Annotated in this window: 51 protein-coding genes and 4 tRNA genes (2 of these 55 cut by a window edge); 47 read left to right on the top strand and 8 right to left on the bottom strand. The window is 42.7% G+C overall.

The genetic code is table 11. From position 1 onward, the window contains the following. The 18 genes from AC3WLU_RS04745 to rlmN all read left to right on the top strand — a co-directional run. Positions 1-128: the final stretch of a DHH family phosphoesterase gene (locus AC3WLU_RS04745; protein WP_053536992.1), read on the top strand. 1,843 nt of this gene lie to the left of the window's left edge; 128 of the gene's 1,971 nt are visible here — the last part of the coding sequence; its start codon lies beyond the left edge, outside the window; it ends in the stop codon at positions 126-128. After that, the gene (gene rplI, locus AC3WLU_RS04740) at positions 125-574 is read left to right on the top strand and encodes a 50S ribosomal protein L9 (RefSeq protein ID WP_034316140.1); all 450 of its coding nucleotides are present in this window, start codon (positions 125-127) and stop codon (positions 572-574) included. The genes AC3WLU_RS04745 and rplI overlap by 4 nt, the downstream gene beginning before the upstream one ends. Positions 575-714: 140 nt before the next feature. Beyond that, positions 715-2,079 (top strand): replicative DNA helicase, encoded by a 1,365-nt coding sequence (dnaB, locus tag AC3WLU_RS04735; RefSeq protein WP_492596886.1) that lies wholly within the window; start codon positions 715-717, stop codon positions 2,077-2,079. A 281-nt stretch (positions 2,080-2,360) separates the two neighbouring features. Continuing rightward, positions 2,361-3,653 (top strand): adenylosuccinate synthase, encoded by a 1,293-nt coding sequence (locus AC3WLU_RS04730; RefSeq protein ID WP_034316136.1) that lies wholly within the window; start codon positions 2,361-2,363, stop codon positions 3,651-3,653. 278 nt (positions 3,654-3,931) lie between these two features. Continuing rightward, positions 3,932-4,007: transfer RNA gene (locus AC3WLU_RS04725), tRNA-Lys, on the top strand. A gap of 8 nt (positions 4,008-4,015) precedes the next feature. Beyond that, positions 4,016-4,087, top strand: a tRNA-Glu gene (locus tag AC3WLU_RS04720). Positions 4,088-4,110: 23 nt separating this feature from the next. Then, a tRNA-Asp gene (locus AC3WLU_RS04715) sits at positions 4,111-4,186 on the top strand. 29 nt (positions 4,187-4,215) lie between these two features. Further along, positions 4,216-4,288, top strand: a tRNA-Phe gene (locus AC3WLU_RS04710). A gap of 408 nt (positions 4,289-4,696) precedes the next feature. Next, positions 4,697-6,115, top strand: a complete 1,419-nt coding sequence (locus tag AC3WLU_RS04705; protein ID WP_492596885.1) for a peptidoglycan DD-metalloendopeptidase family protein — start codon at positions 4,697-4,699, stop codon at positions 6,113-6,115. A gap of 281 nt (positions 6,116-6,396) precedes the next feature. Further along, positions 6,397-7,104 (top strand): response regulator YycF, encoded by a 708-nt coding sequence (gene yycF, locus AC3WLU_RS04700; RefSeq protein ID WP_034316131.1) that lies wholly within the window; start codon positions 6,397-6,399, stop codon positions 7,102-7,104. Between the two features lie 5 nt (positions 7,105-7,109). Further along, the gene (gene walK / locus AC3WLU_RS04695) at positions 7,110-8,942 is read left to right on the top strand and encodes a cell wall metabolism sensor histidine kinase WalK (protein WP_063574575.1); all 1,833 of its coding nucleotides are present in this window, start codon (positions 7,110-7,112) and stop codon (positions 8,940-8,942) included. Further along, on the top strand, positions 8,939-10,270 hold the full coding sequence (locus AC3WLU_RS04690) for a YycH family regulatory protein (protein WP_063574576.1): 1,332 nt from the start codon (positions 8,939-8,941) through the stop codon (positions 10,268-10,270). The genes walK and AC3WLU_RS04690 overlap by 4 nt, the downstream gene beginning before the upstream one ends. Next, entirely contained in the window at positions 10,257-11,051 is a 795-nt protein-coding gene (locus AC3WLU_RS04685; protein ID WP_063574577.1) for a two-component system regulatory protein YycI, read from the top strand. Before AC3WLU_RS04690 ends, AC3WLU_RS04685 begins: the two co-directional genes overlap by 14 nt. A 6-nt stretch (positions 11,052-11,057) precedes the next feature. Next, a complete protein-coding gene (locus tag AC3WLU_RS04680; protein WP_063574578.1) occupies positions 11,058-11,852 on the top strand; it encodes an MBL fold metallo-hydrolase in 795 nt (264 codons plus the stop codon). 271 nt (positions 11,853-12,123) lie between these two features. Further along, positions 12,124-13,344, top strand: a complete 1,221-nt coding sequence (locus tag AC3WLU_RS04675) for a S1C family serine protease (protein WP_487373711.1) — start codon at positions 12,124-12,126, stop codon at positions 13,342-13,344. Between the two features lie 176 nt (positions 13,345-13,520). Continuing rightward, complete coding sequence (locus AC3WLU_RS04670) at positions 13,521-13,682, top strand: CxxH/CxxC protein (protein ID WP_065310847.1); 162 nt, start codon at positions 13,521-13,523, stop codon at positions 13,680-13,682. Positions 13,683-14,054: 372 nt separating this feature from the next. Next, positions 14,055-14,534, top strand: coding sequence for a 23S rRNA (pseudouridine(1915)-N(3))-methyltransferase RlmH (gene rlmH / locus AC3WLU_RS04665; protein WP_057278267.1), 480 nt, complete (start codon positions 14,055-14,057; stop codon positions 14,532-14,534). Positions 14,535-14,615: 81 nt separating this feature from the next. Then, positions 14,616-15,683, top strand: a complete 1,068-nt coding sequence (gene rlmN, locus AC3WLU_RS04660) for a dual-specificity RNA methyltransferase RlmN (RefSeq protein ID WP_095678798.1) — start codon at positions 14,616-14,618, stop codon at positions 15,681-15,683. Between the two features lie 63 nt (positions 15,684-15,746). On the opposite strand, the gene AC3WLU_RS04655 is transcribed toward rlmN, so the two are convergent. Then, complete coding sequence (locus tag AC3WLU_RS04655; protein ID WP_057278265.1) at positions 15,747-16,079, bottom strand: heme oxygenase; 333 nt, start codon at positions 16,077-16,079, stop codon at positions 15,747-15,749. Between the two features lie 295 nt (positions 16,080-16,374). Between AC3WLU_RS04655 and AC3WLU_RS04650 the strand changes: the two genes are divergently transcribed. Both AC3WLU_RS04650 and AC3WLU_RS04645 read left to right on the top strand, forming a co-directional pair. After that, positions 16,375-17,823, top strand: a complete 1,449-nt coding sequence (locus tag AC3WLU_RS04650; protein WP_283929737.1) for a DEAD/DEAH box helicase — start codon at positions 16,375-16,377, stop codon at positions 17,821-17,823. Positions 17,824-18,327: 504 nt separating this feature from the next. Continuing rightward, on the top strand, positions 18,328-20,397 hold the full coding sequence (locus AC3WLU_RS04645) for a catalase (protein WP_463501253.1): 2,070 nt from the start codon (positions 18,328-18,330) through the stop codon (positions 20,395-20,397). A 64-nt stretch (positions 20,398-20,461) separates the two neighbouring features. Here the strand turns inward: AC3WLU_RS04645 and pepT are convergent, their stop codons facing one another. Together pepT and AC3WLU_RS04635 are read right to left on the bottom strand one after the other, a co-directional pair. Further along, positions 20,462-21,697, bottom strand: a complete 1,236-nt coding sequence (gene pepT, locus AC3WLU_RS04640; protein ID WP_463503177.1) for a peptidase T — start codon at positions 21,695-21,697, stop codon at positions 20,462-20,464. A 141-nt stretch (positions 21,698-21,838) separates the two neighbouring features. Continuing rightward, complete coding sequence (locus AC3WLU_RS04635) at positions 21,839-23,302, bottom strand: alpha-amylase (protein WP_063574584.1); 1,464 nt, start codon at positions 23,300-23,302, stop codon at positions 21,839-21,841. Between the two features lie 674 nt (positions 23,303-23,976). On the opposite strand from AC3WLU_RS04635, the gene AC3WLU_RS04630 reads away from it, so the two are divergent. The 12 genes from AC3WLU_RS04630 (at position 23,977) to rbsB (ending at position 38,428) form a co-directional block, all read left to right on the top strand. Beyond that, complete coding sequence (locus tag AC3WLU_RS04630) at positions 23,977-25,329, top strand: aspartate aminotransferase family protein (RefSeq protein ID WP_106027162.1); 1,353 nt, start codon at positions 23,977-23,979, stop codon at positions 25,327-25,329. A gap of 7 nt (positions 25,330-25,336) precedes the next feature. Then, complete coding sequence (locus AC3WLU_RS04625) at positions 25,337-26,845, top strand: pyridoxal phosphate-dependent decarboxylase family protein (protein WP_492596884.1); 1,509 nt, start codon at positions 25,337-25,339, stop codon at positions 26,843-26,845. Positions 26,846-26,847: 2 nt separating this feature from the next. Continuing rightward, positions 26,848-28,650, top strand: a complete 1,803-nt coding sequence (locus AC3WLU_RS04620) for an IucA/IucC family protein (protein ID WP_492596883.1) — start codon at positions 26,848-26,850, stop codon at positions 28,648-28,650. Continuing rightward, positions 28,640-29,224, top strand: a complete 585-nt coding sequence (locus tag AC3WLU_RS04615; RefSeq protein WP_223255865.1) for a GNAT family N-acetyltransferase — start codon at positions 28,640-28,642, stop codon at positions 29,222-29,224. The genes AC3WLU_RS04620 and AC3WLU_RS04615 overlap by 11 nt, the downstream gene beginning before the upstream one ends. Next, on the top strand, positions 29,199-30,527 hold the full coding sequence (locus AC3WLU_RS04610) for a lysine N(6)-hydroxylase/L-ornithine N(5)-oxygenase family protein (protein ID WP_492596882.1): 1,329 nt from the start codon (positions 29,199-29,201) through the stop codon (positions 30,525-30,527). Before AC3WLU_RS04615 ends, AC3WLU_RS04610 begins: the two co-directional genes overlap by 26 nt. A gap of 21 nt (positions 30,528-30,548) precedes the next feature. Continuing rightward, positions 30,549-32,360 (top strand): IucA/IucC family protein, encoded by a 1,812-nt coding sequence (locus tag AC3WLU_RS04605; protein ID WP_492596881.1) that lies wholly within the window; start codon positions 30,549-30,551, stop codon positions 32,358-32,360. A 429-nt stretch (positions 32,361-32,789) separates the two neighbouring features. Continuing rightward, the gene (locus AC3WLU_RS04600) at positions 32,790-33,776 is read left to right on the top strand and encodes a LacI family DNA-binding transcriptional regulator (RefSeq protein WP_063574589.1); all 987 of its coding nucleotides are present in this window, start codon (positions 32,790-32,792) and stop codon (positions 33,774-33,776) included. Beyond that, positions 33,773-34,657: a ribokinase gene (rbsK, locus tag AC3WLU_RS04595; protein WP_492596880.1), complete on the top strand. Its 885-nt coding sequence runs from the start codon at positions 33,773-33,775 to the stop codon at positions 34,655-34,657. Before AC3WLU_RS04600 ends, rbsK begins: the two co-directional genes overlap by 4 nt. Beyond that, complete coding sequence (gene rbsD / locus AC3WLU_RS04590; protein WP_034316088.1) at positions 34,654-35,046, top strand: D-ribose pyranase; 393 nt, start codon at positions 34,654-34,656, stop codon at positions 35,044-35,046. The genes rbsK and rbsD overlap by 4 nt, the downstream gene beginning before the upstream one ends. A gap of 18 nt (positions 35,047-35,064) precedes the next feature. Further along, complete coding sequence (locus AC3WLU_RS04585; RefSeq protein WP_492596879.1) at positions 35,065-36,546, top strand: sugar ABC transporter ATP-binding protein; 1,482 nt, start codon at positions 35,065-35,067, stop codon at positions 36,544-36,546. Between the two features lies 1 nt (position 36,547). Further along, positions 36,548-37,492 carry an ABC transporter permease gene (locus AC3WLU_RS04580; protein ID WP_034316083.1) on the top strand — a complete coding sequence of 315 codons (945 nt, stop codon included), beginning with the start codon at positions 36,548-36,550 and terminating at the stop codon, positions 37,490-37,492. Between the two features lie 15 nt (positions 37,493-37,507). Next, positions 37,508-38,428, top strand: a complete 921-nt coding sequence (gene rbsB, locus AC3WLU_RS04575) for a ribose ABC transporter substrate-binding protein RbsB (protein ID WP_063574592.1) — start codon at positions 37,508-37,510, stop codon at positions 38,426-38,428. Between the two features lie 193 nt (positions 38,429-38,621). Here rbsB and gdhA read toward each other — a convergent pair whose 3' ends face one another. Beyond that, positions 38,622-40,004, bottom strand: a complete 1,383-nt coding sequence (gene gdhA, locus AC3WLU_RS04570; protein WP_053536971.1) for an NADP-specific glutamate dehydrogenase — start codon at positions 40,002-40,004, stop codon at positions 38,622-38,624. A 155-nt stretch (positions 40,005-40,159) separates the two neighbouring features. Between gdhA and gltC the strand changes: the two genes are divergently transcribed. The 3 genes from gltC (at position 40,160) to AC3WLU_RS04555 (ending at position 43,775) form a co-directional block, all read left to right on the top strand. After that, positions 40,160-41,065: a glutamate biosynthesis transcriptional regulator GltC gene (gene gltC / locus AC3WLU_RS04565; RefSeq protein WP_268563591.1), complete on the top strand. Its 906-nt coding sequence runs from the start codon at positions 40,160-40,162 to the stop codon at positions 41,063-41,065. Between the two features lie 407 nt (positions 41,066-41,472). Beyond that, on the top strand, positions 41,473-42,465 hold the full coding sequence (locus AC3WLU_RS04560) for a PTS sugar transporter subunit IIC (RefSeq protein WP_048685684.1): 993 nt from the start codon (positions 41,473-41,475) through the stop codon (positions 42,463-42,465). Positions 42,466-42,575: 110 nt separating this feature from the next. Then, on the top strand, positions 42,576-43,775 hold the full coding sequence (locus AC3WLU_RS04555; RefSeq protein WP_492596878.1) for a class I SAM-dependent rRNA methyltransferase: 1,200 nt from the start codon (positions 42,576-42,578) through the stop codon (positions 43,773-43,775). Between the two features lie 84 nt (positions 43,776-43,859). Here AC3WLU_RS04555 and AC3WLU_RS04550 read toward each other — a convergent pair whose 3' ends face one another. Beyond that, on the bottom strand, positions 43,860-44,531 hold the full coding sequence (locus tag AC3WLU_RS04550) for a lysoplasmalogenase (RefSeq protein WP_440439472.1): 672 nt from the start codon (positions 44,529-44,531) through the stop codon (positions 43,860-43,862). Positions 44,532-44,646: 115 nt separating this feature from the next. Then, complete coding sequence (locus AC3WLU_RS04545; RefSeq protein WP_057278251.1) at positions 44,647-45,915, bottom strand: dicarboxylate/amino acid:cation symporter; 1,269 nt, start codon at positions 45,913-45,915, stop codon at positions 44,647-44,649. Positions 45,916-46,081: 166 nt separating this feature from the next. Between AC3WLU_RS04545 and AC3WLU_RS04540 the strand changes: the two genes are divergently transcribed. The 3 genes from AC3WLU_RS04540 (at position 46,082) to AC3WLU_RS04530 (ending at position 48,391) form a co-directional block, all read left to right on the top strand. Further along, positions 46,082-46,888: an alpha/beta fold hydrolase gene (locus AC3WLU_RS04540; protein WP_098936972.1), complete on the top strand. Its 807-nt coding sequence runs from the start codon at positions 46,082-46,084 to the stop codon at positions 46,886-46,888. Between the two features lie 281 nt (positions 46,889-47,169). Then, positions 47,170-47,925, top strand: a complete 756-nt coding sequence (locus tag AC3WLU_RS04535; protein ID WP_413002950.1) for a threonine/serine exporter family protein — start codon at positions 47,170-47,172, stop codon at positions 47,923-47,925. 16 nt (positions 47,926-47,941) lie between these two features. Further along, on the top strand, positions 47,942-48,391 hold the full coding sequence (locus AC3WLU_RS04530; RefSeq protein ID WP_170946900.1) for a threonine/serine exporter family protein: 450 nt from the start codon (positions 47,942-47,944) through the stop codon (positions 48,389-48,391). A gap of 105 nt (positions 48,392-48,496) precedes the next feature. Here the strand turns inward: AC3WLU_RS04530 and AC3WLU_RS04525 are convergent, their stop codons facing one another. Together AC3WLU_RS04525 and AC3WLU_RS04520 are read right to left on the bottom strand one after the other, a co-directional pair. Then, a complete protein-coding gene (locus AC3WLU_RS04525) occupies positions 48,497-50,035 on the bottom strand; it encodes a solute symporter family protein (RefSeq protein WP_034316065.1) in 1,539 nt (512 codons plus the stop codon). A gap of 14 nt (positions 50,036-50,049) precedes the next feature. Further along, positions 50,050-50,370: a DUF485 domain-containing protein gene (locus AC3WLU_RS04520; RefSeq protein WP_492596890.1), complete on the bottom strand. Its 321-nt coding sequence runs from the start codon at positions 50,368-50,370 to the stop codon at positions 50,050-50,052. A 243-nt stretch (positions 50,371-50,613) separates the two neighbouring features. Between AC3WLU_RS04520 and AC3WLU_RS04515 the strand changes: the two genes are divergently transcribed. The 9 genes from AC3WLU_RS04515 to msrB form a co-directional block, all read left to right on the top strand. Further along, the gene (locus tag AC3WLU_RS04515; protein ID WP_492596877.1) at positions 50,614-51,582 is read left to right on the top strand and encodes an efflux RND transporter periplasmic adaptor subunit; all 969 of its coding nucleotides are present in this window, start codon (positions 50,614-50,616) and stop codon (positions 51,580-51,582) included. A 1-nt stretch (position 51,583) separates the two neighbouring features. Beyond that, on the top strand, positions 51,584-52,324 hold the full coding sequence (locus AC3WLU_RS04510; RefSeq protein ID WP_306804743.1) for an ABC transporter ATP-binding protein: 741 nt from the start codon (positions 51,584-51,586) through the stop codon (positions 52,322-52,324). After that, positions 52,272-53,441, top strand: coding sequence for an ABC transporter permease (locus AC3WLU_RS04505; protein WP_492596876.1), 1,170 nt, complete (start codon positions 52,272-52,274; stop codon positions 53,439-53,441). Before AC3WLU_RS04510 ends, AC3WLU_RS04505 begins: the two co-directional genes overlap by 53 nt. Before the next feature lie 108 nt (positions 53,442-53,549). Beyond that, entirely contained in the window at positions 53,550-54,221 is a 672-nt protein-coding gene (locus AC3WLU_RS04500; RefSeq protein WP_057278246.1) for a response regulator transcription factor, read from the top strand. A 10-nt stretch (positions 54,222-54,231) separates the two neighbouring features. After that, positions 54,232-55,470, top strand: coding sequence for a sensor histidine kinase (locus AC3WLU_RS04495; protein WP_057278245.1), 1,239 nt, complete (start codon positions 54,232-54,234; stop codon positions 55,468-55,470). Positions 55,471-55,585: 115 nt separating this feature from the next. Then, positions 55,586-55,852 carry a hypothetical protein gene (locus AC3WLU_RS04490; protein WP_492596875.1) on the top strand — a complete coding sequence of 89 codons (267 nt, stop codon included), beginning with the start codon at positions 55,586-55,588 and terminating at the stop codon, positions 55,850-55,852. 22 nt (positions 55,853-55,874) lie between these two features. Beyond that, positions 55,875-56,033, top strand: coding sequence for a hypothetical protein (locus tag AC3WLU_RS04485; protein ID WP_492596874.1), 159 nt, complete (start codon positions 55,875-55,877; stop codon positions 56,031-56,033). A 264-nt stretch (positions 56,034-56,297) separates the two neighbouring features. Next, on the top strand, positions 56,298-57,482 hold the full coding sequence (locus tag AC3WLU_RS04480) for a NupC/NupG family nucleoside CNT transporter (RefSeq protein ID WP_063574601.1): 1,185 nt from the start codon (positions 56,298-56,300) through the stop codon (positions 57,480-57,482). 149 nt (positions 57,483-57,631) lie between these two features. Then, positions 57,632-57,671, top strand: the 5' portion of a protein-coding gene (gene msrB, locus AC3WLU_RS04475) for a peptide-methionine (R)-S-oxide reductase MsrB (RefSeq protein WP_098864445.1). Its footprint extends 920 nt past the window's final position; the window shows 40 of its 960 coding nt (coding positions 1-40); its start codon is at positions 57,632-57,634; its stop codon lies off the right edge, out of view.

Raw genomic sequence — 57,671 nt, 5'->3', positions numbered from 1 at the left:
TGGAAATGTTGAATGGAGGCGGACATCTAACGAATGCCGCCACTCAACAGGTATGCTCCATTGATGAAGCCGAAAGTCGATTGAAAGCAGCTATTGATGAATATTTAGAAGGGGGATATAAAGAATGAAAGTGATATTTCTTAAAGACGTTAAAGGGAAAGGGAAAAAAGGGGAAGTTAAAAATGTTGCGGATGGTTATGCACATAATTTCCTGCTTAAACAAGGATTGGCCGTTGAAGCAAATAATTCAAACGTGAAAACTTTGGAAGCACAGAAAAATAAAGAAGAATCACTTGCAGCAGAAGAGCTGCAGCAGGCTGAAGAATTGAAAGTGCAGCTGGAGAAATTAACGGTTGAACTATCTGCCAAAGCCGGTGAGGGCGGGCGTTTATTCGGTTCCATCACGACTAAACAAATTGCATCTGAGCTTCAGAAAAAACACGGTATCAAGGTTGATAAACGTAAAATGGAGCTTGCTGAAGGCATCCGCACTTTAGGGCATACAAAGCTTCCGGTGAAGCTTCATCCTGAAGTCACTGCAACACTGACTGTGCATGTGAAAGAAATTAACTAATTTTAGCTGTTTCATATCTGTGAAAAATTGATAAAATAGAGATAGACGAAAAATGTGATTGGGCATGTTGTCCTTTCACTTTTTTCTTTTTCACTAGAAACATATAAAAGGTATCCTCTTAGAATGGGAGGTTTTAAGATATGATAGAACAATTTCAGGATAGGATTCCACCTCAAAATATAGAAGCCGAACAGGCCGTGCTAGGAGCCATTTTTCTTGAGCCCTCTTCATTGACCGTTACATCGGAAGTTTTGATTCCGGAGGATTTTTATAGAAGCTCTCATCAAAAGATCTTTAATGTGATGCTTAAATTGAATGACGAAGGAAAAGCTGTCGATTTGATTACGGTGACAGAGGAATTGGCTGCGACAAAAAACCTTGAAGAAGTTGGCGGGGTTTCTTATTTAAGTGAATTGGCCGGATCGGTGCCTACCGCGGCCAATATTGAATATTATGCCCGCATCGTCGAGGAGAAGTCATTGCTGCGCCGTTTGATCCGGACTGCGACGAACATCGCTCAGGAAGGCTACAGTCGTGAGGACGAGGTCGAGGAGCTGCTAGGTGAAGCAGAAAAAACGATCATGGAAGTGGCCCAGCGTAAGAATTCCGGGGCTTTTCAAAATATTAAGGATGTATTGGTTGCGACTTACGATAATATAGAAATTTTGACTACCCGTAAAGGGGATGTCACGGGAATACCGACAGGGTTTGCTGAACTGGATCGAATGACAGCGGGGTTCCAACGTAATGACCTCATCATAGTTGGTGCCCGCCCTTCGGTTGGTAAAACCGCTTTTGCATTGAACATCGCTCAAAACGTTGCGACCAAAACGGAGGAGAATGTAGCGATTTTCAGTCTTGAAATGGGTGCAGAGCAGCTCGTTATGCGTATGCTCTGTGCTGAAGGGAATATCAACGCCCAGAATTTACGGACAGGTTCCTTAACTGATGAGGATTGGCGTAAACTGACGATGGCGATGGGAAGCTTGTCGAATGCCGGCATTTATATCGATGATACGCCAGGTGTCAGGATTGGTGAAATCCGTTCAAAATGCCGTCGTTTGAAGCAGGAACATGGCCTTGGCATGATATTGATCGATTACCTGCAGTTAATTCAAGGCGATGGCCGTTCAGGCGACAACCGTCAGCAAGAGGTATCCGAGATTTCACGTTCACTCAAAGCGCTGGCTCGGGAACTTAAAGTGCCCGTCATCGCCCTTTCCCAGCTATCGCGGGGAGTGGAGCAGCGTCAGGATAAGCGCCCGATGATGTCTGATATCCGGGAATCCGGGAGTATCGAGCAGGATGCTGATATCGTCGCATTCTTATACCGTGATGATTATTATGATAAAGAATCCGAGAATAAAAATATCATTGAAATCATTATAGCGAAACAGCGTAATGGTCCGGTGGGCACGGTTTCGCTTGCATTCGTAAAAGAATATAATAAATTCGTCAATCTCGAACGCCGCTTCGATGATGATTCGATGTCTCCCGGCGCATAGGGGACTGCCTGCCATTCATGCAATGGCGGGCTTTCTCTGTTTCAGGAAAAAGAAAGGCCCTAATGATAATAGAAAAAGAAATCAGAGGGTACAATAATGTTTGACAATCCTAAAAAAACCGGAAAGAAATTTCTCATATTTACGAACAAAGAATTTTTTAAAAAGTGTATTGTTCGGATTTTGTATTGACTTCCAGTTTGGATTATTGATAAAATAAGTTTGTTTGATAAGAACCGGTTAATGATCGGTATTACGTGAACCTTTGGAGGTGCTTTATTCAGATGTCATCAGTTGTAGTAGTCGGTACACAATGGGGAGACGAAGGTAAAGGTAAAATAACAGATTTTCTATCCCAGAATGCGGAAGCCATCGCTCGTTATCAAGGTGGGAATAATGCAGGGCATACAATTAAATTTAACGGCGTTACCTATAAACTGCATTTAATTCCGTCAGGGATTTTTTATAGTGATAAGATTTGTGTCATTGGAAACGGTATGGTAGTTGATCCAAAAGCTCTTGTAGAGGAGCTTGCTTATTTACATAGCCATGGGGTGAGTACGGATAATCTTCGTATCTCGAATCGTGCACATGTCATTCTTCCTTACCATATTAAATTGGATGAAGTCGAAGAAGACCGTAAAGGCGCCAACAAAATTGGAACGACTAAAAAGGGAATCGGCCCTGCATATATGGACAAAGCTGCTCGTAACGGAATCCGCATGGCAGACCTTTTGGACCGTGAAATTTTCGAGGAAAAACTGTCTCAAAATCTTGTCGAAAAAAACCGTATGTTCGAACGCTTCTATGAAACGGAAGGTTTCAAAATTGAAGATATCTTGGAAGAATACTATGAGTACGGACAACAAGTGCAGAAATATGTTTGTGATACATCCGTTGTATTGAATGACGCACTTGATGAAGGAAAACGGGTATTATTCGAAGGGGCACAAGGTGTCATGCTTGATATCGATCAAGGAACATACCCATTCGTCACTTCTTCCAACCCGGTTGCAGGTGGAGTTACAATCGGTTCGGGTGTAGGTCCTACGAAGATCAACCATGTGGTTGGAGTATGTAAAGCATACACAAGCCGCGTGGGCGATGGTCCTTTCCCTACAGAATTGCATGATGAAGTCGGTAACCAAATCCGGGAAATTGGCCGTGAATATGGAACAACTACAGGCAGACCGCGCCGTGTAGGCTGGTTTGACGCTGTTGTCGTTCGCCATGCTCGCCGTGTCAGCGGGATTACCGATTTATCATTGAACTCGATTGACGTATTATCAGGTCTTGATACGGTCAAAATTTGTGTGGCCTATGAATACAAAGGAGAAATCATTCATGAGGTACCAGCGACTTTGAAAGCGATTGGCGAATGTAAACCAGTCTATGAAGAGCTGCCAGGCTGGTCAGAAGACATCACAGGCTGCAAATCATTGGATGAGCTTCCAGAGAACGCTCGCCACTATGTAGAGCGCGTATCTCAATTGGTAGGCATTCCTTTGACCACTTTCTCTGTCGGTCCTGACCGTAACCAAACAAATGTCGTGAGAAGCCCTTGGCGTCTAGCGTAATTCATGAAAAAGGAGCTGGCTTTTTTTGCCGGCTCTTCTTTCATTTTTATGATCGATGCATTATATGTCACGTTCGGGAGGTCCGGGATACCGAGTGAATGTGGATAAAAACTATAGGGAAAATAAAAAAGATAAGAAAAAAATAATTTTATTTCAAAAAACTATTGCCTAAACTATAAGAACCATGATATTATCAAAAGCGTCGTCACAATAGAACAAGCCATTAACAAGTTGCAGATGGTAAGTTAACATCCAGCAAAGAAACATTTCATTAGAACGAGCCATTAGCTCAGTTGGTAGAGCATCTGACTTTTAATCAGAGGGTCGAAGGTTCGAATCCTTCATGGCTCACCATTTTTTCCGGCCCATTGGTCAAGCGGTTAAGACACCGCCCTTTCACGGCGGTAACACGGGTTCGAATCCCGTATGGGTCACTTCTTTATATATATGCTTTACTGGTCCCGTGGTGTAGCGGTTAACATGCCTGCCTGTCACGCAGGAGATCGCGGGTTCGATTCCCGTCGGGACCGCCATTTTATTTTTATTCTAAAATAGAATATTTGGCTCAGTAGCTCAGTCGGTAGAGCAAAGGACTGAAAATCCTTGTGTCGGCGGTTCGATTCCGTCCTGAGCCATCCTTGTATAAACGCCTTTCCTTTAGGGCGTTTTTTTGTTATGTGCCCAGAGGATTCTGAATGAAATCTTGTAATAGATTGTTAACGTTTTGTAACATACCATTTTCGGCCAATTCGGGATATAACCCGCTTTTACCCTTGGTGGGCTTAGGCCCACTCCTCTTTCCGCAGTTTATTGAACTGTCCCCATTACCATATCTATTGGTACAAGTTGTCACCATTTATACAGTTCTATTACATTATGAAGTCGGTTTCTTGTTTTTTTTCTTAATATGGTAGAGTTATGAGTGATAAAAATCATTATAGAAATCAGTCATAAGCATCAGGATATTTAAATTGGACTAATAAATCTCAAATAAATTTGATTAGTTTCTTAATTGGTGACTGAGCCGTTAAGGAGGACAATATATGTTTAGCTCAAAAGGCAAGGGGATCATCCTGTTGATGGTTTCCGTCATTTTGGTGCTTGCGGGCAATCGGGTAACTGCTGCTGGGATATCGGAAACTACAACCATACAGCATGTTTATCTTAATGATGAATTCGTCGGCAGTGTGACGGATGAAACGGAAATCGAAAACATCGTAGCCGATAAGGTAGAGGAAGCACAGGAAGATTATCCTGACTTTACATTCGATAAGGAGACACAGCTGAAGTTCGTACCTGAAGAGGTATTCGATGAAGATGTTAAAGAGGATCAGGCTGTTAAGGGAATTCAAGATCAGTTGAATGTGAAGGCCGAGGCGTATGAAATCGACATAGATAACCAGGCGGTCGCTTATGTTGCGTCAAAGGAAGATGCAGAAGACGTTCTGGAGAAAATCACTTTATTATATGTAAATGAAGAGGAATATGCTGAATACGAATCAGGTAAAAAAGAAAGTGAAAAAGATGCCGATTCGTTAAAAGAGCCAGGAAGCAGAATTTTGGATATCGAATTTTCACATCCCGTTACGTTTAAAGAGACAATGGTATATCCAGACGAAATCAAGAGTGTCGATAAAACCCTTTCCATGATAGAAGAAGGAAAGGAAGAAACGACGATCTATGAGGCTAAGGAAGATGAAGATCTTGAAGCCATTGCCAATAGCCATGATATGGACCTGGATCAACTGCTGGAGCTGAATCCGGGACAGGATGAGGAAAAAGGTGTTAAAGAGGGCGAGCGTCTCTATGTGACCCAACGTACCCCCTATGTGAACGTAATGGTAGAAAGAGAAGTATTAAAGGAAGAGAGAATTCCTTTTGAAAAGAAAGTGAAGGAGGATGACGAACTTCCAAAGGGCGAACTCATTACTGAACAAATGGGGAATGAGGGGATTCTTGCGTTCACCTATAATGTATCTGAAACAAATGGAAAGAAAATCAGTGAATCGATCGTAAAAAAAGAAGTCACGGAAGAAGCTAAAATGGAAATCACCAGAAAAGGCACCAAGGTCATACCTTCACAGGGCAGCGGTACATATTCATGGCCTGCAGATGGGGGCTATATTTCCAGTAAGCAGGGCCAGCGCTGGGGGAAACTTCATAAAGGTATCGATATTGCAAGGCCAGCCACCAGGACCATAACGGCAGCAGATCATGGGATCATCGAAACTGCCGGGAATTCCGGAGGATATGGAAATAAGATAACGATCAATCATAATAATGGATATAAGACAGTGTATGCCCATTTGGATTCAATAGATGTAAAAGCCGGACAAAAGATTGAAAAAGGCATGAAAATTGGGATGATGGGTTCAACAGGTCACTCGACCGGTGTCCACCTTCATTTTGAAATATATAAAAATGGGTCTCTCGTTAATCCGCTAAACTATATAAGTCAGTAATTGATGGAAGTCTTCGAAAATTATTCGAAGACTTCTTCTGCTTCATTAATAGATGAGAATAATAGGAAAAAGGTGATTTAATGCCTATAAAATGATAAAGTAGAATAGAGACAATTTGCTTTCATTCCAGTGTTCAGCCCCTTTTATTGGGTATATATATGCAACTTTGCTGAAACTAGGTTGCGAAGCTTTGTGAAAGCAGAAGGAAAAGTGAATAAGGTCCCGGATAAGGACACGGTTTTTAATAGATTCAGTTCAGTTATTAAAAAGGAGATAAGTACATGGATAAAAAGATTTTGGTAGTGGATGACGAAAAGCCAATTGCTGATATATTACAATTCAATCTAAAAAAAGAGGGCTACGAAGTTTTTTGTGCTTATGATGGCAATGAAGCTCTCAAAATGGTGGAAGAACGGCAACCTGATTTGATTTTACTTGATATCATGCTGCCGCAGCGCGATGGGATGGAAGTATGCAGGGAAGTAAGGAAGAAGTATGAAACCCCGATCATCATGCTAACGGCAAAAGACTCGGAGATAGATAAGGTGTTAGGATTGGAGCTTGGTGCAGACGACTATGTGACAAAGCCATTTAGTACCCGGGAAATAATTGCCCGCGTTAAGGCGAACCTTAGACGTCAGCAAGCCGTTCCGGTTCCCGATCAAGAAAATGAACCGAAGGAAATTACGATAGGCACGCTCACTATCCATCCGGATGCCTATGTGGTATCCAAGCGCGGCGATACGATAGAATTGACGCATCGTGAATTTGAGTTGCTTCATTACTTAGCCAAGCACATCGGTCAGGTCATGACGAGGGAGCACTTATTACAAACCGTGTGGGGCTATGATTATTTTGGTGATGTGCGGACGGTCGATGTAACGGTCAGACGTCTTCGTGAGAAGATTGAAGACAATCCAAGCCATCCTGGCTGGATTGTAACTAGAAGAGGGGTCGGTTATTACCTGCGTAACCCTGAACAGGAGTAGTTTCTATGAAAAAGGTTGGTTTTTTTCGCTCAATTCATTTTAAATTTGTTCTGATTTATGTATTGCTCATTTTCGTGGCAATGCAAATAATCGGGGTATATTTTGTTGGGGAATTGGAAGAAAATCTTGTCGGGAACTTTACGAAATCAATAAAAGGTCACGTTAACCTGCTTACCTACAGTATTGGTGAAGAAATGGAAAAAGAGAGGGGAGAGGAGGATCCGACCCTCGAAGAAGCGATTGATGCGATATTGAGAGACCGGGATAATTCATCGAATGATATTTCGGAAGTACGTGTCATCGACACCCGCAGCAGACGGGTGATCGGAACTTCAGCCCGAGGTAACCAGGATATTGTAGGGAAGAAGACGACAGAGGTCCTTATCAAGAATACGCTCACTTTTGGAAAAGAAGATAGTGATATATTTCGCGAGAAGAAAACAGGCAGGCGGCTCTGGGTCCTTTCGACACCCATTGAAGCAAATGGGGAGGTCATTGGCGCCGTCTATGTAATTGCCGAGATGGAGAATGTCTTTGAGCAGATGGATGAAATCAATAGCATCTTCATGACGGGTACGGCCATCGCTTTGGTCATTACGGCCATCTTGGGGATCCTGCTCGCACGAACGATCACCAGACCCATGTCTGATATGAGAAAACAGGCCCTTGTGATGGCAAAAGGGAATTTCTCCAGAAAAGTCAGGGTATATGGCGATGATGAAATTGGCCAGCTTGCCGTCACTTTCAATAATTTGACCAAAAAACTCCAAGAGTCGCAATCAAGCACAGAGGGAGAGCGGCGAAAGCTATCATCTGTCCTTGCCAATATGACGGATGGTGTAATTTCAACGGACAGGCGCGGTCGGGTGAACTTGATTAATGAACCGGCGGCACAATTATTGAATGTCTCGAGTGAAACCGTCATGAACCAACCGATCATTGAGGTTTTGGGTCTTGAAGAAGAATATAAATTTGAGGATTTACTGGAAGAGCGAGAGTCCATCATCCTTGATTACAGCAAAAAAAATCATCCTTTCGTTTTGAGGGGGAACTTTTCGGTCATTCAAAAGGAAACGGGATTCGTTAATGGTTTGATCACGGTTTTGCATGATATAACAGAGCAGGAAAAAATCGAGAGTGAACGCAGGGAATTCGTTGCCAATGTATCACATGAACTACGAACTCCGTTAACGACGATGAGAAGTTACCTGGAGGCATTGGCTGAAGGGGCATGGAAGGACGAGGAAATCGCTCCATCGTTTTTAAGCGTGACCCAAAATGAAACGGAGCGAATGATCAGGCTTGTTAATGATCTGTTACAGCTTTCGAAAATGGACAGTAAAGATTACAGGCTTAAAACTGGCTGGGTGAATTTCAATAAATTCTATGACCACATCATCGATCGTTTTGAAATGTCGAAAAATGATGACATCACGTTTAAGCGTGATTTGCCGAAGGAAGCTTATTTTGTGGATATTGATGAAGATAAAATCACCCAGGTTCTCTATAATGTAATCTCCAACTCATTAAAGTACTCACCTGAAGGGGGTCAAGTGACTTTCCGCGTCAGGGCATCTGATGGCTTTATCATTGTGAGCATTACAGATCAAGGAGTGGGTATCCCGAAAAACGTCATTGATAAAATATTCGACCGCTTCTACCGTGTGGATAAAGCAAGGGCCCGTAACTTAGGCGGGACAGGGCTTGGTTTAGCGATTGCAAAAGAGATGGTCGTGGCGCATGGCGGGAAAATATGGGCGGAAAGTGTGGATGGAAAAGGAACTACCGTGTTCTTTACACTTCCTTACGAACAGGAAGAAGAGGATGATTGGTCATGAATTTTGAACGTGCAAAAAGTATAATACTGATTATTTTGGTTGGGACAAGCATATTTTTGACATGGAGCATTTGGACGTACGAGCCTGAGTATGATCCATTTGAACAATCGTCGGAATTCATAAAGATTAAAAGCGATGTCCAGATTGTCAGTGATGTCATTAAACCAGTCAGTATCCTTTTCCATGGCAATGGGCAGCATTTCCAGACTTCCAATCCGGCAGAAATCAATGAAATGGAAAAAGAATTTTCGCAATGGCGTTTTAGAGGCCTAAAAGAGATATCCGTAAACAGGCTGCAAAGGAAATTTGACGATTTTGTCCATGAAGATGGATCGATTGAAATCGAATTCTCCGATGATATTCCCATCTCTCTTTATAAAACGGTATTGAATATAACGGATAAGGAAGTGCCTGAATTTTCGTTTGATCGAATCATCATTAAACAAAAGAATATCAGTGGTAATGAATCTGCCGTTTATTTTGTTTCCTACGATCGGAGAAAGATTTATCAAGGTATGGTCGACTCTAAAAAACTAAGGAATTTCATGGATTCATTTTATCGGGGTTCCTATGATAAGCATCCTGAATACACGGCCGAAACGATAAACAGCAAAAGGACGCTGTTCGTCCCGGAAAACCCAGTGGAGATCAATAGACTTGAATATTATATTGACTATTTGGATATTGGAAACTTGAAAAATGCGTTATTTAGTTTTCCGAAGTTCGTTCGCCAGGAATCGGTTTCGGTCGGTGAGGAATATACGGATGGAACAAGACTTATGACGGTCAATAAAGAGAATTACTTAATTTCTTATATTAATCCGGCACAAAAGAGCAAGTTATTTGACAGTTCCAGTGACCTTTTGCAAAAGAGCATCGATTTCATCAATGATCATGCCGGTTGGGAAAATAACAATTACCGCTTTGCCAATATGTCGGAGAATGAACAACGAGTGGTATTCCGCTTATTCGTGAATGGTTATCCGGCCTTCAATGAATCTGGAATGACGGAAATCGAGCAAATTTGGGGGAAAGAAGAAATTTATAGCTATGATCGTCCATATTTTAAACTTGATTCAGTCCTCCCGTCAGTAGGATCGGCAAAGACTTTACCAAGCGGTAAAGAAGTAGTGAATCAGCTGAAATCGAAAGATAATGTCGATTTCAATAGCGTGGAGGACATCTCGATAGGCTATAGATTGGATAAATCCCTGGATTCCAAACTTGTAACTCTAGTTACACTTGAGCCCACTTGGTATTATCGTATCGGCGATAAATGGTTTATTGTGCCTTTTGAAGAAGGAGGCGGTCAAAGTGGATTGGAATAATACAAAGTCGATTTTCATCATGGTTTTCTTCGTTTTGAATATTTTTCTTCTTTATCAATTCCTGGAAAAGATTAATGACTCCCAATATGAAAGTTTCACGGAGTCCACTACGGAAGAACTGTTGAAAGAAGATGAGATTTCCATAGAAACCCCTCTTCCGAAACAAAAGTCGGATCAATTCCTGATTGCCCAAAGCAAGACTTTCGAGAAGAAAGATATACAGTACCTGAAAAATCAAAAAGCAAAAATCATCGATGATAAGAAGCTTGTGGGTACATTTAAAACACCGGTTGGCATGAAAGCGGAAATTAATGCTGCAGACCTTGATATATTCCTGAAGGAGTATATATTAAAAGGAAATGAATATCATTATTGGAGCTATGATGAAATCAGCCAGACCATCACCTGCTATCAAGTGGAAGATAAAAAGATGTTTTATAATAATAGTAAGGGGAAGGTCACTCTATATCTGAACAAGAAGGGTGAAATCGTTTCCTATGAACAGATGTATTTAGAGGAAATCAAAAAATTCAATAAACCTAAAGAATTGAAATCTGCCATAACTGCTATTGGAGCATTGTATGACAATGATGATATTGATCCCAAAAGCAAAGTCACGAATGTAAAATTGGGATATTACAATTCGCTGCAGACGACATCTGTGTCACATTTACTTGTGCCAACATGGTGGGTGGTAATTGATGACGAAACGGATCTCTTCGTGAATGCTTTTGATGGAGAGGTCATTGAATTGAATACAGAAGAAAAAATACTGGAGTGAGTATAGATGACAATGCATTTTAGTGTTCTCGCAAGCGGGAGTACGGGAAATGCCTTTTTCGTGGAAACGGAGGATCAATCATTCCTCGTCGATGCCGGCTTAAGCGGTAAAGCCCTGGAAGCATTGTTTCAGGATATAGGCCGTGATATGTCCAAGCTATCCGGTATCCTTGTTACCCATGAACACAGCGACCATATTAAAGGTCTTGGCGTGGTTGCCAGAAAACATAAACTCCCGATATATGCGAATGCAAAAACATGGAATGCCATGGAGCGATCGATCGGTGAAATTGGAACCGAACAAAAATTCACATTTGAAATGGAACAGGTCAAAACGTTCGGCAGCCTTGATATAGAATCTTTCGGCGTTTCACATGATGCGGCAGAGCCGATGTTTTACGTCTTTCATCATGAAGATAAGAAACTTGTGGTCATTACCGATACAGGGTACGTAAGCGATCGGATGAAAGGAATCATCTCAAATGCCGATGCTTATGTATTCGAAAGTAACCATGATGTGTCCATGCTAAGGATGGGAAAATATCCATGGAGCATCAAGCGCCGGATTTTAAGTGATGTCGGACATGTTTGTAATGAAGACGCTGCCCTTGCAATGAGCGAAGTGGCCGGTGATAAGACCAAGCGGATTTACCTGGCCCACTTAAGCCTTGATAACAATATGAAGGATCTAGCAAGAATGTCGGTGGAACAGACGTTAAAGACAAAGGGAATCATCGTGGGTGAACAATTTTCCTTATATGATACTGACCCGAAAAGACCAACGGAACTTGTTACATTATAAATGAAAGGAATGGATGAGGGATACCTTGTTCATTCCTTTTTTATTTTTAAAAATTTCGATTCGTAAGTTACGAATCGGATTAAAAGGGGTATCGTTTGGTTAGAACTGTATAGGTAAAAGGAAAAGGGCTGATACTAGTCAATTTCATGTTGCCCCTTAAATTAAGCATGCTTTTTTTTAGAAAAATTTCGGTAATTGAGTATAATTGAGGGAGGATACCAAACAATAGAATTGCTATAATACATTACTAAAATGAGAGGATGGGGCGGTCTTGGGTTATTATGATCAGAATGATGAGAACCAAAATAAACGAAAAAAAAGCCATACGAGCTATTTTCTAGCAGGCTTGGGGGGCGCCATCATCGGGGCCTTACTTATTTTATTAGTCTTTCCGGGAAGCGGACTGTTAAATAACGATGAAAAAGAAAGTACAACGGAAAAATCAACGGAGAGAAGGACCACGGAGCAGTCCCAGCAAAACCTTACTCTGGATGTAACAAGTGCTGTCACCAATGCTGTAGATAAGGCCAGCGACGCAGTGGTCGGAATCACTAACATTCAGAAAACGAACTTCTGGGGTCAAGGGACCAATGCCGAGGACAGTTCGGCGGAAGCCGGCACTGGTTCTGGAGTCGTCTACAAAAAAGATGGGGGCAAAGCCTATATCGTCACGAATAATCACGTCATTGAAGGCGCTAATGAACTAGAAGTTACATTAAGTGATGGCACAAAATTGCCAGCTGAACTACAAGGTAGTGATCCATGGACAGATTTAGCTGTCATTGTCGTGAATAGTGATAAAGTCAAAACCATTGCTGAATTCGGAAAATCCGGCAAATTGAAACCTGGTGAGCCCGTCATTGCCATTGGCAATCCATTAGGCCTTCAATTCTCCGGGTCGATCACACAAGGGATCATCTCCGGTTTGGAGCGCACGATAGAGGTGGATATCAATGAGGACGGACAAGTGGATTGGAATGCGGAGGTCATCCAGACCGATGCGGCGATTAACCCAGGTAACAGCGGGGGGGCACTCGTTAATATGTCAGGGCAGGTCATCGGAATAAATTCGATGAAGATTGCGGAAAATGCAGTGGAAGGAATCGGTCTTTCCATTCCGATCGATTCAGTTATACCGATTATTAATGATATAGAGGAATTTGGTGAAGTGAAACGTGCCTTCTTGGGTGTGAATTTGGCATCTGTAGAAGAGATTTCCCAATACCATCAACAAAATACATTAAAGCTACCAAGAAAAGTTACATCTGGCGTTGCAATAACAGGCGTTCAAAGCAACTCTCCAGCATCCAAAGCAGGATTGAAGGAATTTGACGTCATTATTGGAATGGATAATGAAAAAATTCATGACGTTGTGGAATTACGAAAATACCTTTACAACGAAAAGAAAATCGGTGATAAAGTTAAAATCATTTATTACCGTGACGGAAAGAAAGAAACTACGGAAGTCAAACTTTCAAGCAGCGAAATTTAAATCACAAAAGGACAGGGGGAAAAAATGCCTCCTGTCCTTTCTATTTCCTTGCGCTTTTTTTATTTTTTGTTACGATTACCTGTGGATATATACTTAAATTAAAGATCTCAAGTTAACTTGTGGATAATTGGGAATAGAAGTACTGGGAATAATGAGTGGGAAAGGAGATATGAAGGATGAAATTATATTGCTGTCAGGAACACGTGGACATGGCGTTGGATGAAGTGGTATACGAATGTGAAACCTATCCTGTGTTAACGCTGGTTCCAGAAGAAAATCAGTTATCAACAACCTGTGAATATTGTCGAAACGTGGCAATATATCTAGTAGGGAACTAATATTCCCATACAAGATGTGGATAGATTTTGTGGATATGTGGATAACTTTTGTGGATAACATGTTTGTAACCTGTTCTTAACCTGTTCTTAACATTTTCCGAAGATTAAAGCGGCGGGTGGAATCGTTTAGATCCAAGCATTAGGTAGTATGAATAATCAAGATAATTGTTCGGATTGGAACTAAGTCCAGCCGAATATCTTCAATAATGAAAGTTACCGTTGCCGCTTTCAGGGGCAGCGGTTTTTATTATAAAAGCATTAAAAATTGGAAAGGATATGCTTGTTTTGCTTATAGGTCACTGTAAGGTATGATAATAGGTAGGCAAATCCAACAATTGATAGTAAAAACATAATGAAAGCTAGAGGATATATATGAAAATAACGATTATTACTGTTGGCAAGCTAAAGGAAAAATACTTAAAGCAAGGAATTGCTGAATATACAAAAAGGTTAAGCTCCTATGCTAATATAGAACTTGTGGAAGTACCGGATGAAAAGGCTCCGGAGAACCTGAGTACAGCGGACATGGACATTGTAAAGCAAAAGGAGGGTGAACGAATCCTGGCCAAAGTCAGCCCGGACACCTACGTAATAACGCTTGAAATCAATGGAAAACAGCTTACTTCAGAACAGCTGGCCACTCATATGGATCAGCTTGCCACCTATGGAAAGAGCAAGATTGCATTTATTATTGGCGGGTCGCTTGGACTTGGCACAGAGGTGTTATCAAGAAGCGATTATGCCCTTTCCTTCTCGAAAATGACCTTTCCGCATCAATTAATGAAATTGGTTCTTGTGGAGCAAATATATCGGGCTTTTCGGATAAACAGAAATGAACCATATCATAAATGATAGAGACTGATTCCGGGGGAGTTCCCCTTAATGTAATGGGTTAAAGTATTAAATCTTACTGTAATGAAAAGAGGGTAACGAATGAATAAAGAGTCCATTTATGGTTTAACATTCGAACAATTGACAGCGTGGCTTTCGGACCATGGCCATAAAAAATTCAGAGCTTCCCAAGTCTGGGAGTGGCTTTATAGAACACGTGTGACGAGTTTCTCTGAAATGACGGATGTTAATAAAGAGTGCATAAAATTACTTGAAGAGCACTTTGTCATCCAGACTTTGACTGAGCACGTCAAGCAAGAAGCAGCGGATGGTACGATCAAGTTTCTGTTTAAATTACAGGATGGCAACCTTATCGAAACGGTTATGATGAGACATAAATATGGAATTTCGGTTTGTGTCACCACCCAAGTGGGCTGTAATATTGGCTGCAGTTTCTGTGCCAGTGGGTTATTGGCCAAAAGCCGTGATTTATCCAGCGGGGAGATAGTGGAACAAATCATGAACGTCCAACTGCATCTTGATAAATTGGAAAAAGGTGATGTTGTAAGCCATGTTGTAGTAATGGGTATTGGCGAACCGTTCGATAACTTCGAAAATATGTTAGACTTTTTGAAAGTGCTCATGGACCATAAGGGTCTTGCTATCGCGGGCAGGCGCATTACTGTTTCGACAAGCGGCCTTGCCCATAAGATCTATGAATTCACCGATACTCAATTACAGGTGAATCTGGCCATCTCATTGCATGCGCCGAATAATGAGCTCAGGACGCAAATCATGAAGATAAACCGAGGCATCCCAATAGAAAAATTGATGAAATCTCTTGATTATTATTTAGAGAAAACGAATAGGAGAATTACGATCGAATATATCCTATTGAAAGATGTCAATGACCATAAAGAAGAAGCCGAGCAACTTGCCGACCTTCTTGATGACAAAAAACATCGTCTCTATGTCAACCTGATCCCATATAATCCTGTAGATGAGCATAGCCAATACCAAAGAAGTGACAAAGAGTCCGTTCTCTCGTTTTATGATACGCTGAAAAAGAGAGGCATCAATTGTAAAATCCGCCAAGAACATGGAACGGATATTGATGCGGCTTGCGGTCAGCTTAGAAGTAAACAAATCAAAAAAGCCGAAGCTAAGTAAAATTCATTAAGGAAAAACAAAAAGAGGACGCATATTTTGCGGCCTCTTTTTTGTGTGATTTCATTATTTAGCTATTTCCTTTACCGAGGCGACTTCATACGTTGTAAGCTCGCTGCCTAGAATTGGAGATTCTTTTTTTGCTTCACCGGAACCTGGTTCAGGCCGTTTATGTGCAGCTTTGAATGCATCGCTATTTCTCCAAGCCGTAAAGTTATCAAGGTTTTCCCAGTACATATTAACGCTAAGCTCATCGTGATCCGTCAAATTCTGCGTTAATAATACTTCAACTTTTACGAAGCCTTCCATCGTATCAAGTGGACCTGGTGCAGTAAATCCTGGGGCCATGACTGCACCCATCCCTTTTTTGACTCTGATTCTATTCGTTACGATTATCATAATGAGTCCTCCTTTTGGCCATCGGTTTGGAATATACACCCTTTATTTCCGCAATTTCATACATATTTTAGCATATTGAAAGAAGCGGGGTCCATTTTGATTAACTCCAATCATGTGGGCCCTGAAGACATTGTTTCAATGAAGACGGACGTTTCATTATATTGAAATAGAACTATTGAATTTGGATATTACAAGGTTTATTGGTGCATATCGCGTATAATAGAACTCTGTATAAGGAAATTACGATTATGGGAACAATAAAGCAACATACTAAACAACAAAAGAGGCTAATTATATGAATGAATTGAGTTTTACTGACTATACATTAAGCGATGAAATTGTTAGGGCATTAGAAAGCTTGGGATATCAACATCCAACCGAAGTACAGCGCGAAGTGATTCCAGTGGCGCTGAAAAAGCGGGATCTTGTCGTTAAATCGCAAACAGGAAGCGGCAAGACCGCTTCATTCGGCATACCGATCTGCGAAATGGTCGATTGGGAAGAGAATAAGCCTCAGGCGCTTATTTTAACACCGACACGTGAGCTCGCTGTGCAGGTAAAAGAGGATATTACGAATATTGGCAGATTTAAGAGGATAAAGGCTACTGCAGTTTATGGAAAACATCCATTCGCACTGCAAAAAGCGGAATTGAAACAAAAAAGCCATGTAGTCGTCGGAACCCCGGGTCGTGTTCTGGATCATATCGAGAAAGGGACATTCGCCTTGGAACGCTTAACTCATTTAGTTATTGATGAAGCGGATGAAATGCTGAATATGGGCTTCATCGAACAAGTGGAAGCCATTATTAAGGAGCTTCCGAAAGATAGAGTAACCATGCTGTTCTCTGCTACATTACCTGAAAGTATAAAAAAACTATGCAAGCAATATATGAAGGATCCTTTGGATATTGAAATCAAAGCAAAGGGTTTAACGACGGAGAAAATTGAACATGCCCTTATAGAAGTGAAAGAAGATGATAAGTTTTCCCTGCTTAGAGACGTAACCGTCACGGAAAACCCTGATAGCTGCATCATATTTTGCCGGACGAAAGATAGGGTGGATCAAGTATGTGAACAGCTGCTGGAACTGGAATATCCGTGTGATATGATTCACGGCGGCATGCTTCAGGAAGATCGCCTTGCAGTGATGAATGAATTCAGAAGAGGTGAATTCCGCTATTTGGTTGCAACAGATGTTGCTGCCCGTGGAATTGACATCGACAATATAACCCATGTAATTAACTATGACCTGCCATTGGAAAAGGAAAGTTACGTACATCGAACGGGAAGAACGGGCCGTGCCGGTAAAAAAGGAAAAGCCATTACTTTTGTGACGCCGTACGAAGACAAATTCCTTACCGAGATCCAAGGATATATCGGTTTTGAAATCCCTAAGATGACTGCTCCATCTAAAGAGGAAGTCTCCAATAAAAAAGTGGAATTCGAAGCCAAACTGGAAGCCCGTCCAAAAATCAAAAAAGATAAAAGTGAACAATTGAATAAACAAATCATGAAGCTGTATTTTAATGGCGGCAAGAAAAAGAAACTCAGGGCTGTGGATTTTGTCGGAACCATCGCAAAGATTGATGGAGTGAATGCAGAGGATATCGGGATCATTACGATCCAGGATAATGTTTCTTATGTGGAAATATTGAATGAAAAGGGACCGCTTGTCTTGAAAGTGATGAAAAATACGAAAGTGAAAGGCAAGCTTTTGAAGGTTTCAGAGGCCTTTAAGAACTAAAGATGTCGAATGAAAGAAGCGGGAAGACCGAAAATCGGTCTTCCCGCTTCTTTTTTATGGCTTGGGACAGGAACTTTTCGACCCACCGGGGGAAAATTCGACCTACACACAGATAATTCGCCCTCCCCCGAAATGATCCGTCCTCACTGAAATAGTAGTTTTTTTGTTTATGAGGAGGTTTAGATACTTTCTCCAAATTCTGTTTAACCGTCAAAACAGAGTGGTATATGAGGAAGGATAATGCGATTATTTCGAAACAATAAATACATCTGTTTGTAGAAAAAAGGGGTTTATCTAATTTTAAAACAAAGTTGATTGGAACGTAAGGTGCGGGACTCCTGCGGGAAAAGCGAGTCCAGGGGAGACCCCGCAGGCGCAAAGGCGCCGAGGAGGCTCACGGACCGCCCGCGGAAAGCGAGTGCCTGGAGTCGAAGTCAACGAACCCTGTAGACAATAAACAACGCGATTTAATCTGAATTCTTAGACATGGAGGGATTGAGTGGGATGACGAAAGCAAATGAAAGCGGAAGAATCAATGGGCAAAGTAAGCAGCGGCAGCTGGATCAATATCGAGTGGACGATAATGGGAAAAAGATGACGACTAACCAAGGTTTGCGTGTTTCTGAGGATGAGCATTCTTTGAAAGCGGGAACCCGTGGTCCAACTTTGATGGAGGATTTTCATTTTCGTGAAAAAATGACTCATTTTGACCATGAGCGTATTCCTGAGCGGATTGTCCATGCGCGTGGATCTGGAGCACATGGATATTTTCAGGTATATGAACCGATGACCGAATATACAAAAGCAAAGTTTCTTCAAGACCCTTCAGTCAAGACACCAGTATTCGTTCGTTACTCCACGGTGGCAGGTTCCCGCGGATCGGCAGACTCAGTCCGTGATGTAAGGGGATTTTCCACAAAGTTCTATACGGAGGAAGGAAACTATGATTTGGTCGGAAATAATATTCCGGTATTTTTTATCCAGGATGCCATTAAGTTCCCGGATTTAATTCATGCGGTTAAACCGGAGCCTCATAATGAAATACCTCAGGCGGCATCTGCCCATGATACGTTTTGGGATTTCGTCGCAAACAATGAAGAAACGGCACATATGGTCATGTGGCACCTATCTGATAGGGCCATACCGAGAAGTTTCCGGATGATGGAAGGGTTTGGTGTCCATACATTCCGTTTTGTAAATGAACAAGGTGTGGCCCATTTTGTTAAATTCCATTGGAAGCCTGTACTGGGAGTAAAATCCCTTGTCTGGGATGAGGCACAGAAAATTGCAGGGAAGAATCCTGATTTTCACCGCCAAGATCTGTGGGAAGCGATAGATACCGGGAATTATCCTGAATTTGAATTTGGCGTCCAAATGATTAAGGAGGAAGATGAATTCAAATTCGACTTTGATATCCTTGATCCTACTAAACTATGGCCGGAAGAACAAATCCCGGTTAAAATAATCGGAAAAATGGTTTTGAACCAAAATACGGATAACTTTTTTGCAGAGACGGAACAGATAGCTTTCCATCCGGGGCATGTTGTACCGGGTATTGATTTTTCAAATGATCCGCTGCTTCAGGGACGTTTATTCTCATACACCGATACCCAGCTATCCAGATTGGGAGGACCGAACTTCCATGAGCTACCGATTAATAGGACGGTTGCCCCCGTTCATAATAATCAGCGCGATGGCATGCACCGGATGTCAATAAATCCAGGGCCGGTCAGCTACCACAAAAACTCCCTTGCAGGCAACTCTCCTGAACCTGCTTCGGAAGGGGAAGGCGGCTATGCACATTACCAGGAGAAGGTCGATGGCAGGAAGGTCCGGCAGCGCAGTGAAAGCTTCAAGGATCATTACAGCCAGGCTAAACTATTTTGGAATAGCATGACGGAAGTGGAGAAGGAGCATATTATTCAGGCTTTCCACTTTGAAGTGGGAAAAGTGAAAAGTAAGGATGTTCAGCAGCAAATTGTCGAGATGTTCAGCAATGTGGATGTTGAACTGGCCAAAACGATCGCCATGGGAGTGGGCGTGAATCCTCCAGCCAACAAAATTGAGGTTCAAATGGACTTGGCTTCTCCGGCTTTAAGCCAGGAGCAAATGAAAGTGAACACGGCCGCAACAAGAAAAGTGGCAATCTTGGCTGCAGATGGTTTCAACGATTCAGAGGTTAATCAAGTCTTGGAATCATTTAAATCGGCAGGTATAACGGCTGAATTCATCAGTCATAATCGTGGAGTGGTTACAAGTTCTGAAGGACAGCAGGTCGAGGTGAACCAGACATTCCTGACAGCCGATTCGGTACTTTTCGATGCTGTATATGTAGCAGGGGGGCAGGGGAGTGTCGATGCTTTAATGGCATCCAAGGAACCCATTTACTTTGTTGATGAAGCCTACAATCATTTCAAAGCGATTGGTGCGGGAAAAGAAGGGGCCATGATCTTATCGAAGGCAGGCATCATTTCCAATGATCCAGCTTCAGGCATTGTAGCTGTTACGGATCAAAATAGCGGTTCTGCCTTTATCGAGGCAATTGCCAAGCACCGTCACTGGAAACGCGCTTAATATCTATTGAAAACCCCCAGACTTGAAGTCTGGGGGTTTATTTCAATAGATATTTCGTATCAAGCTACTTTGCTTTTTCTTCAAAAAGTGATGCAATGCCAACGATCACTTTAGTGGACAATATCATATTATCAACGGAAATAAACTCATATTTTCCATGAAAGTTCTCCCCGCCCGTAAAGATGTTGGGTGTTGGCAGGCCCATATACGATAATTGAGATCCGTCCGTACCACCGCGTATTGGCGAGATTTTCGGTTTTATATCGAGTTTCTCCATTGCTTCATGGGCGATATCCACGATTTCCTTCACGGGCTCAATTTTTTCCTTCATGTTGAAGTATTGGTCTTGTAATTCGAGCTGGATTCGGTTTTGCCCATATTTTTCTTTTAAATCTTCGATTACTTTTGTTATATATTCCTTGCGTTCATTGAATCTTTGGCGGTCGAAATCCCTGATGATGTAAGAAAGCTTGGTCTCTTCCACATCACCATGAAAGGAAAGCAGGTGATAAAATCCTTCGTAACCCTCCGTATATTCCGGTGCTTCTGCCGCTGGGAGCATATTATGGAATTCCATGGCGATTTTTGCCGAATTCACCATTTTTCCTTTAGCCGTACCAGGGTGAATATTCGTCCCTTTGATCAGGATTTTGGCGGATGCTGCATTGAAGCTCTCATATTCAAGTTCCCCAAGCGGGCCGCCGTCCACGGTGTAGGCAAATTGGGCACCAAAAGCATCTACATCAAACTTATGGGGTCCCCTGCCGATTTCCTCATCGGGGGTAAAAGCAACACGGATTTTTCCATGCTTGATTTCCGGATGCTTGATCAAATAATCCATGGCAGTCATGATTTCGGCAATTCCAGCCTTATTATCTGCTCCCAACAGGGTTGTCCCATCCGTCGTAATCAAGGTATGCCCTTTATAGTTCTTAAGCGAAGGAAAATCATCAGGTGAAAGAATGACATCCAATTTTTCATGTAAAGTAAGATCTTTGCCATCATAGTTGTCGACGATTTGCGGTTTTACATCTTTTCCGGTGAAATCCGTTGCTGTATCGACATGGGCCAAGAAACCGATTGTCGGAACATCCTTATTTGAATTGGCTGGCAAGGTTGCCATGACATAGCCGTTCCCATCAATTGTCACATCCTTCATCCCAATGGATTGAAGTTCCTTGACCAATGCATTTGCCAAGGTCAGCTGTCCGGGTGTAGAAGGGCATGAGGGATTTTCCTCATTCGATTGGGTATCCACTTTCACATAAGAAGTGAATCTTTCAATGATTTCATTTTTCACTTTTCCTTCAACTCCTTTTCCCCTTATCTTACCATGATTGACTGTAATGGAAAAATTATCTTTTTCCAAATCTTCTTGGGTAGTGTAATCAGCAAAGAACAGCATATCTGCAAAAGACATGCCGTTCCTTCCTATCTCTTTTTAGAGTGGATTATTCAAGGCCCATACAGATACGCTTTTTCCATGAACGGGGAAGGTAGCGAACCCATCTTCTTCAATGGTGATGTGGTCATCTCTATGATAGGTTAAATCACTCCAGATTTCACCAGCACGATGCTCGCCGACGAACATCCTTTTTTCACTGTTGTGGTCTCCATTAGAGATAATGACCGCACACCCCGAGCCTTCTAGCTCTTCAACTCCGTGCCGGACCCAGCCTATCGTATTTGGATCATCAAAGTAATCGGTTTGTTCTCCGTAAGCTTTTTCATACCTAGCGAATAATAGGCGATCCAGGATATCCTTTTTCCCAGGCACCGGAGAAGGTCCGCCGATTCCATAATAGTCTCCGTAAAATACACACGGATAACCGCAAAGTCTAAGCAAGGTAAGTGCATATGCCGATGGCTTGAACCAGTCCTTTACCCAAGACTCCAGGGATTCGTGAGGCTGGGAGTCATGGTTATCGACAAAAGTGACAGCCTCTGCTGGATTGGTTTGGACGAGGGTATCATCAAAGATGGTTGAGAGGTCGAAGTCTGTTCCTGCGTTTGAGGCCTCATGAAATTTATAATGCAGGGAAACATCGAACAAGTTGAGGTCATGATTGGTTTGCTCTAAGTAAGTTTGACAGGCTTTAACATCCGCCTTCCAAAATTCGCCGACCATAAAAAAATGTTCCTTTGTATAAGGAATGAGTTCTTGGAGAAATTCGTTGATGAATTCATAATCGATATGTTTAACGGCGTCCAAACGAAAACCATCACACTTTAACGTATCAACCATCCATTTTCCCCAGCTAATCATTTCCTTACGAACTTCTGGCAGGCTGTAATCGATGTTGGCAAACATTAAATAATCGTAGTTTCCGAATTCATCGATGACATGCTTATTCCAGTGCTTATTTTCGCCTGTGATGCGAAATACACCCATTTTGTCGTTTTCGGCATCATAGTCTGTACCATTGAAATGAGTATGGTTCCACTTAAAGTCAGAGTATTTATTTTTACGGCCCGGGAAATCGAATTTGGTCCAGCCTTCCATTTCGAATGGTTCTGAAATATCTTCCATACGGTTGTCTGGATTGACTTCAATCACCTCAAATTTTTCGGTTCCGTCAGCTCCTGCTTTATGGTTCATGACTAAATCGATATAAACGCAAAGTCCGTAGTTATGACAGGTGGCTATTGCTTGCAGCAATTCATCTTTGGTTCCGTATTTGGTACGAACGGTTCCTTTTTGGTCAAATTCCCCCAAATCGTAACCGTCATATATTCCATATCCATTATCCCCAACGGATTGCCCTTTGGTGACTGGCGGAAGCCAAACACAATCTATTCCTATATCCTTCAACTTGGAGGCTGCGTATTTCAATCTTTCCCAATGAGAACCATCTGCCTCAAGATGCCACTCAAAAAATTGCATCATCGTATGATTTCTTTTCATCCGTTTCCCCCCTGACACCGACCTTATTATTAAAAAAGTGAAACTAATGCAATCGGATAAAGTAATAATGGAAATCTTTACCCACTAAAACCAAATGATAAACAAGTGAACAACCCTCTTGATTGAGGTTCATTTACCTCTCTATTTTACTATTTTATACCAAATAAGGGTATTTTATATTGATTAGCAGTTAAAAATTAATCAAATGGGGAGGAATAACCCAAAAAGGCTATACGCCAATTCAAAAAAGGCATCCCAAATTTTTGGGATACCTCAATTTTTTGTAAGTCTATTATCCTATTAACCTCTTCGTTTAAAGAAGTGGGCGAAAGCTATTGCACCAATTAATAAGAGTAGGAGCACGGAAGATAGAATGATCGTATCTTTGTAGGAGCTGCTTTCCTTTTAAACCATTCATTGTTCTTCCTCCTTTTCCATGATTTTTGACTGCGTTCAGCTTATAAACAGAGTCTTAATAAAGCCTTAAGAACATTTTTATATTCAATAGATAAATAGAGAATAGGCCCCAGTTTTAACCTTTTCTTAATTTTATTGGAATTTACTAACAGAAAAATGAGTGGATTTACTCATTGAGAATAATTATCATTATCAGTAAAATTAGTTCCATGATAATGATAATTATTCTCAATTAATTCAATACATGGAGGTTCACTATGGTAACGAACACGCTCACAAAAAATGATCAACTACTGGAACAACAAAATACAAGGGAATCAAATGCCCGATCATATCCTAGAAGATTACCCATGGCGATCGATCATGCGGAGGGAATTTACTTAACAGACATGGATGGAAAACGATATATTGATTTTCTTGCCGGGGCTGGAACATTAGCGCTTGGACACAATCATCCGGCAGTGCTTGAAGCAATGGAAAAAATTCTTAAGGATAAGCGTCCTTTGCATACATTGGACTTTACGACGCCAATTAAAGAGCAGTTCGTCGATGAAATTTTTGAATGCCTGCCTGAGGAATTCAGGAAAAATGCAAAAATTCAATTCTGTGGTCCTACTGGCGGAGATGCCATTGAGGCAGCACTTAAACTGGTTAAAACAGCGACAGGCAATAGAAGCATTTTATCCTTCCAAGGAGCTTACCACGGGGCAACGCATGCTACCATGTCAATCAGCGGCAATACAAAACCAAAGGAAAAAATACAAGGGTTAATGCCAGATGTTCAATTCCTGCCGTATCCCTATCAATATCGCTGTCCCTTTGGAATAGGCGGAGAAGAAAGTCATAAAATCAGCAGCCAGTATATCGAAAATCTATTGAACGATCCCGAATCCGGATTATTGGCACCTGCAGGAATGATTTTAGAGGCAGTACAAGGTGAGGGAGGCTCCATTCCAGCTCCAATTCCATGGCTTAAGGAAATCAGGAGAATAACGAAAGAGAAGGGCATTCCGCTAATTATCGACGAAGTTCAATCAGGCATCGGCCGTACAGGGAAAATGTTTGCCTTTGAACATGCAGGAATCGTTCCGGATGTTCTTGTACTATCCAAAGCAATAGGCGGAAGTCTTCCATTATCGGTGGTGATTTATAACAAAGAGCTTGACCTATGGTCACCAGGTGCACATATCGGTACGTTCCGCGGAAATCAAATGGCAATGGCAGCAGGAACAGCTACTTTAAAATACATGAAAGAGACGAATCTTGTGGAGCATGCCGCTAAAATGGGAGAAATCTTAAAGGATATTCTTAAAGATTTGCAAAAGGATATTAAGCAAATCGGTGATGTCAGGGGCCGGGGATTAATGGTCGGTGTGGAAATGATCAATCATGAAGAACCGCAAAATGCGAATGGAAGCCATCCTGCTGATTCGCAACTTGCCAGTGCCATTCAACAGGAATGCTTTCAAAGAGGATTGATTCTGGAAGTTGGCGGCAGACATGGAAGTGTAGTGAGGTTCCTGCCTCCATTGATCGTAACGGAATCCCAGCTTCGCGAAGCCACTGCAATTTTTGAACAAGCTGTTCGTGCAGCAGTTGCAAGAGGGTGAATGATCAATGATCGAAATGATAAATAAAACGGATTTTGCATATTCTCGGATGTTTTTGAATAACGAAGAAGGCTTCAACAACTACAGCCAGTCATTGAAAATCATTGAAAAAAAGCTGACAGACTTTTTAAAAGGGAACGATTCACCATACTCTGGGAAAAAACCGTATGAAATCGAAGCAAGATTAAACGAGCTGTCCCTTGCTTCTCCAAAAGGGAAGACAATGGAAGCTGTAGCGGATGAGCTGGCGGAGTTTGTTATTAATGACAGCATCAATGTACACAGCCCCGCTTGTATCGGACATTTGCATTGCCCGACATTAATACCTGCCGTGGCTGCCGAAATGATTATCGGCACGTTGAATCAATCCATGGATTCATGGGACCAAAGCTCTGCTGCCACCTTCGTTGAAGAGCGTTTAATAGATTGGCTGTGCAGCCAGGTGGGGTTACCTGAACAAGCGGATGGGATTTTCACAAGCGGTGGAACCCAATCCAACTATATGGGACTGCTATTGGCGAGGGACGCTTATTGTAAGCGTTTCTGGGGTGTGGATGTTCAGCAGCAAGGTTTGCCAGTCGAGGCGAAAAAATTGCGGATCCTATGCTCCGAGGCTGCCCACTTTACGGTCCGTAAATCAGCGGCACAGCTGGGGCTTGGTGAACAGTCTGTAGTCACGATTAAAACGGATTCAAACCACCGTCTGTCCATGGATGAATTAAATCATCAAATGTCGATTTTAGAGGAACAGGGTTTACTGCCATTTGCCATCGTTGCAACTTGTGGAACAACGGATTTCGGTTCAATCGATCCATTACATGAATTGTCCGAAGCGGCAAGGAAAAATGGGATATGGCTGCATGTGGACGCCGCATATGGAGGCGCGATGATTTTAAGTAAGGATTACAAAGAGTTAATCAGCGGAATTGAACGGGCCGACTCGATTACGGTTGATTTTCACAAATTATTCTATCAACCCATCAGTTGTGGTGCTTTTCTTGTCTCTGACAGCAACTCATTTCAATATATCCAGCATCACGCCGATTACTTGAATCCACAGGAAGATGAAGCCGAGGGCATGGTTCATTTAGTCAATAAATCGGTTCAAACGACGAGAAGGTTCGACGCATTGAAACTCTGGATGTCATTAAAGGTCGTTGGACTGGATACCTTTGCCGATATGATCGACTATACTTGTCATCTTGCACGTAAAGTGGCAGCGAAGATTGATAAGGAGGAAGGATTCACAGTATTAAATAAAGAACCCGAATTGAATGCGGTTGTATTCCGTTATAATCCCGAGGGAGAAAGTGATCAGTTAGTCAATCTATTAAATAAACAGATTCAGCAAGAATTACTGAAAAGCGGACGGGCATTTTTAGCAAAAACGCGTTTTGACGGACAGGTATATTTAAAAATGACACTATTGAATCCAATGACAAGCCTTGAACACATAGAGGGAATTTTAGATGAAATCCGAGTATTAGGTGAAATGTTCAAGATGATGGAGGAATGAAGATGAATGGTAAGCAAATAGCTGAAAGGGCAACAATGCAAAGCTTTCTGAATTGTTATTTCCGGGAAACCGGAAATTACAATTTAGAAGAAACGAAAAACTGGCCGAATTTGGATGGGGCCATCCCAGATTCATTAGTGGTCAGTAAGCTCACATCCCAAGATATTGCAATGCTTGTTCCGCTTAAATATTGGTCGGAAACGGGGCGTCATATTTTCAACTTCCCGATTTACTATCAAACGGGATCCAAACAAGTACATGAATTAGATTACGTGACAATGGTCTCGATTGTTTCTAAAGAATTATTGAATGAGCAGGGCCGGACGGATAGTGAGGATGAATTGATGCTGCGTGTCATCCTAAGCAGCCAAAATATTCAACGGTATGTCGAAGCCAGGACCGAAGACGCTGATGCCCTTCAAAGTCCCGATTTCACCTATATCGAAGCAGAGCAGTCACTTTTATTCGGGCACCTGTTCCATCCGACACCGAAAAGCAAGCAAGGCATTTCGGAAAAAGATGAATGGATCTATTCACCCGAATTAAAAGGGCAGTTTCAGCTGCACTACTTCTTGGCAGAACCGTCGATTGTCATCCAGGATTCCAGTGAAGACCGATCGGCAAGTGAAATCATCAAACAGGAATTAGCCGGTGACTTGGAGATATCCAGTGAATTCCGTCGAACGTATTGCCAAGAGGAAAGCCGATATACCATCATCCCGGCACACCCGCTCCAGGCAAAAGCCCTTATCGAAAAAGAAGAGGTCAAGAAGCTAATCGAGCAAGGGACTCTAGTTTATGCAGGGCCGCTTGGGAAAAAATTCACGGCGACTTCTTCATTTAGGACGGTATATAGTCCCACATCAAGATATATGTACAAATTTTCCGTTCCGGTTAAAATCACGAATTCCTTACGTGCAAATCTGCAAAAAGAATTAGATCGCGGTGTCGAAATTGCAAAATTAATAGATTCTAAAGTGGGCGACGATCTAAAAGAACGGCACCCCTCCTTCCGTATCATCAAGGATCCTGCTTACTTAACGATCAAAACGACCGAGCAAGAATCGGGATTCGATGTTGATATCCGGGAAAATCCTTTTTATGAAAACGATAAACAAGCAAGCCTGATTGCCGGCTTATGTCAGGATAATGCGTATGGTGCACCATCAAGGCTTGGAGCGATCATCCGCAAATTATCAGCTGAAGAATACCGCAGTACCGAAGAAGTAAGTAAGGATTGGTTCAAAACCTATCTGTCCATGACATTGAAACCGATGCTTTGGCTATTTGAAGAGTATGGAATCGCTTTGGAAGCCCATCAACAAAATTCCATCATTCAGCTTCAAGATGGGTATCCAGCCGCTTTTTATTATCGCGATAATCAAGGGTATTACTATTGTGAGTCCAAAGTGGACAGGCTGCAGAAAATCATGCCGGAACTAAGTGAAAAAAGCTTCACGATTTGTTCTGATGAAGTCGCTGAAGAAAGACTGCAATACTATTTCTTTTTTAATCACTTATTAGGCCTAATCAATAATTTTGGAACGGAAGGATTAGTATCGGAAAACAAACTGTTACAGCTCGTTCAGGAACAACTGGAAACATGCAGCAGGGATAGCGAAGATGAAGGGTTGAATCGAGTTGTTTCAAAGTTGCTTCATGCCCGGGAATTAACTTGTAAGGCTAATTTACTGACACGATTCCATGATATGGATGAGCTTGTTGGTTCACTTGAGACACAATCCGTTTATACAACGATTGATAATCCGTTCGCGCAGGGGGTTATGGCCGTCCATGAAAAATAGTTATGAAGAAATGCTCAAGGACTGCAATAAACAGCTTTCATTTGTCAAAGTTGAATTTGAGAGGGATTTGGATACACTGCATGAATGGATGCATGAAGATCATGTGATACCCTACTGGAATTTGAATTTCACAAAAGAAAAATTTGCTGTTCATTTAAAAAAGGCACTGGCTGATACACACCAAACACTTTATTTAGGCTGTCTGGACTCCATTCCCATGAGCTATTGGGAATCGTATTGGGTAAAAGGCGATATCATCGAAGATCATTATGAATCCGAAGAGGGAGATCAAGGCATTCATTTACTCATTGGTGATCCGGATTATCTAGGGAAAGGACTGGCTTTGCCGTTTTTACGGGCAATGGTGAAGTTCCAACTACTTACCTCAACCACAAACAAAGTGATGGCTGAACCGGATATCAGGAATGCAAAGATGATTCATTTATTTGAAAAATGCGGGTTTACCCCAATTAAAGAGATAGAACTCCCTGACAAAACAGCATTGCTTATGTCATGCACACGGGGGAATTTCGAGAGGAAGTGGAACTATGGAGAAGCAACAATCTATCTATGACCTGGTAGGGATAGGGATTGGTCCATTTAACCTTGGACTTGCGGCCCTTTTGGAGAAAACCCCGGAGTTGAATGCCGTCTTTTTTGAGAAAAAGGGGGAATTTAATTGGCATGAAGGGATGCTGCTGGAAGGGACAACGCTGCAAGTGCCGTTCTTTGCCGATCTGGTTAGCATGGCAGATGTGACAAGCCCATATAGCTACCTGAATTATTTACAGCAGCATGATCGGCTTTATCATTTCTACTTCCTTGAAAAATTCTTGATTCCACGAAAAGAATATAACGACTATTGCCGCTGGGCTGCCCATCAACTTGATAGCTGCCGTTTTGGCAAAGCGGTGGAGGCGGTTGAATATATAGGAGATCAAGGTGAACCCTGCTATCAAATCAGTGTAAGGGATGTACAAACACAAAAGATCGAAGTCTATTATAGCCGCCATGTAGTCATGGGAATTGGCAGTTCCCCGACTGTTCCATCGGCCTTTCAGCCCTATATGGGAGAGAGCATCCTGCATTCGGCCGATTATTTACGGAATAAAGAAAACGTCTTAAAGAAAAAATCCGTAACGGTTGTCGGATCTGGACAGAGTGCAGCCGAGGTCTTTCTGGATTTGCTTAATGAGCAGGAGGAATATGGCTACCAGCTAAACTGGTATACAAGATCCAAGGGATTTTTCCCTATGGAATATTCAAAACTCGGGTTGGAATACTTCACTCCGGATTACCTTGATTTCTTTTATCGGCTGCCGCAGGAAAAGAAGGATGAAATCCTGCCGAAACAGGATTTATTGTATAAAGGGATTAGCGCTACGACCATTGCAGCAATTTTTGACAAGATGTATGAGAAATCGATTGGAAATGCCGAACTTGCCATTGAACTTCGGGCCATGACGGAAGTTGCGGCAGTTACCCCCGGAGAAAATGGCTGGCAATTGAAATGCCGACAGTGGGTTGAAGATAGCGAATTTGATGTGGACACAGAGGCGATTGTTTTTGGGACGGGTTATAAATCAACCCTTCCGGCATTCCTTGAAACCATGGAGGACCATTTAGTCCGCGATGACTTGGGGCGTCTTGCAATAACGAAAGACTATAAGGTAGGAACGGCCATCTCTACACCGAATCACCTATTTATTCAAAATGGCGAGATACATACACATGGTGTGGGTGCTCCGGATCTAGGTCTGGGGGCATTCCGAAATTCGATTATCATCAATCAATTGGCAGGTAAAGAAGTTTATCCATCGAAGCCAAAGGGTGCATTTCAGTCATTCCGTGTAAAAACACCCGTCATGGCTTACTAAGAAAAGGGAAGGAAGAATTATATGCAGTTCATAAATGAAGTGGAACAGGCAGTTTCAGAAAAAAATTGGTCGATAGTCAACCAAAACCTGCTGGCCAAGATGATTTCTGAGTATATGTATGAGGATATGATCCATCCAGCTGTCCTGAACGAAAACGCAGCAGCAAATCTATATGAGTTAAAGATAAATGAGGGGAAATCTTATCGATTTTTAGCGTCGCCCCGTCTATTTGACAGCTATGAAGTACAGGCCGAGTCAATCCAGGTATGTGAAACGGAAGGTATTACACAGGCTAAAGATGCTATTCAATTCATTTTGGACATCCAGCCGTTAATTGGGATGACTGCAGAAACAACAGGACATTTAATCAAAGAATTCCATCATACGCTGCTTGCGGATCTCCAATTGCTATCCAAACCTGAACAAGATGCGGATGATTTAGTCGAACTGGATTATGCATTACTTGAAGGCGAAATGAGCGGTCACCCTTGGATTGCTTATAACAAGGGAAGAATCGGTTTCGGTTATGATGATTATTTGAAGTTCGCCCCAGAAAACCAGAAGGAAGTTCAGTTATCCTGGATTGCCGTTCATAAAAAGAGGGGGGAGTTCAATTCAGTCGAAACGTTATCCTATAAGCAATTGATGGAGAATGAACTGGATGGGGAAACCCAAAAATCATTTGCAAAAACATTGACAGAAAAAGGTCTGAACGCAGAAAACTATTACTACCTCCCAGTTCATGAATGGCAGTGGAAGAATGTAATCATCCAGAACTTTACCGATGACTTGGCTAAAGGGCTGATCGTAGCTTTGGGAAATGGTCCTGATAAATATTTGCCGCAACAATCCATCCGGACATTTGTTAATGTATCGAATAAGGATAAACACCACGTCAAGCTGCCGATGAGCATTTTAAATACGCTAGTCTACCGTGGATTGCCAGCTGAACGCACGGTCATTGCTCCAAAAATCACAACGTATATAAAGAACATTTATGAAAATGACTCATTCTTGAAAGAACAATGCAAAGTAGTGCTTCCTGGTGAAGTGGCCAGTTTAAATGTTGATCACCCGTATTATTCCAAGCTAGAGAATGTACCGTATCAATATTTGGAGATGCTGGGGGGGATTTGGAGAGAAAGCATTTACAGTTATATGGAAGAAGGCGAAAAGCCCATTACGCTTGCGTCCCTTTTACATGTCGACAGCAAAGGTAAACCATATGTGGAAAGTCTTATTGAAAAATCAGGATTGACTGCAGAAGCCTGGACAGCTCAATTATTTGACGTCATCCTATCACCATTACTGCATTTCATCTATCAATATGGATTGGTCTTCTCGCCGCATGGTCAAAATACCATTTTGGTTTTGAAGGATTTCAAACCTCATCGTTTGGCCATCAAGGATTTTGTAGATGATGTAAACGTAAGTGATCAGCCGCTTCCTGAATTAAGCAGCCTTCCCGATGATTTAAGGAAAGTACTAAGAAGTGAGACTCCGGAGGGGCTGGTTCAATTCATTTTCACGGGACTATTCATCTGTCATTTCCGATACTTGTCAACACTTCTGATGAAGAGGTCCCTTTTGGATGAGAATGCTTTTTGGGAAGGCGTCGCTCGAACAATCCTTACACATCAGAAAAAATTCCCTATGTTACAGGATCGTTTCGATACATTCAATTTCTTTGCGCCAAAATTAACAAAGCTCTGCCTGAATAGAAATCGGATGCTTCAATATGGGTATAGCGATGGAGAAGACCGTCCGCATGCCTCTGAGTTTGGGCATGTGAATAATGCCCTTTATGAAAAGTTACCTGCAAAAACGCTATAAAGTTAAACTGGCCCAGACTTTTGGGCCAGTTTTCTTATGGTTTTAACAATTTGACCGTTGATTTCCGCTCCAGGCACTCGCATTCCGCGGGCGGTCCGTGAGCCTCCTCGGCTTGCACCTGCGGGGTCTCCCGTAGACGCGCTTTCCCCGCAGGAGTCACGTACACCCGCTCCAATCAACTAGTTTTAACAGTTAGGTAGAGCTACAGTCTTTTATGTTTTAAAGTAGACTGGATTTTGACGTAATGAGAGTGTTAAACCTATATGTGGGAAACTCAAAGAGACGAAGTGTACGCATAAAAAAAGAATTGCTTTATACTTTTTTGGGTCAAAATTCCTATAAATTATCTTTGGAATAAGGCTTGCCGTTCATTTAAATTGGTGATAAGCTATGTGTAAACGGTTACACAAAAGTATAGAGGGTGATATTTTGGCAACTATTCGGGATGTGGCAAAGGAAGCTGGAGTTTCTGTAGCAACGGTTTCCAGAGTTATGAATGGCAGCGGTTATGCACATGAGGACACAAAAAAGGTGGTCATGGCAGCTGTTGAAAAATTGAATTATAAACCGAATGAAGTGGCAAGATCCCTCTACAAACGTAAATCCAAATTGGTTGGTTTGATTTTGCCGGACATTACGAATCCCTTCTTCCCGGAAATGGCAAGAGGTGTCGAGGATTATCTGCAGCAGTTTGGTTATCGGTTGATTTTTGGAAATAGTGATGAAAAGCGAGATAAAGAAATAGAATATATTGACACTTTCCTGCAAAACAATGTAGTGGGCATGATTGCTTCAACTAGTGAAGAAGCCAATGAGAATTTCGATAATCTGGATATTCCAGTTGTCCTTCTCGACCGTACAGCAGAGAAATTACCAGCTGTTTATTCCGATCAAAGGACAGGCGGTAAGCTGGCAGCACGCGTATTGCTGGATAGAGGCAGTACGAATATCGTCCTCATTAGGGGGCCAGTCGAAATAAAGCCTGTATATGAACGGTACATGGCAGCATTGGAAGAATTGAAACAAGCAAAAGTGAACGTGCAAGTCATGGATTCATCCCTGACTCTTCAAGGCGGCCAAACATGCGTCAAGCAGCTTTTCGAACAATATCCGGAAACGGATGGAATCATTGCTTGTAATGATATTGTTGCAGCCGCAGCACTTCAAGAGATCTTAAAACGGGGAATACGGATACCGGAAGACATACAATTGATCGGCTATGATGATATCTCCTTCACAGCGTTATTGCACCCACCGTTATCGACCATTCGGCAGCCAGCCTATGAGATGGGGGCACAAGCGGCGGAAATGCTAATTAAAAGGATCAATCAAGAAAAAATGGAAGTAACACATAAAAAGCTCCCTGTTTCTTTTGTGGAGAGACAAACAACGAGAAGGAAGGCGGAGAAGACATGATTAGAATTGCAGTAGTGGGAAGTTCGTCAATGGACTTAGTGGTGACATCAGCCAAACGGCCAATGGCGGGGGAAACGGTTTTAGGGGAGTCCTTTATCACGGTTCCTGGAGGAAAGGGAGCCAATCAGGCTGTTGCAGCGGCACGTCTTGGTGCAGAAGTGTCGATGGTTGGATGTGTAGGAGATGATGTCTATGGAGAGATCATCTTAGATAACCTGAAAAAAAATCATGTAAACACGAAGTATGTGGAACCGGTTACAGGTTCTGCTTCAGGGACAGCACATATTACCCTTTCGGAAGGTGATAACAGCATTATTGTCGTAAAAGGTGCGAATGATTTCATTACTCCTGAATATGTAGAAAAGGCGAAAAAGGTGATAGAGGAATCGGATATCGTGTTGGTTCAGCAGGAAATACCCGAGGAAACTGTGGAGTATCTGGCTGACTTGTGCAACATGCTTCAAAAGAGATTACTATTGAACCCAGCTCCCGCCCGCAAGTTAAGCGAGGCTGTCATTCAACAGGCATCATTCCTTACTCCGAATGAACATGAGTTCGAGATACTATTCGATGGGAGAGATAGAACGGAAGTCTTGACTAAGTATCCAAATAAATTATTCATTACCGAAGGGAAAAATGGCGTCCGTTACTTTGATGGACATGAAGAAAAGGTTGTTCCAAGCTTTGAAGTGGACGCGGTGGATACAACAGGTGCAGGGGATACATTCAATGCAGCCTTTGCGGTGGCTGTTGCAGAAGGAAAAAGTTTTGACGAAAGTTTGTTGTTCGCGAACCGGGCAGCTTCCATTTCCGTGATGAAATTAGGTGCTCAAGGCGGCATGCCGCAAAGGGTAGAGGTCGAGAGGGGCTTTGAAGCATGAAACGTCAAGGAATCATCAATAGTTCAATAGCAAAGGTCTTGGTTGACCTTGGTCATACCGATTATATTGTCGTAGGTGATGCCGGGCTGCCGGTGCCGCCCGGAGTTTGCAAGATAGATTTAGCATTGACGCCTGGAACGCCATCATTTCAAGATGTCGTCCGGGCGGTTCACGAAGATATGGTTGTTGAAAAAGTTATCGCTGCCACAGAAGTGAAGGTTAAAAACCCGGAACAGCATCAATACATGGAGCAGCAATTCGGAGCAGCGATTGAATATGTTTCCCATGAGGATTTTAAAAGGCTGACAAGTAACGCGAAAGCCATTATCCGGACCGGGGAGACGACGCCATATTCAAATTGCATATTGCAGTCTGGAGTATTCTTTTAAAGAAATGAGATGATGAGCATGCAAATCGAAATGCACAATATTTATAAAGCATTTGGTCAAAACAAGGTATTGGAAGGTGTTCATTTTTCTTTAGAGGCTGGGGAAGTACATGCACTAATGGGGGAGAATGGAGCAGGGAAATCAACCTTGATGAACATTTTGACCGGGCTGCATAAACAAGATCAAGGAACGATCGAGATTAACGGTAAAGAAACCTCCTTCAAGGATTCAAAGGAAGCCGAAGAGGCAGGAATGGCCTTTATCCGTCAGGAATTGAATATTTGGCCCGAAATGACCGTGCTGGAGAATCTATTTATCGGCAGGGAAATGGTGAATCCCTTCGGTGTCCTGAAGACGAAACAAATGAAAGCGCGTGCAAAGGAGATTTTTAAAACACTTAATATTTCCCTTCCTTTTGATAAGGAAGCCGGATTCTGTTCTGTCGGTGAACAGCAAATGATTGAAATTGCCAAGGCGCTCATGACGGATGCCGAAGTCATCATCATGGACGAGCCCACAGCCGCTTTAACTGATAGGGAAATAGAGAAGCTCTTTGAAGTGATGAAGGGGCTTACCAAAAAGGGTGTATCGCTTGTTTATATTTCTCACCGAATGGAAGAAATATTCGCCATTTGTGACAGGATCACCGTAATGCGTGACGGAAAGACAGTCGATACGAAAAGAATTACAGAAACGAATTTCGATGAAGTCGTTCAGAAAATGGTCGGGCGGGAGCTGGAGGACCGTTTTCCTCATCGTGAAGCGAATGCTGGCGACATAGTCCTTGATGTGAAAGGTTTAACCAGAAAGGGGCTTTTTGAAGATATCCATTTCGCGGTTCGGCAAGGTGAGATTGTCGGTGTAGCCGGATTGATGGGAGCAGGCAGAACGGAAATAATGCGCGCACTTTTTGGTGTCGACCAAATAGACAGAGGTGAAATCACCATTGAAGGCAAGAAAGTTTCCATACGAAAACCAACGGATGCAGTTCGACACGGCCTGGCTTTCATTACGGAAAATCGTAAAGAAGAGGGATTGATCCTGGACTTTTCTGTAAGAGAAAATATCGGCTTGCCGAATCTCAAGAGTTTTGCTCCTAGCGGTATCGTGAAAACGGAGGATGAGATGAACTTTGCCGAAATGATGATTAAGCGCCTTCACGTGAAGACATCTTCTGCTGAAACGGTCATCGGCAACCTATCCGGAGGAAATCAACAGAAGGTGGTAATCGCCAAATGGATCGGCACTTCCCCTAAAGTTTTAATTATGGATGAACCGACCCGGGGCATAGATGTTGGTGCAAAACGTGAAATTTACGAATTGATGAATGAATTGACGGAGCGAGGCATCGCCATCATCATGGTTTCCTCGGAACTTCCGGAAATCATTGGAATGAGCGATAGAATCCTTGTGGTTCACGAAGGTGAGATTGCTGGGGAATTGTTAAAGCAGGAAGCGACGCAAGAAAAAATTATGGCATTGGCGACAGGAGGGAACTAGGATGAAACTTGAGGCTACAGGGAAAAGCGGGATTTGGCAAAAATTTGGTCCGTTACTCGCCCTGGTACTTTTATTTATCGTAATAACCGTTTTAAATCCATCATTCATGGAACCGAATAATATTTTGAATTTATTGCGTCAAACCTCCATCAATGCACTTATTGCATTTGGAATGACCTTTATCATATTGACAGGCGGCATCGACTTATCCGTCGGTTCCATTTTAGCTCTATCCAGCGCACTCATGGCTGGTATGATGGTCTCGGGATTAGATCCGATTTTAGCAATATTGGTAGGCATTCTACTAGGTGCAATAATGGGTGTAATCAATGGGATACTCGTTTCAAAGGGTAAGATGGCCCCTTTTATCGTGACACTGGCCACCATGACGATTTTCCGGGGATTAACGCTTGTGTACACGGATGGAAAGCCGATTACTGGCATTGGCGATTCCGTTATGTTCCAGATGCTTGGGAGAGGTTACTTCCTGGGAGTGCCAGTACCGGCCGTTGTGATGATCATCGCTTTCATGATCCTATGGTTCCTGCTTCATAAAACATCCTTTGGCCGTAAAACATATGCCATCGGCGGAAATGAAAGGGCTTCCCGGATTTCGGGGATTAAAGTTGACCGGGTCAAGGTGGCCATATATGGTCTGGCCGGTACGATGGCGGCAATCGCCGGTGCCATTTTAACGTCACGTCTGAATTCGGCACAGCCGACGGCAGGACAATCCTATGAAATGGATGCCATCGCAGCCGTGGTGCTGGGCGGAACGAGCCTTTCAGGCGGTAAAGGGCGGTTGTTCGGTACGCTGGTGGGTGTCCTGATCATCGGTACCTTGAATAACGGCATGAACTTACTTGGTGTATCCTCCTTCTACCAGCAAGTGGTAAAAGGTGCAGTTATATTAATCGCGGTCTTACTTGACCGTAAAAAATCATAAGAAGAGGTGTAATCAATGAAAAAAATAGTATCGATCATCATGGTTCTTTCTTTAATGGTCTTGGCTGCCTGTTCAATGGATTCTGGTCTAACAGATGATAAAAAAGAAAAGAAAGACTCGATGAAAGACGTGAAAGTCGGGGTCAGCATCTCTACTTTAAACAACCCATTCTTCGTTTCCTTAAAAGATGGCATTGAAAAAAAGGCAAAAGAAAAGGGCATGAAAGTCACAGTTGTTGACGCCCAGGATGATACCGCAAAACAAATCAGCGGAATTGAAGATTTAATCCTTCAAAAGGTTGATGTCCTTCTTGTGAATCCAACTGATTCTGCGGCAATATCTTCAGCCGTTAAAGATGCAAATGATGCGGGCATTCCCGTTATCACGATTGATCGCTCTTCAGACGAAGGCGACATTGAAACGTTCATCGCTTCCGATAATGTGGCTGGCGGGGAAATGGCTGCAGAATACCTAGTTAAAGAGCTTGGCGAAAAAGCGAAAGTAGTGGAACTTGAAGGGGTATCCGGAGCATCTGCAACTCGTGAACGCGGGAAAGGTTTCCACAATATTGCGGACAAGCAGTTAGAGGTCCTGACAAGTCAAACGGCGGAATTCGACCGGACAAAAGGGCTTAATGTAATGGAAAATATCCTGCAAGGCAATAAAGACATCCAAGCGGTATTCGCCCATAATGATGAAATGGCACTAGGAGCCATTGAAGCAATCAAGGCGGCAGGCAAAGACATCATCGTCGTTGGCTTTGACGGAAATGATGATGCATTGAAAGCAGTTGAAAGCGGTGAACTAAAAGCTACAATCGCCCAACAACCGGCACTTATCGGTGAAGAAGCGGTTAATGCGGCTGAAAAGATCTTAAAAGGCGACAAAGTGGATGACACAATATCCGTTCCATTGAAATTGGTCACCAAAGAGTGATTGTCTCCTAAACAAAAGGAGTGCCGGAAATCTTCCGGCACTCTTTTTGTAGTGAGAAAGAAATGTTTTGATCTCATTGATGTGATCTTAGTGTGGATATCAGCTTGAAATGATATCAATAAGAGGAGATAGAAAAGTAGTTCATTTTTTTAGGCGGCCCCGTGTCGGAACCGCCCATTACATCCATTGATTGCTAGAGTACACCTTGAGTCAGCATCGCATCCGCCACTTTAAGGAATCCGGCAATATTGGCCCCGACAACTAAATTGCCAGGCGCACCATATGCTTCGGCGGCCTCTATGCTGTTTTTATAGATATTTTTCATGATCTCATGCAGCTTGGCATCGACTTCTTCGAAAGTCCAAGGCATCCTGGCACTGTTTTGGGCCATTTCGAGTGCAGACACGGCTACGCCGCCTGCATTGGCTGCTTTTGCTGGTCCAAAAAGGATGCCGTTATTAAGGAATACATCAATGGCCTCAAGGGTTGAAGGCATATTAGCGCCCTCACCGACTGCCTTCACATTATTTTTGACCAGTAATTTTGCTGCTTCTTCATCGATTTCATTTTGTGTGGCACAAGGCAGTGCGATGTCGCATGGTACAGACCAGATGCCGTAGCTTCCTTCATGGTATACAGCCTCCGGGTGCGCATCGACATACTCGCTTAAACGTTTTCGTTCCACTTCTTTTAGACGTCTGACTGTATCAAGATTCAGGCCATTTTCATCATATATGTAGCCATTGGAGTCGCTGCATGCAACAACTTTAGCGCCTAGCTGTGTAGCTTTTTCAATGGCATAAATGGATACATTGCCAGACCCTGAGATAACGACAGTGCTGCCATGGAATTGTAACCCTTTGTCTTTTAGCATTTCTTCGACAAAGTAAACCGTTCCATATCCAGTCGCCTCTGTACGGGCCAAGCTTCCGCCGTAACTTATGCCTTTACCGGTTAAAACACCGGCATGGTAGCTGCCTTGCATCTTTTTATACTGACCGAACAAGTACCCGATCTCCCTTGCACCGACTCCGATATCACCAGCCGGTACGTCTGTATCAGGGCCGATATAACGAGATAGTTCCGACATGAAGCTTTGGCAAAAACGCATGATTTCCGCATCCGATTTTCCTTTTGGATCGAAGTCCGATCCGCCTTTACCCCCACCGATCGGCTGGCCAGTAAGCGAGTTTTTAAAGATTTGCTCGAAACCAAGAAACTTTATGATGCTGGAATTGACAGTGGGGTGGAAACGGAGACCGCCTTTGAATGGCCCGATTGCACTGTTGAATTGCACACGAAAACCACGGTTGACTTGAACATTTCCCAGGTCATCAACCCAAGAGACACGGAAGGTGATCATTCTTTCGGGTTCTACAAGCCTCTCCAATATCCCGCTTTTCATATATTCTGGATGTTTTGCAAAAACCGGGACCAATGAAAGGAATATCTCCTTTACGGCTTGATGAAATTCACTTTCGTGAGGATTACGTTCCTTTACCTGAGCGTATACTTGACTTACGAACTCTCTGGCAACCTGCAATTCCTCATGTTCGACTTCCTGTGAAGTGGTCATTGTTTTCTCTCCTTTAGTTAAAGTCATAAAATATTAAATAGGGTAAGTCTATCGGTTTTTATATGATACTTTCATGATATAATTTAAGAATGAAACGAACAATCTGAATATTAGATAAATAACATGCTGTTTTGATATGAAAGAGGGAGCTTAGATTGGAATTAAGGCAAATTGAATATTTCATTGAAGTGGCAAAGCGTGAACATATGACGGAAGCAGCAGTGGATTTGCATGTTGCCCAGTCTGCTGTCAGTCGCCAAATATACAATTTAGAAGAAGAGCTGGGTGTGCCCTTATTTATCAGGGAAGGCCGAAAGATTAGATTGACGCCTATAGGCCATACATTTTTATCTCATATGGAACAAGCTATGGATATAATCAATCGTGCCAAGCGTGAGATGGCCGAAAGTCTGGATCCGGAAAAAGGGACAATCCGCATTGGCTTTCCCAGCAGTTTGGCTTCTTATGTATTGCCAAGGGTCATTTCCGACTTCAGGGAAAGCTACCCCCAGGCGAAATTCACATTGAAACAAGGTTCCTATCGCTACCTGATAGATTCTGTGATTAAAGGAAACATTAACATGGCCTTGATTGGCCCCCTGCCGGTGAATGAAAAGAAAATCAAAGGGGAAACGCTGTTTATTGAGAACTTAGTTGCCCTTCTGCCAGAAAGCCATCCTTTGGCCCTGAAGAAATCACTATCCTTGAATGAGCTTCAAGGAAATCCGTTCATCTTATCTCCAAAGGGCTATGTTTTAAGGGATCTCGTTATGAAAGCTTGCAAATTGCATGGCTTTGAACCGGAAGTGGCATTTGAAGGGAAAGATACTGATGCCATAAAAGGCCTGGTGGCGGCAGGTCTGGGTATAACTTTGATACCTGAGATTTCCTTGATCGATAGCTTGCCGCGTTTTACGGTTAGATTGCCGCTGGAGAATCCATCTGTAACCAGGGCTGTAGGGGTCATCGTTCCGACTGATAGGGAACTGATGCCAACGGAGAAATTGTTTTACCAATACTTGAAGGACACTTTTGCCAAATTGGAAGGATTTCAAAAATAGGATGATATTTATTAGAAAAGGCATAAATACAGCTAATGAGAGAATCCTTAATCGGGTTCTTTTTTTTGTCGCAAATGCCCCAAAATATTTCCATGTAGGCATCCTTAAAAGGGGGTAACTTATTTTGAAATAATGAATTATTGATTTATATTGAACAGTAATGTGTTAAACCTTTATTTTTGAAAGCGCTTTTATTTTTTTAGAATAAAAATATTACTTACATTATCAGAAAATTCATGTTATTATACGAACAGACATTAACAGACATTCAGGCAGCGGTACGATATACTTATTAGGCTTTTTAAAAGAAGACCTTTATTTTTTTTTCGATTTTACTAAATTGAATATTCTGATAATTAATAAGGAGTGGAGATATAGTGAGCAGGAAAGAATACATCAGCGATCGAATGTACAAGGCATCAACGGGGATAGCCAACGCTGTTTTGGTTACATTAGGGATCGGGTTATTGTTTGAATCCATAGGGGGATATTTAGGTTGGGAGGTCTTTCTGGCAATAGGCGGGGCCGCGAAGGTCTTGCTGGCACCAGCTTTAGGAGCAGGAATCGCCTATCAGCTAGGAGGAAATTCATTAATTATCTTTAGCGCCATGGCTTCAAGTGCTGTTGGAGGTGCTGCCATTCACAAAACGGCTGAGGGTGCCTTCACGATTGTTACGGGCCAGCCGCTAAGTGCTGTCTTGGCAGCAGTGATTGCAACATATATAGGTAAGCGCATAATCGGCAAAACGAAGTTGGACATCATGGCCATCCCAATGGGTGCCGTTCTTGTCGGTGGAGTTTCGGGATATGGCCTGGCTCTTGTCACCACTCCGCTCCTAACATGGATAAGCAGTCAAACTACCGCTGCGGTCGAGGGTTCCCCATTAATCGGTTCCATGGTCATAGCCTTGGTATGGAGCATTTTATTGATGACACCGGCGTCTTCCGCCGCATTGGCGATCGCCCTGCAATTGGATCCCGTTTCCAGTGCTGCAGCCCTAATCGGATGTACGGTTCAGTTTGTCGGGTTCACTGTTATGTCTTATAAAGATAATGATATGGGCGGGTTCCTGGCACAGATGGTCGTTACGCCAAAAGTTCAATTTCCTAACCTGATCAAAAAACCATTATATGTAGTTCCGCCTTTTGTGGCGGCAATCATCTGTGCGCCTATCGCTACCTTGGCATTCGATTTTCAAGTGCCGTATGAGCTTGGAGGCATGGGGTTAAGTTCAATGATTGCCCCGATTGCCATCATTACCGGTCAGGGGCTATACACGTTCTTGGTTTATGTGGCAGTGGGGATGGTATTGCCAGCTGTGATCACGCTTGCCTTACATCGCGTATTGAAGATGATGGGTAAAGTTAAGCCAGGCGATCTTCATTTGGAAGTTTCATAATCAAAATTTTCTTGGAAACCAGCCAGGTTAAGGAACCGGGCTGGTTTTTATTTATAAGGGGATTAGGGTAAAATGGGGAGGAAAGCATTTGCAAAGATAGGATGATATAGATGGGAAAAGAAATCGATATAAAAGTGAAAGCTAAGTTCGTGAGTAAAATCAGCAAGGGTTTTCCCTTGATTGTTAAAGAGTCGATAGCCAATCTTAATGACCTTCAGGAAGAGGGATCCTTGGTGCGCTTGGTGGATGAGAACAACCGCTTTCTGGCAAAAGGATATTATGGCATACAGAATAAGGGCTATGGCTGGATATTGACCCGAAGAGAGAATGAAAAGATCGATCAATCCTTCTTTAACGGAAAAATCCAGGCTGCATATGAATTCCGAAAGTCTTTTTTTGAAGATGGGGAGACTACAGCTTTCCGCTTGTTTAATGGGGAAGGTGATGGAATTGGCGGTTTAATCATTGATCATTATGATGGCCATTTTGTCATTAGTTGGTATAGCAAAGGAATATATTCCTTTAAGGACTACATCATTAAGGCATTGCAGGAAACGGTCGAGGTCAAATCGATTTATCAGAAGAAACGCTTTGATACAAAGGGACAGTACGTGGATGAAGACGATTTTGTCATGGGCGAACAGCCGGAATTTCCGCTTCTTGTAAAGGAAAATGGAGTCCATTTTGATGTTTATCTGAATGATGGCGCAATGGTCGGTGTCTTCCTTGATCAACGCGATGTCAGACGGAAAATCCGCGATGAATACGCAAAAGGGAAAACGGTTTTGAATATGTTCTCCTATACGGGAGCATTCTCCGTGTTTGCCGCTTTAGGCGGTGCTGTTAAAACAACGAGTGTCGACCTGGCGAATCGAAGTTTACCAAAGACGATCGAGCAGTTCAGTGTGAATGGGATAGATCCTGAAGATCACAATATCGTGGTGATGGATGTTTTCAAGTATTTTAAATATGCGGTGAAGAAAGCCTTGAAATTTGAAATGGTCATCCTTGATCCGCCTAGCTTTGCCAAATCGAAGAAGTTTACTTTCAGTGCCGGAAAAGACTATACGAATCTACTGAAGGATACCATTTCCATTACGGAAGACAACGGGGTGATTATCGCCTCAACTAATTGCAGTACGTTCGACATGAAAAAATTCAAGAACTTCATTGATGTTGCTTTCAAGGAAATGAATGGAAAGTATGAAATCATGGAACAATTCTCATTGCCGGCTGATTTTAAAACAATTCCTGAGTATAAGGAAGGGAATTATTTAAAAGTAGTCTTCATTAAGAAAATTAAAGGATAAGAAGAGGCATTCACAGTTCAAGCAGAACTGTGAATGCCTTTTTTATAATGTAAATGTTTCATGTGGAACGATTGGACATTAGATTCACTGGATAGGCCGTTCACTTTTCAAACCTTTCGATACATGTAAGGAAGGTTTCCTGCGAATGCTGTTAGCGATGCAAAACTGGGCTGCATAGTAGGTAAGCATGATCAGTGGACCTGAAAAGGCAACATCATCAATAAACTTGTTCCAAGATAAAATGGAGTCGGAAATCATGAAGAGGAGCCCGCCGATGATTGCGGCCGCATTTCCGGTCATAAATGCTGCCCAGCCCATAAGGGAGATGACCGTTACATAGCAGATCACAGGGATGATGAGGTTATGTTCACCTTTTTCGATTAATGAATGTAGCATTTCACGGCTAATCCAAGTGGAGTAAATGCTAATCGGAAGAATCGTCGCAAATCGGAGCCATGAAAAGTTCCATCGTCCAAAGAATGCCGAAATATAGAAAAGGTGGCCGATCAAGAAGGCGGAAAGCCCGATGACGAACCAAATCAACAAACCATCTCCAAGCATGCAAAAGAATAAACCAAGAAGGATTAAGGATTGGTAATGCCCCCGTCTTCCTACATTAGTGCGGGCGTAGAGCAAAATCAATAACATGGGGAGTACCTTGAACAGTATTTTTATGATCAAAGGCTCTTCCGGTATAAGAAAAATATAGGATAGTCCCGTGATAAGGATTGCCGCAGGTAGGCATTTCATTAACATTCCATTCCCTCCTTCAATCTTTAATTCTATGCAAGGGGAAGGAACCCCTTGTCAAAAGTCGTGAAAATGAAAAAACTGGCCCCTGTTTTAACCAGGAGCCAGTCAGTCATAAGAATCATACGGCTGAGTTTTCTTTAACGAAAGCTTGTTTTAACCAGTTTTTCCCCTCAACAAGCCTTGTGACAAGCATGGCACAAACCGTGTTTCCTGTTGAGTTAAGCAATGTAGCGGGAGCATCGATGATCGTGGATATAACGGCAATGATAGGCAGGACTTCTACAGGGAAGCCGAATACGCTAAGAATCAACATTTCCCCAATCATGCCTCCCCCAGGAATGGCACCCATAACAGCTCCAACCAAAAAGGCAACAGCAAGTATACTTAAAATGCTTGAAATGCTTGTCATATCCTTTCCAAATAAGCTGAATAGGAAAACGATTTTCAATACACCGCCGAATACCGAACCATCTTTATGAGTGTTGGCTCCGAGTGGGATGACAGTCTCCGCTATATCCTTAGGCACGCCCATTTTCTTGACTGATTCCAGGTTGACTGGAATGGACGCGGCACTTGAACAAGTTGCGATGGCTGTAATGGATGGTGTCAGGGCATTTTTCCAAAATAGTTTAACTCCATCTTTCCCGCCGGCGATAAAGGCATACAAAGTGAAGAAGCCGAAATAATAAATCATGGCCAAGACTAGATAAAGAATGAAAGTGCGAGCATATCCTTCTAAAATCTGAGGCCCAAGCTGCCCGATAATCGCCGCAAAATAAGCACCAAGTCCAATTGGCGCATAGTACATGACGATTTTGACGACCTTCATCATGACAGCTGTACCTGCTGTCAAAAACTCAGTAATCGGTCTTGCTTTCTCACCAGCCAGTGCAGTGGAAAGTCCGATTAATACTGAGAAAACGATAAGCTGAAGCATATTGCTTCTGGAGAACAGTTCTGGAAAGTCGGAAACGGTTACAGTGCTGACCAGTTGACTGAAGAAGGAAACTTCTTCGATGGTCTCTTCAGGGGAACTGTTTTCCATCAGTTCTTTAATGGCTGTCGTATCAGTGCCCTCCAACGGATTGACGATGGTTGTCCCAATAAATCCAATGACGGCAGCTAAAGCGGCTGTTGTCAGGAAAACGAGAACGATACTTCCCATGATTTTTCCGAGACGCTTCATTCCGCTCATATTGGCAATCGCTGAAGCAATGCTGAAAAATACCAATGGCACGATGATCGTGAACATCAGATTTAAGAATAAGTCCCCTAGCGGCTGTATGATCGAGGTTTTCTCCCCGAAAACCACGCCCGCTATCCCACCGATAATGATGGCAGTGAGCAGTATTAAAGAGGATCGATAGTTTTTGATAAAGCTCTTCATTTAAATTCCGTCCTTTCAGGATGAAGATATCAATAAAAATATACTTCATTATCAACTCTAAAATCAGGTTTGACAATATTTTTTTATAGGAAGGAATGTTAAAAGAATAAAGGCAATAAATAATAATGGGGGATGGATGGTGAAAATATCGAGAAGGAGGGATAGAATGGCATTTGTTGAGGTGGAAGAAGGCGTTCGGTTATTTTATGAAGAAAAGGGCCAGGGGAGACCGATTATCTTTATCCATGGTGTGTGGATGAGCAGCCGGTTCTTTAAAAGGCAGCTGCCGTACTTTTCAGGAAAATATAGAACGATATTGCTTGATTTAAGAAGTCATGGCCAGTCAAATCATGTACATTACGGAAATACGGTCTCCGTTTATGCAAAAGATCTTCATGCGTTCATAGGTGAACTGGGATTAAAGGATGTCATACTTGTAGGCTGGTCGATGGGGGCATTTGTCGTTTGGGATTATCTTAAGCAATTCGGTGAGGGAAATGTTCATTCAACTGTAATCGTGGATGAATTGGCCTCTGATTTTAAGTGGCCCGATTTTCATATCGGTGCATTTGATATGGAAACGTTGATTGCCTTCATGACAGAAATTCAAACGAATCGTACCCCGTTTTTGCATAAATTCCTTGCTTCCATGTTCAACAATGAATTATCTGCAGAGGATGCAGGTTGGATGCTTGGGGAAGTGACCAAAATGCCGGAATCCATTGCTGGCAGCATTCTATTTGACCAATCGATTGTGGACTATCGTGACTTCTTGCCAGCAATCAATGTACCTACACTTCTCTGTTTTGGAAGGCATGAAAAAGTTATTCCTGTAGCAGCTGGGGAACATTTGCATAAAAACATTCCGAATTCCAAACTAGTAATCTTTGAAGATAGTTGCCATTGTCCGTTCATGGAAGAAAGCGATTTGTTTAATGAAACCGTGAATTGCTTCATTCAAAAGGGAGTATAGTCGTACAGGATAGGAAAAGGGGGATGCAGTGACCGTGTCTGCACTCCTTTTAATTATGGATATAATTGAATTTTCTTCTAACTAAATGGTTTCGGCATGGAATAAGGGGAATACTGGTATTAGGGGATAGTAGTGAAGGTTAATGGAATTGATAAATTAAATAGGTAATATTTATATATCCTTTTCATAGGAATTGGGCTATTATGAGGTGGATTTAAATTGGTGTGATCATTTATCTGTTATTGAGCGAAACTCATGCAGGAAGTAATGGAGAGGATAAAATGGATGATCGTTTTCCATACAATGAAATTATAGATGTATGTTTACTTGCGGGGAAAATCATGCTTCAGAACGGAGCGGAAACATCAAGGGTGGAAGATACGATGGTTAGAATCGCTGCAGCGTTTGGGTGCGGTGAATCACACAGTTTTTCAACCCCTACAGGAATTATTTTTTCGCTGGATGGCATGCACCCAGCTTCAAAATTGATCCGGGTTTCCCAACGATCTACAGATTTACATAAGGTGACGCTGGTTAATAGTATATCCCGAAGCATTTCCAGCAAGGAAATGACACCGGAGGAAGCATATATACGGTTAAAACAAATCGAAAAGGCCGGGATGGGGTATCCCATGTGGGTGCAGATCTTTGCTGCATTTATAGCGAGCGGCTGCTTTTTAATCATGTTCCAAGGACAGTGGAGTGATTTCATCTGGTCCTGCATAGCTGGAGGAATGGGATTCTCATGCCTGCTTTATTTGCACAGGTTACTGGAAGTCCGTTTTTTTGCTGAATTCATCGCCTCTTTAGTCGTAGGATTAGTAGCTATGTTCTTTGTCCAGATTGGAGTAGGGAGTAATTTGGACACGATAATCATCGGAGCGGTGATGCCGCTTGTGCCAGGACTATTAATAACGAATGCAGCCAGGGATTTAATTGCAGGGCATTTGGTTTCGGGTCTATCCAAGGGGGCGGATGCTGGTTTGACTGCTTTAGCCATTGGGGCAGGAATATCGGCCGCGTTTGTTTTCTTATGATTTTAGGGGAGGAAGAATGATGATTGCACAGCTTATTACAAGTTTCATTGCCTCAGCCGCCTTTGGAGTCATCTTCAATGTACCAAAGAATTCATTGTTTCAATGTGGTTTCGTAGGGATGTTGGGGTGGATCTTATACTATGCTCTGGTTGAAAATGAGATAAACAGCATCATTGCAACATTAGCGTCTGCATTTATCGTTGCGGTCATCAGCCAGTATTTTGCTAAAAGGTATAAAACGCCGATCACGATTTTCAATGTATCGGGAATCATCCCCCTAGTGCCTGGAGGTTTGTCGTATGATGCGATGAAGCACTTTGTCGGAAATGATTTTTATGTCGCCGTTCAGCTGGCAGCCAAAGTTTTCATGCTGGCTGGTGCCATTGCGATGGGACTGATCTTTGCAGAAGTCATGAACCAGTTAGTAACTAAGTACAATAGAAGGAAGGTAAGATTGAGAAGTTAACAGGAATCTTCCTGATGAGTATGTTCTGAATAAAGAGAAAGGAGAGCAGGCCGAAGCCTGCTCTCCTTTCTCTTTTTGATATTTTAAAATAATAATGAATCTAGTTTATATAGGATCTTTCATCCCAGTGTTGGCAGTAACCAAAATTTCGTCGAATTTTTTGGCATCAGCTTTCTTGCTTGACAGAAGTGTTCCGGCGATGGCTGCGATAAAACCAATCGGGATGGAGATGATGCCTGGGTTGGCAAGCGGGAATAATGGTTCCCCAACGAATATTGCCGCTCCCTCCACCGGAGACCAGACATTGGGACTTAGGAATACAAGCAATAAAGAACTGACCAGTCCAACTAACATGCCTGTTACAGCCCCAGTCGTGTTAAAACGTTTCCAGAATACCGTGAAGACAATGATGGGCAGGTTGGCACTGGCAGCGACAGCAAAGGCGAGTGAAACAAGGAAGGCGACATTCATGTTTTGGGCAAATAAGGCCAGGATGATGGAAAGGATGGATACTCCGATGGATGCCCAACGAGCAGCAACGACTTGTTCTTTGTCGGTGGCTTGACCTTTCCGGATGATGTGGCCATAGAAGTCATGGGCAAAAGCAGATGCTGCCGATAGAACGAGACCTGCCACAACCGCTAAAATGGTAGCGAAAGCAACGGCAGAGACAAAGGCGAACAGGAAGTCTCCCCCAATGGCTTCTGCAAGCAGCGGAGCAGCCATATTGCCGGCCGCATTAGCGGCTATGATCTTGTCATAACCGACAAAGGCTGCCGCTCCAAAGCCGAGGAAAATGGTCATTATATAAAAGATGCCAATGATCCAAGTGGCATATACCACGGACTTTCGGGCTGTGATGGCGTCTTTCACCGTAAAGAAACGGATAAGAATGTGAGGCAGTCCAGCCGTACCGAGTACAAGCGCTAAATTAAGGGATAAAGTATCCAATGGATCCTTGAATTTGTTACCGGGGTTAAGGAAATCCCCGCCCAAAGGGGTGGCTGTTTTCATCTGCCTGAACATCTCGATCACGCTAAAGTCGAATTTCGCCAACACGATGATGGAGATGATGAATGTCCCTGCCATCAATAAAACGGCTTTAACGATTTGGACCCAACTGGTGGCCGTCATACCGCCGAAAACGACGTATACGGTCATTAAAATACCTACAATGATGACGGAGTAAAGATAATCAATTCCAAGTAAGAGTTTTATAAGGGCACCTGCACCGACTAATTGGGCGATCATATAAAAGGTTGAAATCGAAATGGTGTTAAGGGCAGCAACCCCGCGTACTTTCTTTTCATTGAAACGGGCAGCGATCATGTCCGCCAATGTATACTTGCCAAGGTTACGAAGCGGTTCGGCCACAATATAAAGAACGACCAGGTACGCAACCAGAAAACCTATGCTATAGAAAAAACCATCAAATCCAGAGAGTGCGACCATGCCGGCTATTCCCAAAAATGAGGCCGCGGACATATAATCTCCCGCAATGGCCCAGCCATTCTGCCAGCCAGTGAGGCTGCTGTCCGCCGTATAAAAGTCCGCGGTCGTTTTGGTGCGCCGTGAAGCAAAATAGGTAATGACCAATGTTAGTCCGACAATGATAAGAAATAATATAAAAGCAAGAATATTCATTGTGAATTCACCTTTTATCCTTTCGCTTCTTTAACGATTTTTTCTACTAATTGGTCAAATGTCGCAGCTTTTCTGGAATAGAGGATGCATAAAGTCCAGGTCATGATAAATTGGGCGAAGGCAAAAATCCAGGCCCAGCTGATAGCCCCGAAGGCATTTGAGTTAAGAACTTTAGAATAGGAAGTTAGTATGGGTAGGGTGAAATAAAAGACCATGAAAAAGATGGATAGCGGGACGATGAAATTGCGTTTTTTCCTTAAGAGTTCTTGAAAAGATTGTGATTGGACGATCTTGGTGTAGTCCGCGGAAGCGCTTACCTCGGTTTCCTTAACGATTGAATCGTTTGATGCCAAGTTGGTTCCCCCTTCATCATTCTTGATTTGGTTTTCATTACCAATTCATGATAACAGTATCAGTATATATTTTTCAGAATATATTGTAAATTTAAATGCTGAAATTAAAGTTTTTTTCGTTCGACATCGTTTTTTCTTTTTACGCACAAGCAAAACCATTAAGGAAAAGTTAAGCTTCTTTCACGATACTGGTTTCAACGAAGGAAACCTGAAAGGAGAAAAGTGATGAAAAAGTTGATAGTGATAGGTACGGTTTTAGTGCTTTCGATTGGGGGAAGTGTTTGGTTTTTCATGAAGGAAAATGCTGAGCCTGTCATTGCGAAATCGGTGACGGCCACAGTAGAAAAGGGAGATCTTGAAGTTCAAATAAGCGGTTCCGGATCGGTCGCCGCAATCAATAGTGAGGACATTACATCTTCCATAACGGGTGAAGTGGACGAAGTCCTGGTAGAGAAGAATGAATTGGTTGAGAAAGGTGATGAACTTATTACCTTCACGGATGGAAGTGACCCGATAACGGCCCCATTCGATGGTACCGTTACAACAATGGATGTTGAAGAAGGGGATCGTGTATCAAGCAGTGAAGTGTTGGCACATGTTACGGATTATAAAAAATTGAAAACCACGATCAGTGTTGATGAATTGGATGTTCCAAGTGTTAAAAAAGGACAAACGGTTGAAATTAAAGCCAGTGCTTTTGAAGATGAAACGTTTACAGGGGAAGTAACCAGTGTAGCAAAGGAAGGTACATATGAGAATGGAGTTTCTTCATTCGATGTCACTATCAAAATTGACAAACCCGGCGATATAAAAATTGGGATGTCGACTGAGGTGAGCATTTTGACGAATCGTGTAAAAGATGCTTTATATGTTCCGATTGAAGCAGTCCAAATCGACGGGGAAGAGAAATATGTGAATATACAACAATCCGGTACAACTGAAGGAGCTGCCAGTACAAAGAAAGTGGTTGAGACTGGAATCAGCAACGATAGATATATTGAAATAACTTCAGGGCTTGAAGAGGGACAGTTTGTTTCCTTGCCTATCACCATCAATGAAAGCTCCACTGGCAGCGGCGGCGAAGGAATGAGGGGAGGCCAAGGTGGCGAGATAAGAATGCAGAGCGGCAGCGGAATGCCAAGCGGCGGAATGCCAAACGGTGGCGGAATGCCGAGTGGAAAGGGAGGTCAGTAAAATGGCGAAACCCATCATCAAAATTAAGAACATGTCCAAATCATATGAATTAGGCGGTGAAACGGTCAAGGCACTTCAGGATGTCTGTCTTACAATAGATAAAGGCGATTTCATTTCGATCATCGGTCCTTCTGGGTCAGGGAAATCGACGTTCATGAATATGATTGGCTGCCTTGACAAGCCTGACATAGGTGAATATCTTCTAGATGGTAAAGAAGTGGAAAAGATGAAGGATAATGAGTTAGCTGCCATTCGTAATATTAAAATAGGATTCATCTTTCAAAATTTCAACCTGTTGGCAAAACTGACAGCGTTGGAAAATGTCGAACTTCCCCTGGTTTATAGAGGGGCAAGCGTGAAGGAAAGAAGAGAAGTGGCCAATGCATGCCTTGATATGGTAGGCCTTGGTGACCGGAAAAATCATCTGCCGACCCAACTGTCGGGCGGACAGCAGCAAAGAGTTGCGATTGCAAGGGCACTTGCCGGTAACCCTCCCGTTTTATTGGCGGATGAGCCGACGGGGGCGCTTGATAGTAAAACGAGTAAAGAAGTTCTGCAGATGCTGAAAGAATTGAACGGGAAGGGACAAACAATCATTCTTATAACCCATGACTTGGAAGTGGCTAAAGAAGCGACTCGTGTCGTCCGGATACAGGATGGTCAGCTATTTGAAAACGGAGGTGATTGGATTGAAACTGAGCGAATCAATGAAGATGGCTATACGCAGTATCAAAACCAATAAAGTCAGAGCATTTTTAACCATGCTTGGAATCATAATTGGAGTTGCCTCCGTAATCGTTCTGGTTTCGATTGGGCAGGGTTCTTCACAGTCCGTTTTGGATGAAATCAATAGTCTGGGAACGAACCTGATAACGGTAAGTGTCACGGATACCGACTCCGTGGAGCTGACCGATGATACAATTGAACAGTTTAAAGAGCTGAGCGGGATATCGGAAGTGGCGCCTGTGGTCACTGGACGCGTTTATGCCAAGAACGGAGAAGCTACGGCGCAGGTTTCAATGACCGGTGCAACTTCTTCCTACTTATCAGTCAGGGATCTAGAGCTCAGTCAAGGCCGGTTTTTGACGGATATGGAAACGGAATTACGCTCCAAGGTCGTTGTCCTGGGGTCGGATACAGCCACCACGCTTTTTGAAAATCAAAAAGCCGTGGACCAGAACGTGCTTATCGGCGGTGTTTCCTATCGCGTGATCGGTGTCCTGAAATCGGTAGGCACCTCAATGGGATCGAGCGGGGATGATGTCATCATTGCACCTATCACCACTGCCGAAAGGGCTACAGGCAGCACGACAATCGGAACCGTCTATTTAAAAGCGGAGAACGAGAATATCATGGATAGGGCAATGTACCAGGTACAAGGTGCGATGACTACATCATTCCCAGAACAGAGTGATAACTACTCGGTGTCCAATCAAGAAGATCTGATGGATACAATGAGCTCTGTATCGGACACATTCACACTCATGCTTGGCGGTATTGCCAGTATTTCGTTACTGGTAGGCGGAATCGGGATCATGAATATCATGTTGGTTTCCGTCTCGGAGAGGACAAAGGAAATCGGGATTAGGAAAGCAATTGGGGCAAATCGGAAGTCGATTCTTCTTCAGTTCTTAATTGAAGCGATGGTCCTGAGCTGCTTCGGGGGACTGTTGGGAGTTGGAATTGGCTTGGGAATCGCAAAACTGATTTCAACTTTTTCAAGTTTAACGATTAGTTATTCATGGACGGTGACATTGTTTGCCTTTTTATTTTCCATTTTAATCGGGATAATGTTTGGTGTATTTCCTGCCAATAAGGCATCCAAATTAAATCCAATCCAGGCACTGCGTCACGAATGAACATACCATTTTGAAAGGAAGCAGGCATTAAAAGCCCGCTTTCTTTTGCATATGAAAAAGGATAAAATCAACATATATCACAATTGAGGCGGTTGGGAGGTACCCTGCATGAAGGTTTTGGTGGTAGAAGATAATGTTTCATTATTAGAGTCGATCCGACAGATTTTGACGGATGAATATGAAGTCGATACAGCGGATAATGGGGAAGATGGGCTATTCATGGCCCAACAAAGTATTTACGATATCATCATTTTGGATGTAATGCTTCCGGGAATCGATGGATTTGAAATCGTACGGAAAATCAGGGAAGCAAAAATAGATACAAGTGTCTTGTTTTTGACGGCAAAAGATGCACTTGAGGATCGTGTCAGAGGGTTGGAAATGGGTGGCGATGATTATTTAGTCAAGCCGTTTCAGGCACCGGAACTTAAGGCCAGGATTCGTGCCCTGCTTCGAAGGAGTGGCATTATTTCGCTAGAACAGCATGTGAAATACCGCAATATTGAACTGTTGGAAAAAGAAAAGGATATTTTGGTTGATGGAAAGGTCATTAAAATGACCTTGAAACAGTTTGAATTACTGGAATACCTGATTCAAAATAATGGGAAAATATTGACCCGTGAGCAGATTTTCGACCGCATTTGGGGGTTTGATTCAGATACGACGATTGCCATTGTGGAAGTGTTCATCCATCAACTTAGAAAAAAATTGGAACCTTTCAATTATCATAAAGATATTCAAACCGTTCGGGGTATTGGTTATATGCTAAAACAACCATAAGGGGATCATTATGTTCCAAAAAACAAGGCTTCAACTAACAATATTGAATTCTATCGTCTTTATTGTCTTAATAGCCATATTAAGCAGAACGATTTATTTCTATACGGAAGACCAGATCTATAAGGATGTCAATGATTCACTTATAAAGGATTACCGGGATTTCAATAATGGCGGCATGCCAGGCGGACGTCCGCAAGGTGAGTTTCTATTAGGACCGGGGCCAAGCGTCATCGTTTGGGGGCCGGATGATACGATCATTGAGCCAAGACTGAGTGTAGATAATTTTTTTAAGGTCAATGAACAAAAATTTTTCCCTAAAACTTTTGATGACATTGAAGAAATTTCAGTGAATGGATACACGTATCGGGCCCTTTCCACCCAGGTCGATACGGGGTATGGACAGATGGCCGTACAATTCATCAGGAATGTGGATACAGAAAAGGATATGCTCGATCGCTTGCTGCTCATATTGTTCGTTGGTGGTGGAATTGGAAGTCTAGTGGCGGTGGGCGCTGGTTATCTTCTGGCAGGACGGGCCTTGATCCCGGTCAAGAAATCCTGGGATCAGCAGCAGCAGTTTGTCTCGGATGCTTCGCATGAAATTCGAACGCCGCTTGCTGTCATTCAATCGCGGGCTGATTTGCTATTTCAATCACCTAACGCGACAATCGAGGAAAAAGCCGTTGATATATCCATCATTTCCAAAGAAGTCCGCCGATTGAATAAGCTTGTTAGCGGACTTTTGACCTTGACCAGAACGGATTCGAATCAAATGGAGGTTAAGAAATCGAACTTTTTCCTTGATGATCTACTTATGGATATCGTGGAACAGTATACGGATATAGCTTCTTTTCAAGAGAAATCAATCATTAGCCATGCTCCCGAACAGGTAGTGTTTCATGGGGATAAAGAGAGAATTCATCAGCTATTGGTGATCTTGGTGGATAATGCCATGAAATTCACCGAGGAAGGCGGGGAAATTTCCCTATCCTGCATCAAGAATGCTTCATCCATCATTCTTACTGTAGAAGATAATGGAATAGGCATTCCACAGGAAGAACTCCCCTTGATTTTTAACCGTTTTTACCAAGTGGAGCAATCCCGTTCGGAAAACGAAGGCTCTGGCTTAGGTCTATCCATAGCCAAATGGATTGTAAACACACATCAAGGGAACATCAAGGTTACAAGTGAGCAGAATGAACGGACCCGTTTTGAAATTACTTTTCCGAGAAATCAAAGGAAAAATTAGCTGCCATCCAATACGAAAAAGACCCTTACTTTCTTCCTTGCTGCTTAAGGAAAAATTAAGGGTCTTTTTAGATAATCATCTTATAAATACATTTATTTTCGGAGGAGAATCATTGATGAAAAGACTTGGTAGGTTACACTTTTTGGTTGGAATATTGGTTCCGGTCCTCTTAATGGCCCAAGCAGTCATCGGGATCATGATGTATGTGGATGGCAGCGGCAATGAGCCCATGAATCGACAGGCGGTCATGGGGCAGCATGCCTACCGCAATACAACAGAATCGGATACGGAGGAATCGGTTAGTAGCAGAACGGAGACAGATGATTCATCGACGGAAACGGCAACTAATGATACGCAGGGCACTCCACAAGGGGGGGCCTAATGGTTCCGGGACTCCAGGAGAAATGCCAAGCAGCGGCGGTTTCCAGGGCAGAGACTCTTTTGCTGGGAAGTTCATCGACTTTTATCAAGGGGCAGGTGGCTTGGCCGCATCCATCATCATCTTTGTAATCGGGGGGGCAGGATTAGCGACAACGGTGATTACAAGAAAAACAGCTGCCTGAATAGTCGATATTATTTAGGCAAGAGAAGGTTCCTTTCGAAGTGGAGCCTTCTTTTTTTATTCACGAAACCCATTATTGTCACTAATTGTTATTTTAAAAAGGGAAATAATAATTGCACTAAAAAAAATATTAGTTTAATATAGACTTCTGGAGAGGTACGTACATGTATTTTGGATGAAAGAGAAAACGTTTGCATAAATTATTTGAGGGTATCCTACTATTAATGCACGAACATTAAATTCACCCTTAGTGGAGGCAGAATATATGAAATTTCTGATTGCAATTTTAGGACTGCTTATTGTTTTTGGACTAGCTATCTTAGTCAGCAGTGACCGGAAGAAAGTTAAAATAAAACCGATCATCCTCATGTTGGTCATTCAGCTTGTTTTAACTTATTTATTATTAAACACGAAGTTTGGCTTAGTGATCATCAATTCAATTGCCGATGGTTTCGGAAAACTTTTGGAATGGGCAAATGAAGGGATCACCTTTGTATTTGGCGGGATTGTAAATGAAGGAGCATCGCCCTTCTTTTTAAATGTCCTTCTTCCTATCGTATTCATCTCCGCATTAATCGGGATTTTACAGCACTTCAAAATCCTTCCGTTCATCATGAAGTGGATTGGATTCGTTCTAAGTAAGGTGAATGGGATGGGTAAATTGGAATCTTACAATGCGGTTGCATCAGCAATAGTAGGCCAATCCGAGGTTTTCATAACCTTGAAAAAACAACTCGGTGCCATTCCGCCATCTCGCATGTATACGCTTTGTGCATCAGCCATGTCAACTGTATCGATGTCGATTGTCGGTGCTTATATGACGATGATTGAACCAAAGTACGTTGTGACGGCCATTGTTATTAACATGTTTGGTGGATTTATCATCGCATCCATTATCAATCCTTATACCGTAACGGATGAAGAGGATATTCTCCCTGTTGAAGAAGGGGCAGAGAAGCAGTCTTTCTTCGAAATGCTTGGGGAATATATCATGGATGGGTTCAAGGTTGCCATCACTGTAGCGGCGATGTTAATTGGTTTCGTTGCTTTAATCGCCGGGATCAACAGCATATTCGACATGATTTTCGGCATCAGCTTCCAAGACATCATGGGGTATATCTTTGCACCGTTTGCCTTTATCATGGGTATACCGATTTCAGAAACCGTGACTGCTGGCGGAATCATGGCGACGAAACTGGTAACCAATGAATTCGTTGCCATGCTGAGCTTAGGGGAAGCATCTGCTGCCTTGAGCGAAAGGACGATAGGGATCGTTTCGGTTTTCTTGGTTTCATTCGCCAATTTCTCATCAATTGGTATCATTGCCGGTGCAGTCAAAGGACTTCATGAAAAACAGGGAAATGTTGTAGCCCGTTTCGGCTTGAAGCTGTTATATGGCGCGACTCTTGTCAGCATCCTATCAGCGATTATTGTAAGTGTGATACTTTAAATAACGGATTTAACACAAAAGGGCACTTGGGTTTACTCCTAAGTGCCTCTTTTATATTTGTTACGCAAGGTAGAGTTTTTGAATTTGAAGGTGCTTGGCTTGCTGATATATAATACATAAAATGACAGGAGTGAAAGGGGAGTTTTAGGATGACGATGGATGGAAAAGAAACAGCTATCTTTGCAGGAG

It is taken from the genome of Peribacillus sp. FW305-BF15, assembly GCF_058783805.1.
This window is presented reverse-complemented; position numbering and strand designations above follow the sequence as displayed.

Bases quoted from the DNA above. Each gene is read 5' to 3' on its own strand.
- rplI (WP_034316140.1), top strand. From the start codon at position 125: ATGAAAGTGATATTTCTTAAAGACGTTAAAGGGAAAGGGAAAAAAGGG.
- dnaB (WP_492596886.1), top strand. From the start codon at position 715: ATGATAGAACAATTTCAGGATAGGATTCCACCTCAAAATATAGAAGCC.
- AC3WLU_RS04730 (WP_034316136.1), top strand. From the start codon at position 2,361: ATGTCATCAGTTGTAGTAGTCGGTACACAATGGGGAGACGAAGGTAAA.
- AC3WLU_RS04705 (WP_492596885.1), top strand. From the start codon at position 4,697: ATGTTTAGCTCAAAAGGCAAGGGGATCATCCTGTTGATGGTTTCCGTC.
- yycF (WP_034316131.1), top strand. From the start codon at position 6,397: ATGGATAAAAAGATTTTGGTAGTGGATGACGAAAAGCCAATTGCTGAT.
- walK (WP_063574575.1), top strand. From the start codon at position 7,110: ATGAAAAAGGTTGGTTTTTTTCGCTCAATTCATTTTAAATTTGTTCTG.
- AC3WLU_RS04690 (WP_063574576.1), top strand. From the start codon at position 8,939: ATGAATTTTGAACGTGCAAAAAGTATAATACTGATTATTTTGGTTGGG.
- AC3WLU_RS04680 (WP_063574578.1), top strand. From the start codon at position 11,058: ATGACAATGCATTTTAGTGTTCTCGCAAGCGGGAGTACGGGAAATGCC.
- AC3WLU_RS04670 (WP_065310847.1), top strand. From the start codon at position 13,521: ATGAAATTATATTGCTGTCAGGAACACGTGGACATGGCGTTGGATGAA.
- rlmH (WP_057278267.1), top strand. From the start codon at position 14,055: ATGAAAATAACGATTATTACTGTTGGCAAGCTAAAGGAAAAATACTTA.
- rlmN (WP_095678798.1), top strand. From the start codon at position 14,616: ATGAATAAAGAGTCCATTTATGGTTTAACATTCGAACAATTGACAGCG.
- AC3WLU_RS04655 (WP_057278265.1), bottom strand. From the start codon at position 16,079: ATGATAATCGTAACGAATAGAATCAGAGTCAAAAAAGGGATGGGTGCA.
- AC3WLU_RS04650 (WP_283929737.1), top strand. From the start codon at position 16,375: ATGAATGAATTGAGTTTTACTGACTATACATTAAGCGATGAAATTGTT.
- AC3WLU_RS04645 (WP_463501253.1), top strand. From the start codon at position 18,328: ATGACGAAAGCAAATGAAAGCGGAAGAATCAATGGGCAAAGTAAGCAG.
- AC3WLU_RS04635 (WP_063574584.1), bottom strand. From the start codon at position 23,302: ATGAAAAGAAATCATACGATGATGCAATTTTTTGAGTGGCATCTTGAG.
- AC3WLU_RS04630 (WP_106027162.1), top strand. From the start codon at position 23,977: ATGGTAACGAACACGCTCACAAAAAATGATCAACTACTGGAACAACAA.
- AC3WLU_RS04625 (WP_492596884.1), top strand. From the start codon at position 25,337: ATGATCGAAATGATAAATAAAACGGATTTTGCATATTCTCGGATGTTT.
- AC3WLU_RS04620 (WP_492596883.1), top strand. From the start codon at position 26,848: ATGAATGGTAAGCAAATAGCTGAAAGGGCAACAATGCAAAGCTTTCTG.
- AC3WLU_RS04615 (WP_223255865.1), top strand. From the start codon at position 28,640: ATGAAAAATAGTTATGAAGAAATGCTCAAGGACTGCAATAAACAGCTT.
- AC3WLU_RS04610 (WP_492596882.1), top strand. From the start codon at position 29,199: ATGGAGAAGCAACAATCTATCTATGACCTGGTAGGGATAGGGATTGGT.
- AC3WLU_RS04605 (WP_492596881.1), top strand. From the start codon at position 30,549: ATGCAGTTCATAAATGAAGTGGAACAGGCAGTTTCAGAAAAAAATTGG.
- rbsK (WP_492596880.1), top strand. From the start codon at position 33,773: ATGATTAGAATTGCAGTAGTGGGAAGTTCGTCAATGGACTTAGTGGTG.
- rbsD (WP_034316088.1), top strand. From the start codon at position 34,654: ATGAAACGTCAAGGAATCATCAATAGTTCAATAGCAAAGGTCTTGGTT.
- AC3WLU_RS04585 (WP_492596879.1), top strand. From the start codon at position 35,065: ATGCAAATCGAAATGCACAATATTTATAAAGCATTTGGTCAAAACAAG.
- AC3WLU_RS04580 (WP_034316083.1), top strand. From the start codon at position 36,548: ATGAAACTTGAGGCTACAGGGAAAAGCGGGATTTGGCAAAAATTTGGT.
- rbsB (WP_063574592.1), top strand. From the start codon at position 37,508: ATGAAAAAAATAGTATCGATCATCATGGTTCTTTCTTTAATGGTCTTG.
- gdhA (WP_053536971.1), bottom strand. From the start codon at position 40,004: ATGACCACTTCACAGGAAGTCGAACATGAGGAATTGCAGGTTGCCAGA.
- AC3WLU_RS04560 (WP_048685684.1), top strand. From the start codon at position 41,473: ATGTACAAGGCATCAACGGGGATAGCCAACGCTGTTTTGGTTACATTA.
- AC3WLU_RS04555 (WP_492596878.1), top strand. From the start codon at position 42,576: ATGGGAAAAGAAATCGATATAAAAGTGAAAGCTAAGTTCGTGAGTAAA.
- AC3WLU_RS04550 (WP_440439472.1), bottom strand. From the start codon at position 44,531: ATGTTAATGAAATGCCTACCTGCGGCAATCCTTATCACGGGACTATCC.
- AC3WLU_RS04545 (WP_057278251.1), bottom strand. From the start codon at position 45,915: ATGAAGAGCTTTATCAAAAACTATCGATCCTCTTTAATACTGCTCACT.
- AC3WLU_RS04540 (WP_098936972.1), top strand. From the start codon at position 46,082: ATGGCATTTGTTGAGGTGGAAGAAGGCGTTCGGTTATTTTATGAAGAA.
- AC3WLU_RS04535 (WP_413002950.1), top strand. From the start codon at position 47,170: ATGGATGATCGTTTTCCATACAATGAAATTATAGATGTATGTTTACTT.
- AC3WLU_RS04530 (WP_170946900.1), top strand. From the start codon at position 47,942: ATGATGATTGCACAGCTTATTACAAGTTTCATTGCCTCAGCCGCCTTT.
- AC3WLU_RS04525 (WP_034316065.1), bottom strand. From the start codon at position 50,035: ATGAATATTCTTGCTTTTATATTATTTCTTATCATTGTCGGACTAACA.
- AC3WLU_RS04515 (WP_492596877.1), top strand. From the start codon at position 50,614: ATGAAAAAGTTGATAGTGATAGGTACGGTTTTAGTGCTTTCGATTGGG.
- AC3WLU_RS04510 (WP_306804743.1), top strand. From the start codon at position 51,584: ATGGCGAAACCCATCATCAAAATTAAGAACATGTCCAAATCATATGAA.
- AC3WLU_RS04500 (WP_057278246.1), top strand. From the start codon at position 53,550: ATGAAGGTTTTGGTGGTAGAAGATAATGTTTCATTATTAGAGTCGATC.
- AC3WLU_RS04495 (WP_057278245.1), top strand. From the start codon at position 54,232: ATGTTCCAAAAAACAAGGCTTCAACTAACAATATTGAATTCTATCGTC.
- AC3WLU_RS04490 (WP_492596875.1), top strand. From the start codon at position 55,586: ATGAAAAGACTTGGTAGGTTACACTTTTTGGTTGGAATATTGGTTCCG.
- AC3WLU_RS04485 (WP_492596874.1), top strand. From the start codon at position 55,875: ATGCCAAGCAGCGGCGGTTTCCAGGGCAGAGACTCTTTTGCTGGGAAG.
- AC3WLU_RS04480 (WP_063574601.1), top strand. From the start codon at position 56,298: ATGAAATTTCTGATTGCAATTTTAGGACTGCTTATTGTTTTTGGACTA.